The organism is Arthrobacter globiformis (assembly GCF_003261175.1).
Taxonomy (GTDB): domain Bacteria; phylum Actinomycetota; class Actinomycetes; order Actinomycetales; family Micrococcaceae; genus Arthrobacter; species Arthrobacter globiformis_A.
The window spans coordinates 57184-112482 of sequence record NZ_QLNP01000095.1; the positions used below are offsets into that span (position 1 = coordinate 57184).

General features: G+C 66.1%; 48 protein-coding genes and 1 tRNA gene (1 of these 49 only partly in view). 33 read left to right on the forward strand and 16 right to left on the reverse strand.

Annotated features, from left to right (window positions below; all coding sequences use genetic code 11):
* Positions 1-3479, forward strand: partial view of an Ig-like domain-containing protein gene (locus DBZ45_RS15665; protein WP_190243156.1) — the 3' portion only. Its footprint begins 2569 nt before the window's first position; the window shows 3479 of its 6048 coding nt (coding positions 2570-6048); the start codon falls outside the window, past its left edge; the stop codon is at positions 3477-3479.
* A 723-nt stretch (positions 3480-4202) separates the two neighbouring features.
* Here DBZ45_RS15665 and DBZ45_RS15670 read toward each other — a convergent pair.
* Together DBZ45_RS15670 and DBZ45_RS15675 are read right to left on the reverse strand one after the other, a co-directional pair.
* Positions 4203-4616, reverse strand: a complete 414-nt coding sequence (locus DBZ45_RS15670) for a hypothetical protein (RefSeq protein WP_111904802.1) — start codon at positions 4614-4616, stop codon at positions 4203-4205.
* A 542-nt stretch (positions 4617-5158) separates the two neighbouring features.
* A tRNA-Leu gene (locus DBZ45_RS15675) sits at positions 5159-5241 on the reverse strand.
* Between the two features lie 192 nt (positions 5242-5433).
* Between DBZ45_RS15675 and DBZ45_RS15680 the strand changes: the two genes are divergently transcribed.
* On the forward strand, positions 5434-6738 hold the full coding sequence (locus DBZ45_RS15680) for a M20/M25/M40 family metallo-hydrolase (RefSeq protein ID WP_111904803.1): 1305 nt from the start codon (positions 5434-5436) through the stop codon (positions 6736-6738).
* 8 nt (positions 6739-6746) lie between these two features.
* The gene (locus tag DBZ45_RS15685) at positions 6747-7931 is read left to right on the forward strand and encodes an acyl-CoA dehydrogenase family protein (protein WP_111904804.1); all 1185 of its coding nucleotides are present in this window, start codon (positions 6747-6749) and stop codon (positions 7929-7931) included.
* 102 nt (positions 7932-8033) lie between these two features.
* On the opposite strand, the gene DBZ45_RS15690 is transcribed toward DBZ45_RS15685, so the two are convergent.
* A complete protein-coding gene (locus tag DBZ45_RS15690; protein ID WP_111904805.1) occupies positions 8034-8267 on the reverse strand; it encodes a DUF5703 family protein in 234 nt (77 codons plus the stop codon).
* Between the two features lie 39 nt (positions 8268-8306).
* Here DBZ45_RS15690 and DBZ45_RS15695 point away from each other — a divergent pair, with 39 nt between their 5' ends.
* Positions 8307-8585, forward strand: coding sequence for a hypothetical protein (locus DBZ45_RS15695; protein WP_111904806.1), 279 nt, complete (start codon positions 8307-8309; stop codon positions 8583-8585).
* Positions 8586-8612: 27 nt separating this feature from the next.
* Here DBZ45_RS15695 and DBZ45_RS15700 read toward each other — a convergent pair whose 3' ends face one another.
* On the reverse strand, positions 8613-9551 hold the full coding sequence (locus DBZ45_RS15700; protein ID WP_111904807.1) for an aldo/keto reductase: 939 nt from the start codon (positions 9549-9551) through the stop codon (positions 8613-8615).
* A gap of 50 nt (positions 9552-9601) precedes the next feature.
* Here DBZ45_RS15700 and DBZ45_RS15705 point away from each other — a divergent pair, with 50 nt between their 5' ends.
* Together DBZ45_RS15705 and mshC are read left to right on the forward strand one after the other, a co-directional pair.
* Positions 9602-10435: an undecaprenyl-diphosphate phosphatase gene (locus DBZ45_RS15705; RefSeq protein WP_111904808.1), complete on the forward strand. Its 834-nt coding sequence runs from the start codon at positions 9602-9604 to the stop codon at positions 10433-10435.
* A gap of 15 nt (positions 10436-10450) precedes the next feature.
* Positions 10451-11734, forward strand: coding sequence for a cysteine--1-D-myo-inosityl 2-amino-2-deoxy-alpha-D-glucopyranoside ligase (gene mshC / locus DBZ45_RS15710; RefSeq protein ID WP_111904809.1), 1284 nt, complete (start codon positions 10451-10453; stop codon positions 11732-11734).
* Between the two features lie 94 nt (positions 11735-11828).
* On the opposite strand, the gene DBZ45_RS15715 is transcribed toward mshC, so the two are convergent.
* On the reverse strand, positions 11829-12734 hold the full coding sequence (locus DBZ45_RS15715; RefSeq protein ID WP_111904810.1) for a PAC2 family protein: 906 nt from the start codon (positions 12732-12734) through the stop codon (positions 11829-11831).
* A gap of 199 nt (positions 12735-12933) precedes the next feature.
* On the opposite strand from DBZ45_RS15715, the gene DBZ45_RS15720 reads away from it, so the two are divergent.
* The 18 genes from DBZ45_RS15720 (at position 12934) to DBZ45_RS15805 (ending at position 33845) form a co-directional block, all read left to right on the forward strand.
* Positions 12934-13662 (forward strand): HAD family hydrolase, encoded by a 729-nt coding sequence (locus DBZ45_RS15720; RefSeq protein ID WP_111904811.1) that lies wholly within the window; start codon positions 12934-12936, stop codon positions 13660-13662.
* 12 nt (positions 13663-13674) lie between these two features.
* A complete protein-coding gene (locus DBZ45_RS15725) occupies positions 13675-14862 on the forward strand; it encodes a site-2 protease family protein (protein WP_440130527.1) in 1188 nt (395 codons plus the stop codon).
* A 130-nt stretch (positions 14863-14992) separates the two neighbouring features.
* Complete coding sequence (locus tag DBZ45_RS15730; protein WP_111904812.1) at positions 14993-16060, forward strand: tRNA (adenine-N1)-methyltransferase; 1068 nt, start codon at positions 14993-14995, stop codon at positions 16058-16060.
* 82 nt (positions 16061-16142) lie between these two features.
* Entirely contained in the window at positions 16143-17888 is a 1746-nt protein-coding gene (gene arc, locus DBZ45_RS15735; protein WP_111904813.1) for a proteasome ATPase, read from the forward strand.
* A 50-nt stretch (positions 17889-17938) separates the two neighbouring features.
* Positions 17939-19558 (forward strand): depupylase/deamidase Dop, encoded by a 1620-nt coding sequence (dop, locus tag DBZ45_RS15740; protein WP_111904851.1) that lies wholly within the window; start codon positions 17939-17941, stop codon positions 19556-19558.
* Positions 19559-19642: 84 nt separating this feature from the next.
* Positions 19643-19843: a ubiquitin-like protein Pup gene (locus DBZ45_RS15745; RefSeq protein ID WP_076802936.1), complete on the forward strand. Its 201-nt coding sequence runs from the start codon at positions 19643-19645 to the stop codon at positions 19841-19843.
* A gap of 84 nt (positions 19844-19927) precedes the next feature.
* Positions 19928-20749, forward strand: coding sequence for a proteasome subunit beta (prcB, locus tag DBZ45_RS15750; protein ID WP_111904814.1), 822 nt, complete (start codon positions 19928-19930; stop codon positions 20747-20749).
* Position 20750: 1 nt separating this feature from the next.
* The gene (gene prcA / locus DBZ45_RS15755) at positions 20751-21458 is read left to right on the forward strand and encodes a proteasome subunit alpha (RefSeq protein ID WP_111904815.1); all 708 of its coding nucleotides are present in this window, start codon (positions 20751-20753) and stop codon (positions 21456-21458) included.
* A gap of 1 nt (position 21459) precedes the next feature.
* The gene (gene pafA, locus DBZ45_RS15760) at positions 21460-22824 is read left to right on the forward strand and encodes a Pup--protein ligase (protein WP_102973624.1); all 1365 of its coding nucleotides are present in this window, start codon (positions 21460-21462) and stop codon (positions 22822-22824) included.
* 113 nt (positions 22825-22937) lie between these two features.
* Positions 22938-23867 (forward strand): FKBP-type peptidyl-prolyl cis-trans isomerase, encoded by a 930-nt coding sequence (locus tag DBZ45_RS15765; RefSeq protein WP_111904816.1) that lies wholly within the window; start codon positions 22938-22940, stop codon positions 23865-23867.
* Positions 23868-23916: 49 nt separating this feature from the next.
* Entirely contained in the window at positions 23917-24312 is a 396-nt protein-coding gene (locus tag DBZ45_RS15770) for an FKBP-type peptidyl-prolyl cis-trans isomerase (protein ID WP_102973626.1), read from the forward strand.
* Between the two features lie 121 nt (positions 24313-24433).
* Positions 24434-26443 carry a helix-turn-helix transcriptional regulator gene (locus DBZ45_RS15775; protein WP_111904817.1) on the forward strand — a complete coding sequence of 670 codons (2010 nt, stop codon included), beginning with the start codon at positions 24434-24436 and terminating at the stop codon, positions 26441-26443.
* 58 nt (positions 26444-26501) lie between these two features.
* Complete coding sequence (locus DBZ45_RS15780; RefSeq protein ID WP_111904818.1) at positions 26502-26870, forward strand: hypothetical protein; 369 nt, start codon at positions 26502-26504, stop codon at positions 26868-26870.
* A gap of 35 nt (positions 26871-26905) precedes the next feature.
* Positions 26906-27175 carry a Sec-independent protein translocase subunit TatA gene (tatA, locus tag DBZ45_RS15785; protein ID WP_111904819.1) on the forward strand — a complete coding sequence of 90 codons (270 nt, stop codon included), beginning with the start codon at positions 26906-26908 and terminating at the stop codon, positions 27173-27175.
* A gap of 48 nt (positions 27176-27223) precedes the next feature.
* Positions 27224-28018, forward strand: a complete 795-nt coding sequence (gene tatC, locus DBZ45_RS15790) for a twin-arginine translocase subunit TatC (RefSeq protein WP_190243157.1) — start codon at positions 27224-27226, stop codon at positions 28016-28018.
* Positions 28019-28042: 24 nt separating this feature from the next.
* On the forward strand, positions 28043-30937 hold the full coding sequence (locus DBZ45_RS15795; protein WP_111904820.1) for a DEAD/DEAH box helicase: 2895 nt from the start codon (positions 28043-28045) through the stop codon (positions 30935-30937).
* Between the two features lie 76 nt (positions 30938-31013).
* A complete protein-coding gene (locus DBZ45_RS15800) occupies positions 31014-32675 on the forward strand; it encodes an amidohydrolase (protein ID WP_111904821.1) in 1662 nt (553 codons plus the stop codon).
* Positions 32676-33107: 432 nt separating this feature from the next.
* Complete coding sequence (locus DBZ45_RS15805; RefSeq protein WP_111904822.1) at positions 33108-33845, forward strand: polyprenol monophosphomannose synthase; 738 nt, start codon at positions 33108-33110, stop codon at positions 33843-33845.
* Positions 33846-33952: 107 nt separating this feature from the next.
* Here DBZ45_RS15805 and DBZ45_RS15810 read toward each other — a convergent pair whose 3' ends face one another.
* The 4 genes from DBZ45_RS15810 to DBZ45_RS15825 form a co-directional block, all read right to left on the reverse strand.
* Positions 33953-34300 carry an RNA polymerase-binding protein RbpA gene (locus DBZ45_RS15810; protein ID WP_003802221.1) on the reverse strand — a complete coding sequence of 116 codons (348 nt, stop codon included), beginning with the start codon at positions 34298-34300 and terminating at the stop codon, positions 33953-33955.
* Between the two features lie 310 nt (positions 34301-34610).
* Positions 34611-35597, reverse strand: coding sequence for an SPFH domain-containing protein (locus tag DBZ45_RS15815; protein ID WP_111904823.1), 987 nt, complete (start codon positions 35595-35597; stop codon positions 34611-34613).
* A 103-nt stretch (positions 35598-35700) separates the two neighbouring features.
* Positions 35701-36162: an NfeD family protein gene (locus DBZ45_RS15820; protein ID WP_111904824.1), complete on the reverse strand. Its 462-nt coding sequence runs from the start codon at positions 36160-36162 to the stop codon at positions 35701-35703.
* A 121-nt stretch (positions 36163-36283) separates the two neighbouring features.
* Positions 36284-37195 carry a putative RNA methyltransferase gene (locus tag DBZ45_RS15825; protein WP_111904825.1) on the reverse strand — a complete coding sequence of 304 codons (912 nt, stop codon included), beginning with the start codon at positions 37193-37195 and terminating at the stop codon, positions 36284-36286.
* A 74-nt stretch (positions 37196-37269) separates the two neighbouring features.
* Between DBZ45_RS15825 and DBZ45_RS15830 the strand changes: the two genes are divergently transcribed.
* Positions 37270-39372 carry a S9 family peptidase gene (locus DBZ45_RS15830; protein WP_111904826.1) on the forward strand — a complete coding sequence of 701 codons (2103 nt, stop codon included), beginning with the start codon at positions 37270-37272 and terminating at the stop codon, positions 39370-39372.
* Here the strand turns inward: DBZ45_RS15830 and DBZ45_RS15835 are convergent.
* From DBZ45_RS15835 to DBZ45_RS15850, 4 genes are all read right to left on the reverse strand, one after another.
* A complete protein-coding gene (locus DBZ45_RS15835; RefSeq protein ID WP_111904827.1) occupies positions 39369-40073 on the reverse strand; it encodes a peptide deformylase in 705 nt (234 codons plus the stop codon). The genes DBZ45_RS15830 and DBZ45_RS15835 overlap by 4 nt on opposite strands.
* A 105-nt stretch (positions 40074-40178) precedes the next feature.
* The gene (locus tag DBZ45_RS15840) at positions 40179-41312 is read right to left on the reverse strand and encodes an FAD-dependent oxidoreductase (RefSeq protein ID WP_111904828.1); all 1134 of its coding nucleotides are present in this window, start codon (positions 41310-41312) and stop codon (positions 40179-40181) included.
* Positions 41309-42037 carry a class I SAM-dependent methyltransferase gene (locus DBZ45_RS15845; RefSeq protein WP_262982866.1) on the reverse strand — a complete coding sequence of 243 codons (729 nt, stop codon included), beginning with the start codon at positions 42035-42037 and terminating at the stop codon, positions 41309-41311. The genes DBZ45_RS15840 and DBZ45_RS15845 overlap by 4 nt, the downstream gene beginning before the upstream one ends.
* Before the next feature lie 11 nt (positions 42038-42048).
* On the reverse strand, positions 42049-43230 hold the full coding sequence (locus DBZ45_RS15850; protein WP_111904830.1) for a type III polyketide synthase: 1182 nt from the start codon (positions 43228-43230) through the stop codon (positions 42049-42051).
* Positions 43231-43337: 107 nt separating this feature from the next.
* On the opposite strand from DBZ45_RS15850, the gene DBZ45_RS15855 reads away from it, so the two are divergent.
* The 5 genes from DBZ45_RS15855 (at position 43338) to DBZ45_RS15875 (ending at position 48829) form a co-directional block, all read left to right on the forward strand.
* Complete coding sequence (locus DBZ45_RS15855; protein ID WP_111904831.1) at positions 43338-43781, forward strand: helix-turn-helix transcriptional regulator; 444 nt, start codon at positions 43338-43340, stop codon at positions 43779-43781.
* Positions 43782-43790: 9 nt separating this feature from the next.
* On the forward strand, positions 43791-44201 hold the full coding sequence (locus DBZ45_RS15860; protein ID WP_111904832.1) for a VOC family protein: 411 nt from the start codon (positions 43791-43793) through the stop codon (positions 44199-44201).
* Between the two features lie 35 nt (positions 44202-44236).
* Positions 44237-46627 carry an ATP-binding cassette domain-containing protein gene (locus tag DBZ45_RS15865; protein ID WP_111904833.1) on the forward strand — a complete coding sequence of 797 codons (2391 nt, stop codon included), beginning with the start codon at positions 44237-44239 and terminating at the stop codon, positions 46625-46627.
* A gap of 88 nt (positions 46628-46715) precedes the next feature.
* On the forward strand, positions 46716-46910 hold the full coding sequence (locus tag DBZ45_RS15870) for a hypothetical protein (protein ID WP_111904834.1): 195 nt from the start codon (positions 46716-46718) through the stop codon (positions 46908-46910).
* 749 nt (positions 46911-47659) lie between these two features.
* Positions 47660-48829, forward strand: coding sequence for a serine hydrolase domain-containing protein (locus DBZ45_RS15875; protein ID WP_111904835.1), 1170 nt, complete (start codon positions 47660-47662; stop codon positions 48827-48829).
* 45 nt (positions 48830-48874) lie between these two features.
* Here DBZ45_RS15875 and DBZ45_RS15880 read toward each other — a convergent pair whose 3' ends face one another.
* From DBZ45_RS15880 to DBZ45_RS15895, 3 genes are all read right to left on the reverse strand, one after another.
* Complete coding sequence (locus DBZ45_RS15880) at positions 48875-49693, reverse strand: alpha/beta fold hydrolase (protein WP_111904836.1); 819 nt, start codon at positions 49691-49693, stop codon at positions 48875-48877.
* Between the two features lie 42 nt (positions 49694-49735).
* Positions 49736-50368 carry a dihydrofolate reductase family protein gene (locus tag DBZ45_RS15885; protein ID WP_111904837.1) on the reverse strand — a complete coding sequence of 211 codons (633 nt, stop codon included), beginning with the start codon at positions 50366-50368 and terminating at the stop codon, positions 49736-49738.
* A gap of 648 nt (positions 50369-51016) precedes the next feature.
* Positions 51017-51682, reverse strand: coding sequence for a cyclodeaminase/cyclohydrolase family protein (locus DBZ45_RS15895; protein ID WP_111904838.1), 666 nt, complete (start codon positions 51680-51682; stop codon positions 51017-51019).
* Between the two features lie 189 nt (positions 51683-51871).
* Here DBZ45_RS15895 and DBZ45_RS15900 point away from each other — a divergent pair, with 189 nt between their 5' ends.
* From DBZ45_RS15900 to DBZ45_RS15910, 3 genes are all read left to right on the forward strand, one after another.
* Entirely contained in the window at positions 51872-53470 is a 1599-nt protein-coding gene (locus DBZ45_RS15900) for a PucR family transcriptional regulator (protein WP_111904839.1), read from the forward strand.
* A complete protein-coding gene (locus DBZ45_RS15905; RefSeq protein WP_111904840.1) occupies positions 53467-54399 on the forward strand; it encodes a glutaminase in 933 nt (310 codons plus the stop codon). The genes DBZ45_RS15900 and DBZ45_RS15905 overlap by 4 nt, the downstream gene beginning before the upstream one ends.
* Positions 54400-54499: 100 nt before the next feature.
* Positions 54500-55299 (forward strand): amino acid permease (locus DBZ45_RS15910; protein ID WP_223257115.1); only part of this gene is annotated, 800 nt, incomplete at its 3' end.

Here is a 55299-nt window from a genome sequence, read left to right on the forward strand (position 1 = left end):
ACTCGGCGCAGGTGACCATTCACATTCGCGGCGAGGGCACGAACTCAAGGCCGCTTCCTCACAATGTCACCGGTCGGGTCGTGGCCGGCAACACGACGAGGATCGCCATTCCCCTGGACGGCATTGATCCCGACGGCGACTCTGTCACCTTGGTGGGGCTGGAGCAGGCACCGCGCAAGGGAACAGCTGTGGTGGGTGCCCACTACGTCGAATACACGGCGCCGGCGAACGCTGCCGGACAGGACACCTTCACCTATGTGGTCGAGGACCGGTTCGGGGCACGGTCCACCGCCCGCGTGGCCGTGGGCATCGCACCCGCGCCCGGATCCAACCAGCGTCCGAGGGCCGTTGAGGACAGCATCACCGTTCTCCCAGGGCGGCACGTGGCAGTGGACGTGCTGGCCAATGATTCCGACCCCGACGGCGACAATGTCACGCTTACAGCCAACCGGCTGGAAGCTGCCCCGGAGTTGAAGGCCGAAGTCATCGACGGACGGGTGCAGCTCACCGCCCCGTCGCCTTCCGAAGCCTCCGCCACAGCGATCGTCCGGTACGAGATCAGCGACGGCCGCGGCGGCACCGCCGTCGGAACCCTCAAAGTCCAGGCCCGCAAGGACGCCGCCACGTTGGCGCCCGTTGCCCGGGACGACCGGGTGGCGTTCGCGGAGACACTGGGCAAGGCCGTCGTCGAAGTCCCCGTCCTGAAGAACGACGAAGACCCGGACGGTGTGGCCGCGGAACTGAAGATAACCTTCCCGGAAGCGGCACCCACTGCCAGCATCTCGGCGCCCGGCAAGGTTTCGGTGCGGCTTGAGAGCCAGCCGCAGATCATCGCGTACACCGTCACCGACGTGGACAAGCTCAGCTCAACGGCGTTCATCGTGGTACCCGGCCTGCAGGGCCAGGCGCCCGCTCTACGGAGCACCGCACCGTTGGACGTGGTCAGCGGCCAACAGCTGACCATGAACCTGCGGGACCTGGTGGTGGTCCGTGCCGGCAAGAGTCCCCGCATCACCCAGGACACCAAGGTCCAGGCGGTCGCCTCTAATGGAGCGCCGCTCGTGAAGGACGCGACCACCATCGTGTTCACTTCCGCCGACGACTACGCAGGCCCGGCAGCAGTTTCCCTCGAGGTCACCGACGGCGTGAGCGTTGACGACCCTGACGGGCGGACGGCGGTCCTGAGCATTGGCATCAGGGTCCTGCCCGACCCGGGGCGCAACCATCCTCCGACTTTCCCGTCCAGCACCGTGGACGCTGCGCCGGGCGAGGAAGCCACGCTTGACCTGCGCCAGGTGGCCACCGACGTCGACAAGGCAGACAAGGACAAGCTCACCTTTGCGCTGCAAGGGACACCGCCCGCCGGCATCAAGGCCTCCCTGGACGGCAGCCTTTTCAAAGCCACCGTGGGCAGCGCCGCCAAGGGGAGCACGCTGACCGTGCGCGTCACCGTCTCGGACGGGCGCAGCGCAGCGGTTGCCGGTGCCGTGGACGTCCGCGTGGTCGCGTCTAAGCGTCCGCTTACCGCAGCGAACGACGACGTCATCGCCAGCGCCCGGGCCGGGCAATCACAGCCGGTACCGGTGCTGGACAACGACATCAACCCGTTCCCGGAATCACCGCTGAAAATCCTCAGCGCCGCCGTCGAAACCGGAAGGGGCACAGCCGCAGTGGAGGGCGGCGTCGTCGTCGTGACGCCCGCCGAGGAGTTCGTGGGCACAATGGTGGTCCGCTACCGGGTCCAGGACAAAACGCAGGACGCGGAACGCGAAGTTGACGGCCGCGTCCGGCTCACCGTCAAGGACAAGCCGGATGCTCCATCCACGCCGACTGTCGGGGAGGTGCGTGACCGTACCGTCGTCCTCAACTGGTCGCCTCCAGCCAACAACGGAGCGGCGATCACCGGCTACAAGGTCAGCGGCAGCGGAGGGTTCTCGCAGCAGTGCCCTGCCACCACGTGCACGCTTACGGGCCTGACCAACAACGTGGAGTACACCTTCACTGTGGTGGCCACGAACGAGCTGGGGGACTCGGCGCCGTCTCCCGCTTCGGCACCTGCCCGTCCCGACGCGAAGCCGGATACCCCGGCAGCGCCGGCGCTGGTCTTTGGCGACAGATCCCTCACCGTAAACTGGGTACCTCCCAAGAGCAACGGCTCACCGGTGGAGAGCTACAACCTGGAGATCTCACCCGCACCTCCGGGAGGAAACGTCCGGGTGAGCAAGGTCACGGGAACGTCCTACCGGTGGACGGGCCTCCAGAACGGGACGCCGTACCAGGTCAGAGTCCAGGCTTCCAACAAGGCGCCGGATCCATCAGAATGGAGCGCCTATTCAGCCAGCGTCATCCCGGCCGGCGCGCCGGGTGCCCCCGGTAAGCCAAGCACCACCCGGAGCACCTCCGGCGGGACGGAATCGATCATGGTGGTGTCGTGGACGCCCGCAGCGGACAACGGCGCCTCCATCGACACCTACACCGTCAACGCCATGCAGGGTGGGTCCACGGTAGCGAGCAGCACCGTGTCCGGCAGTCAGCTGAGCGTGCCTGTCACCGTCGGCAACTCCGCCACCGATTACACCTTCACGGTTGTCGCCAAAAATAAGGCCGGTACGTCGGCCGCCAGTGCGCCGTCGGACCCCCGCCGCGCTTTCGGCGCGCCAGGTGCCGTCCCCGGCGTCCGGGCCGACCCATTGGACAACGCGGTGCAGCTTTCCTTTGGTGCAGCCGCTGGCAACGGTGCGACACCGGGCTACCAGTACCAGGTCAACGGAGGCAGCTTCATGGCAGTGCCGTCCGACAAGGTCATCCGGTCCGGTGTGCCCAACAACGGCAACTACACCATCGGGGTGCGCGCCGTGAACAGCGCGGACGGCGCCACATACGAAGGGCCGGTCACCAACTCCAACCCGGTGGCGCCGTACGGCAAACCGCACGCGGCGAGCATCAACCCCGTTACTGTGACCACGACGGTGAGGTTCGACGTCGGTGCCGTGGTCAACAACGGACGCCGGGTCGTGGCACTGGAGTACCAGTCATCGGACGGGAAGTCAGGCACGCTGGGTGCCGGGGGAGGATCCGTCACCACCGGTAACGGATACGACCAATCCATCTCCATCACCGTGACAGTCGTGGATGACCTCGGCCAGCGCACGGCGGTCTCGGCGACCGGAAGGACGGCGCCGGCGAAGTACCTCACGGTGGACAACGGCACCGCGAGTCCCGGTACCTGCGAGTGGCCCACCAACGGCACCTCTTCTCCGGACACAGCAGCCAACTGTGCCGCCGGCGGCGGAACCTTCGTGGCGCAGGGCACGCGGGTGCAGGTCCAGTGCGTGACCACCGGTGCCGCGTACACCATCTACGACGGCGCCACGGGCCGACCCACCGGGTCCACGAGCAACGTTTGGTACAAGGTGATCAACAACCTCTGGATCCGTCCCACCGACGGGCCCGTGGATTCGGGGGTCCCGGCCTGCTGACGCGGCCTTCAGACCACCGGACTGTCCAGCTGAACGCCCCGGCCGCTTCCGCGGCCGGGGCGTTCAGCGTTTCATGGGCAGCACTAACATCATTGGGCTGTGCAGGGGGCTGGCGTTAGCCCACTGGCACGGAAATGCAGGTCAAATAACTGCCCCTTCACCGGAGGCGGCATCAGGGACATCATTGGATTGCCGGGCCGCGGCGGTGCACTCAGATTGGAGAAGGTCATGATTAAGGCCCTGCTGTGCAAGCTGAATATTCGGCACGAATGGCACGTCGAGCATACCGAAGACGGAAGTTTGTATAAGCGCTGTTTGAGGTGCGGCAAGGATGACGACCGCGGCGGCGGTGGAACCGGCACCTTCAGCGCGTGGGCTGGACCGGCAGGAGGGTGAGGTCACCATCCGGATCGACCAGGAGGAAATACGTAACGGAGCCACATTTGATTTTTCCGACTTCGGATTCCCGGGGTTTTCCCTTCGTGCGCGGAGGGGGACCCGAACCCCGTGCCTGGAACGGCTAGCCTTCCCGGAGGTTTTCAACGAGGCAACAGGCCGTTGAAGCGGCGCCGGAGGACAGGGCCCTGCCGTTGCCGGTCCGCCTCGGTGCCGGATGATTTCGAGGACCGGACGGCATCAGTGGAACGGGGGCGAGTGGCTGTCCTTGCCCAAGTTGTGGACCTCAGGGCAATAGCTTCCCCGCGTGTGTCACGGCGGGCACAGTCAAGACGCCATGGCGTTCTGGACCGTCCCTGCCCGGCGGCTGGGGTGCGTGAGATGCGCGACGTCCGCGAGGGCTTTCTGCAGGTGCGGAAGCTGGCGTTCGATGTCCCTAGCGACGTCTGTTGCGACGGCCCAGTCAGCCAAGGCCAACTCGAGTTCGCTGCAGAGCTGGTTCATTCTTAGCGCCCCGACGAGCCACGATTTCGTCTTCAGGCTCCGTGCGGCATCCAGCACCAGATCCCTATCCAGCGCGGCAACTGTGCCGACGATCCGCTCAACGAAGCGGGGGAGGAGAGTCACGTAATCAGCGCTGAAGGACTCGGCCGCCTCCGGGGATGCCTCGTCTGCGAGTTTCCGGAGATGCTGTGCATCCAGCGTCCGTGCTCTCTCACCCAGCCGTTTCCCTCTGCGCATTGCCCGACTCCCTCCACGCCCCACTGGGGCCACCGCGGCCCGAAACCGCCGGCCGGCCGTGCTATGTCGGCTGCCGTCGGCTCGATGGCCTGCTTCCTTGCACCAGAATGGGTCGTCGCCATCAAGGATGGCGCAGCGAACGCGCGGTATGGGATCAAGAAACTGCGAATCCCGGTGATGGGTACCTATGGAGCCGGGGCCACGGCGCTCTGCTGACTTGCTGTAGCGCCACGGGATGATCTTCGCGCCCGGGCGTGGTGCGCCGATGGCATGGTTGTGCCTGCTCGGCAGGTAGCCACTTACTTCGTCCCGGTGGATGATCCAGGTTGTGTCGATGGCGAGGCAGGCGCTAAGTTCCACCCGGACGTACTAGGTAACGGAACCACTTTTTTCTTGCTTCGGCAGTGCCACAAACGGCCACTTTGTGGCGATCGCTTTGCAGATGTCGCATTTCGACACTCGGGCGGATGTGTTTGGATCCGGGAGGTTTGGGGAAACAAAAAAACCCCGGGAATCCATTGGATTCCCGGGGTTTCCCTTTGTGCGCGGAGGGGGACTTGAACCCCCACCCCCTTTCGAGGACTAGCACCTCAAGCTAGCGCGTCTGCCATTCCGCCACCCGCGCAGGTGGTATTTCGGAGGACTCTCCCGCCTTTCAGCGGTTCGCATCTCTCCGAAGCAGCGAGAAAAACTCTAACACGAACTTTCCGGAAAGATGGAATCGAGTCGACTGGGTAGGCTGAACCTGGGCGTTCGGGCCGCCAAAAGCCGCGCCAACCCGCATAAATCCGCGTTTTCCCGCTACAAGGAGTGATCAATGACACAGATCCGGCCAGAGGATGAAGTCGTCACCATCTGCCAGGAGCTCATCCGCATCGATTCATCCAACTACGGGGACGGCTCAGGTCCCGGCGAACGTGCCGCGGCCGAATACACCGCCGGCCTGATCAGTGAAGTGGGGCTCGACGCCGAGATCTTCGAGTCGGAGCCTGGCCGGGCCAGCGTTGTCACCCGCATGGCAGGGGAGGACCCCTCCGCAAGCGCCCTCGTGGTCCACGGCCACCTGGACGTGGTGCCCGCCCTCCGTGAGCAGTGGTCTGTGGACCCGTTTGGCGCCGAACTCAAGGACGGTCTGATCTGGGGCCGCGGCGCGGTGGACATGAAGGACATGGACGCCATGATCCTGTCCGTCCTGCGAGACTTTGCCCGCACTGGCCGCAAGCCGAAGCGGGACATCATCTTCGCGTTCTTCGCGGATGAGGAAGCCGGCGGCGTTCACGGTTCCCAGTTCGCGGTGAAGCACCGGCCCGAACTGTTCGAGGGGGCCACGGAGGCCATCTCCGAAGTGGGCGGATTCTCCGCCACCATCGGCGGCCAGCGCACGTACCTCCTCCAGACGGCGGAGAAGGGCATCTCGTGGCTGCGCCTCGTGGCCCATGGCCGCGCCGGCCACGGGTCCCAGATCAGCACGGACAACGCCATTACACGGCTCGCCGCCGCCGTGACCCGCATCGGCGAGCACGATTGGCCCATCGAGCTGACGGCCACCACACGCCAGTTCCTCGACGGCGTGACCGAACTGACCGGCGTCGAGTTTGATCCCGACAACCCCGACAGGCTGCTGAAGGAACTGGGCACTGTGGCACGCTTCGTGGGCGCCACGCTGCAGAACACCTCCAACCCCACACTCCTGCGGGGCGGCTACAAGCACAACGTCATTCCCGAATCGGCCGAGGCGCTGGTTGACTGCCGGACACTGCCGGGCCAGCAGGAGCACGTTTTGGAGATCGTCCGGGAACTGGCGGGCAGCGGCGTGGACGTCAGCTACGTCCACCAGGATGTCTCCCTGGAAGTCCCGTTCTCCGGCAACCTCGTAGACTCGATGATCGACGCCCTTCACTCGGAGGACCCCGGCGCGAAGGTCCTGCCCTACACGCTGTCCGGCGGCACCGACAACAAGGCGCTCAGCAAGCTCGGCATCACAGGCTATGGGTTCGCGCCCCTTCAGCTGCCGGACGACCTCGACTTCACCGGCATGTTCCACGGCGTTGACGAGCGCGTCCCGGCCGATTCCTTGAAGTTCGGGGCAAGCGTCCTGAACACGCTGCTCACCAACTACTGAGGACGCGAGTGGACCCCCAAACACCCCCGAACCCGGACCCGGAACGGCTGCTGCCTGACGACCTGCTCGAGCGGATCCGTGGGAGAGCGGCGGGATACGACGAGCGGAACAGCTTCTTCACCGAGGACCTCGAGGAACTGGCCGCAGCCGGCTACCTGAAGCTCTTCGTTCCGGAGGCCGACGGCGGGGCAGGCCTTGGCCTGGAGGCTGCGGTCCGCTGCCAGCGCCGGCTGGCGACGGCGGCCCCGGCCACCGCCCTGGCAGTCAACATGCACCTGGTCTGGACGGGGGTGGCGCGCATCCTGGCCGAACGCGGCGACTCTTCCCTGGACTTCGTGCTGCAGGAGGCTGCGGCGGGGGAAGTCTTCGCCTTCGGCAACTCCGAGGCCGGTAACGACTCCGTTCTTTTCGATTCGCTGACGGAGGCCAAGCCCCTGCCGGACGGCAGCTACTCGTTCACGGGCACCAAGATCTTCACGAGCCTTTCACCGGCTTGGACGCGCCTGGGCATCTTCGGCAAGGACCCGGCCGCGCGGGAGGGCGAAGGTGAACTCGTGCACGGCTTCATCCGGCGGGACACGGCCGACTACCGGATACGGGAGGACTGGAACACGCTGGGCATGCGCGCCAGCCAGTCCAACAGCACCATTCTGGACGGCGCTGTTGTCCCGCCCAGCCGCATCTTCCGTAAGCTGCCGGTGGGACCCAACGCGGATCCACTGATTTTCGCCATCTTCGCGTGCTTTGAAACGCTGCTTGCCGGCGTCTACGCGGGCATCGGAGAACGGGCCCTGGTGCTGGCCGTGGACGCCGCGAAGCGCAGGACATCATTCAAGAATGGGGGCCGGAGCCTGGCCCAGGACCCCGATATCCGCTGGAAGGTGGCCGAGGCCGCCCTCGCCATGGATGCCCTGTACCCCCAGCTATCGGTGGTGGCCGGCGATGTGGACCGGCTGGCGGATTACGGCAGCCAGTGGTTTCCGAAGCTAGTGGGCGTCAAGATCCGGGCGACGGAAACGGCGCGGACGGTGGTGGACCTTGCTATCCGGGTCTCCGGGGGATCCAGCTACTTCAGGGGGTCGGAACTGGAACGCCTGTACCGTGACGTCCTGGCCGGCATGTTCCACCCCTCGGACGACGAGTCGGCGCACAACACGGTTGCCAATGCCTGGCTGGGTCCGCTCGAAGAATAACCGCAGCGTTTACGGGCAGAGGAACTCCAGCGGACAACCGGAGCAGGCACCATGAAGTGGGCGCGCGCCATCTGAGGCGCGCGCCCACCCGGCCGGAGCGGCCTAGGCGGTGCGCTGCACCTGGGTGACCCGGCGGCGAAGCCAGAAGCGCCTGCCGCCGCCCACGTAGAGCCTGCTGCGCTCGAGTTCCCACTTGCCGTACTCCGAGTGTTCCACGAGCCGGCGCCGGGCTTCGGGCAGGGAATCCTCAGGACCGACGGTCAATACGAGGTACTCGTATTGCCGGGCATAGTCCCGTTCCCGCAGGACCGAGCTGGTAAGAAAATGTTCCTTCATTGCTCTCCATTTTCGTCCTTTTCCCGCTAACGTGAAGGCATGAGCATCGATCCGCGTGTCGCGCTTCAGTCCCTGACTGCCGCCTTGGAAGAACACCTTGCAGCCGCCTCAGCCCGCCGCGGGGATGGTGACCCTTCGGTGGAGGCGGCATTCTTTGCAGTTGCCGATGCCTTCGAAGTCTACGAGGACGCCCTCTACGAGGCCTACAACGAAGTGACGCCGCTCCAGGTGTTCGATGACGAGGAAGACGAAGAAGAAGACAGCGAAGTGGACGACGAGGATCTGGAAATCGTCGAGGAGAGACCCGGCTCGGTTTAGATCCGGGCCTATCCGGACCCGGCCCGGCTAAGCCAGGCTGCTGGAGACATCCTCCAGGGCACGTGCTATTTCCGCCGGCAGCGGCGTGAGCTGGGCATCGAGGATTTCCTTGAGCTGGACCGGCGTGCGCGCGCCAACGATCGCGGTCGCCACCCCGTGCCGGGACAGCAGCCAGCTCAGCGCCACATCCAAGGACGAGCGCCCCAGGCCGCGGGCGGCCATGGCAACAGCTTCGACCACCTGCGACGCGGGCTGCTCAAGGTAAGGCTCCACGTAAGTGGCCAGCCGTGTACCCGCTGCCCTGGAATCGGAAGGCACATGTCCGCGATACTTGCCAGTGAGCACGCCGCGGCCCAGCGGCCCCCACGCCATCAGTCCCAGGCCAGCATCCTCGACGGCGGGAACAAGTTCCGCCTCGGGCCTGCGGCGCAGCAGTGAATACTCGGACTGGTTGGCGACGAGCGGGAACCCCGCGACGGCGGCCGCCTTAGCGGTCTGCCAGCCGTTGTAGTTGGCGATTCCCGCATAGCGTGCCCGTCCGCTTCGGACGGCGAAGTCAAGGGCGGACAACGTCTCCTCGAGCGGGACGTTGGGGTCCCAGGCCTGTGCGAGCCACAGGTCGACGTAGTCGGTCCCAAGGCGCGCCAGGCTGGCTTCCAGCCCGGACAGCATCGCGTTGCGGGATGCGTCCACCCGCTGCCGCCCGTCCGACGGCGACACCCCGGCTTTGGTGGAGATGACCACTTCCGTGCGGGAGACGACGTCGCCGAGCATCGACCCAAGCATGGCTTCGGCCTGGCCGTCGGCGTAGGAGGCCGCGGTATCCACCAGGGTTCCGCCGGCGTCCACGAACGTGCGCAGCAGCTCCGAGGCATCCTGCTCATCCGTTTCACGGGACCACGACATTGTGCCCAAGGAGAGCGATGACGCGCGGAGCCCACTGTTGCCTATGTAACGCTGCTGCATAGCAGTTAGCTTACGGGGAAACCACCCGCATCATGACGTAGGGTCTTAGCGTGAACTGGATTGAAGCGGCCCTGCTGGGTCTTGTGCAGGGACTGACCGAATTCCTACCTATTTCGTCGAGCGCCCACCTCCGGATCGTAGGCTCGTTCCTGCCGAACGCGGCTGACCCCGGCGCGGCCTTTACCGCCATCACGCAGCTCGGCACGGAGACCGCCGTGATCGTCTACTTCTGGCGGGACATCGTCCGGATCGTGAAAGCCTGGTTCGGCTCCCTGTCCGGACGGGTCTCCCGCCAGGACCCCGACGCCCGGATGGGCTGGCTGGTGATCCTGGGCAGCCTGCCCATCATCGTCCTGGGCCTGCTGTTCCAGGACCAGATCGAATCCGTCCTGCGCAGCCTCTGGATCGTTGCCACCATGCTCATCGTTTTCGGCCTCATCCTGGCCGTGGCCGACGCCATCGGCAAGCAGGACCGCGACCTCTCCGGGCTCACCTACAAGCACGGCATCCTCTACGGCTTCGCCCAGGCCATGGCCCTGATTCCCGGGGTTTCCCGCTCTGGCGGCACCATCACCGCAGGTCTCCTCATGGGGTACACCCGTGAAGCGGCCGCCCGGTACTCCTTCCTCCTCGCCATCCCGGCCGTCTTCGGCAGCGGCCTCTACCAGCTGTTCAAGGTGGTCGCCAAGGACGGAGCGAGCGGCCCGTTCGGACTGGGGGAGACGGCCCTGGCAACAGTGATCGCCTTCGTCGTCGGCTACGTCATCATCGGGTGGTTCCTGAAGTTCATCTCAACGCGCAGCTACCGGCTGTTTGTCTGGTACCGCATCTTCCTTGGCCTCGCCCTGTACCTCCTGCTCGGTTTCAATGTCATCAGCGCCTAGCACTAGGCTTGGTCTGTGAAGTCCTGGATCTCCCGCCCCGTGCCTGTCCTGCCGGGGGAAATGCCCGCGCTCCGACTGTTCGACACAACCGCACAGCGCGCCGTAACCCTGAATGCCGATGGCGAAAAATCGATGTATGTCTGCGGGATCACCCCGTATGACGCCACCCATATGGGACACGCCGCCAGCTACGTCGCGTTCGACCTGCTGAACCGTGCCTGGCGCGACGCCGGCCAGCAGGTTGCGTACGTCCAGAACGTCACCGACGTCGACGACCCGCTGCTGGAACGTGCCGAGGCCACCGGCGTTGACTGGCGCGAGCTGGCGGAGAGCCAAATCGAGCTTTTCCGCACTGATATGGAAGCCCTCAACGTCATCGCGCCCGATCACTACGTGGGCGCCGTCGAAGCCATGCCGCTGATCGTCCCCGCAATTGAACGGCTCCTGCGCCAGGGTCTGGCCTACCGGGTTAACGGCACCCCGGGTGAGCCCGACGGCGATGTCTACTACGACGTCGAGGCAGCCAGCAAGCATGCCGTCGGCGTGGACGCCTGGACCCTCGGAGCCGTCTCCGGACTTCCGGAAGCCGAAATGCTTGAACTTTTTGCCGAGCGCGGCGGCGACCCCGGCAGGGCCGGCAAGCGCCAGGCCCTCGACCCGCTGCTGTGGCGCGTGGCCCGCGACGGCGAACCCAGCTGGCCCGGCGGCGAGCTGGGGGAGGGCCGGCCCGGCTGGCACATCGAATGCACCGTCATCGCCCAGAAGTACCTGCCCGCCCCCTTCACCGTGCAGGGCGGCGGCTCAGACCTGGTTTTCCCGCACCACGAGATGGGGGCCGGGCACGCGTACTCGCTCTCCGGTGTCCCGCTGGCCGAGCACTTCGCCCACGCCGGCATGGTGGGACTGGACGGCGAAAAGATGTCCAAGTCCAAGGGCAACCTGGTCCTGGTCTCCAAGCTGCGCGGTGCGGGTGAAGAACCGGCGGCCATCCGGCTTGCCATCCTGGCGCACCACTACCGGTCCGACTGGTCCTGGACGGCGGAAGGCTTCGACGAGGCCAAGGCACGCCTGGAACGGTGGCGTTCAGCCCTGGCGGCGGCGCCGGCCGGGACCGCCACGGAACTGATCGCGCAAATGCGCGAGGCCCTGGCCAACGACCTCGACGCGCCCGCGGCCCTGGCCGCCGTCGACCGATGGTCAGAGCGCGCACTTAACAGCGCCAGCGACAACGACGCGTCCGAAGCAGACCAGGCCCTGGTGCGCGACGCCGTCAACGCCCTTCTCGGCGTCGAACTCTAAACGCCCGTTTCGACGGTTCCCTGCGCGTACGACGTTCCGCAACGTCTAACGGGCAGGGAACCGTCGAAACGGCGGAGCCCAAGTGTCCGAGCCCCTAGGGCTTGTCCTTGCCCCGCCGCTTCAGGTAGCGCTCAAACTCCCGCGCAATGGATTCGCCGCTGGCCTCGGGCAGGTCGGCGGTGTCCTTCGCTTCCTCCAACTGCCGCACGTAGGCGGCAATTTCGGGATCCTCGGTGGCCAGCTCGTTGACGCCGCGCTCCCACGCCTCGGCCTCCTCAGCCAGCTCGTGCGTGTCCAGAGGAACCTGGAGCAGTTCCTCGATGCGGTGCAGGAGCGCCAGCTGCGCCTTGGGTGACGGGGCCTGTGCAACGTAATGCGGCACCGCCGCCCAGAGGGAGACGGTGGGAATGCCGGCCAGCAGGGATACCTCGGACAGCACGCCGACGATTCCGACGGGGCCCTCATACTGCGAGGCTTCGAGGTTCAGCCGTTCCCGCAGCACACTGTCGTCCGTGGATGTGCTGACCGGGATGGGACGGCTGTGCGGCACGTCCGCCAGCAGCGCACCGACCAGGACCACGTAATCCACATGCAGCGCCTCGGCGTGCACAAGCAGTTCCGCTGTGTATGCGCGCCACTTATAGGACGGTTCGGTGCCCTGGATGAAAATCACGTCCACGTTGGTACCGGGGGCGCTGGCCTTGTAGATCCGCGTGGACGGCCACTTGATCTTGCGTTCTCCGGAGGCAGTGCGGCGGACCGTGGGCCTGGTGAACTGGAAGTCGTAGTACTCGTCGGCGTCTATGGAGGCGACCTTCTTTCCGCCCCAAAGCTTGTTGAGGTAACGGAGCGCATCACTGGCGGCTTCCCCCGCGTCATTCCAGCCCTCGAACGCAGCCAGCATCACCGTAATACGCTGGCCCTCCGGAACAGGCTGCAGCAACTGCTCCGCCTCAGGCGCTGTGCCCGGTTCGTTGGTGTCTCCGTCGAAGCTATTCATCCCTTCACCCTACGTCCACAAGCGTTGCTGTTGCATAGAACGAACCGCCGCAGATCCGGACTAACCCTCGTCCCTGCCGGTCGTCCCTGCTGATCATCCATGCTCATCATCCCTGCGGGCGAAGCGCTGATATTCGCCGACGGCGTACGGCCGGGGCACGCGGCAGGGCGCCGCCGGGCGGCCCGGTACAGTGGAAAGCATGGAATCCGCCGCCACTCAGCCCTTGCTCAAAGCCGTTTTATGGGACATGGACGGCACCATCGTTGACACCGAACCCTACTGGATCGAAGCCGAACACAACCTTGTCGAGTCGTACGGGGGGACATGGTCGCACGAACAGGCCATGCAGCTCGTAGGGCAATCCCTGGTCCACTCGGCCGGCATCCTCCAGCGGGCCGGCGTGCGCCTGGAGATCCGCGAGATCATCGACACCCTTACCGGCCAGGTCATCAGCCGAGTCCGCGAGAACGTGCCGTGGCGCCCGGGGGCCCGGGAACTGCTGGATGAACTTTTCACCGCCGGCGTGCGTTGTGCCCTTGTGACCATGTCAGAGGCACCGCTGGCCCGCGAGATCGTGGCGAGCCTTCCCCGGAACTACTTCGAGTTCCTTGTTACCGGCGACACCGTAACGCAGGGCAAACCGCACCCCGAGGCATACCTCAAGGCTGTGGACCTGCTGAAGCAGCAGGATCCTGAGCTCACCGTCGACCACTGCGTGGCGCTGGAGGACTCGGAACCGGGTGCTGCCGCGGCCGTGGCATCAGGCGCAGTGACCGTGGCCATTCCGCACCTCATGCCGCTGCCGGACGATGCACGCAGAACCACCTGGGATACCCTCGCGGACCGCACCGTGGCCGAACTCGAGGAGCTGGTCAGGCTCCGTCTCGGCTCGCGCGAACCTGCGGCAACCTTCGAGAACGTGAATTAAGGAGCCCGGAACGTGTCTGATCCCGCGGGATCCGGTCAGCAGAACCCGAACCAGCAGCCGCCCACCAACGTGCAGACCAAAAACAACCGCCGCGAGGGTATTCCGCTCGGCAGGATCGCCGGCATACCCATCGTGCTGGCCTACTCGTGGTTCATCATCGCCGCGTTCACGGTGATTGCGTACGGGCCGGTCCTGCAGCATGGGACCCCTTCTTTGGGCATCGGGGCGTACTACGTGGCATTCGCCTACGCGGTCCTGCTTCTGCTGTCAGTGCTTGTCCATGAGCTCGCGCATGCGCTGACGGCCAAGATCTACGGCTGGCCCAGCGAGAAAATCGTGCTCAACCTCTGGGGCGGCCACACCCAGTTTGAAAGCTTCACGGCCACACCCGGACGGTCCGTGCTGGTGGCCATGGCCGGGCCCGCCGCCAACTTCGTGCTGGCCGGGGCGGCCTGGCTGGTGATCTCCTCGGGCGGCCTGTCCGGCGTAGCGGACACGCTCCTGAACATCTTCTTCTGGGCGAACCTCGTGATCGGCATCTTCAACGTGCTGCCAGGGCTGCCGCTGGACGGCGGCCGCCTGGTGGAATCCGCTGTATGGAAGGCCACCGGCAGCCACGCCAAAGGCACCGTCGCTGCCGGCTGGGGCGGACGCGTCATCGCCATCGCCCTGGGCTCGTGGTTCATCGTCCGGCCGCTGCTCAGCGGAGACGTACCGGACACCAGCATGCTGCTCATCACTGTTCTGGTCGGCGGCTTCCTCTGGATGGGCGCATCAGCGTCAATCCAGCAGGGCCGCCTGCGCAGCCGGCTCCACCTGGTGAGCGCCGCCGCATTGGCCGAACCCGCCGTCGGCCTTTCCGACGCCGGGAGCGTCGGCGACGTCCTCCGGGCATCAGCAGGCGGGCGGACCGCCGTCGTGCTCTGCGGTCCCGACGGCAGGCCAAGCGGCGTGGTAGACCCCGCAGCCCTGGCCGCGGTACCCGCCGCCGTGGCCGGCACCACCCCCGCCGGAGCGGTGGCCTACCCGCTCGGTGCCGGCGCGTATGTGCCGGAATGGTCCAAAGGCCAGGAGCTGCTCCAGTACCTGGCACAGCTCGAGGGACACGACTACGCGGTGGTTGACCACAACGGCCGGGTCACCGGCCTGCTGCGGCAGTCCACCGTGGTGACCGCCATAACAGGCAAGGCCCCCCGCTAAAACACGCGCCGGCAGGGCCAGAACCGGTAGAGTTACGTGCCGGTCGTGAAATCGGCAGCGGGTGCACGGCGCCCTGCCGGACCGCCACGGTGCACGCCAACACAGCTTTCACAGGAGCGAGGACACAGTCATGAGCAGCGAATCTGCCGCCAACGGAACCAGCACGGGCCTTTCCTCCGGCACTGCAGCCGGCACGGCGGACCAGCCGGCCGGCGCTGCCCGGCGGCGCGGCCCCTTCCGGGAAGGCGAACGGGTCCAGCTGACGGATGAGCGCGGCCGCATGAATACCATCAGCCTCGAGGCCGGCGGAGCCTTCCACACGCACCGCGGCTTCCTCAACCACGATGACATCATCGGCAAGGTTGACGGCTCGGTGGTGGTCAACAACGTCGGCCAGCAGTACCAGACGCTCCGCCCGCTGCTGTCCGATTTCGTCCTCTCCATGCCCCGCGGCGCCGCCGTTGTCTACCCCAAAGACGCCGCACAGATCGTCACCATGGCAGACATCTTCCCTGGTGCCCGCGTGGTGGAAGCAGGCGTGGGCTCAGGCGCGCTCTCCATCTCGCTGCTGCGCGCGGTGGGGGACCAGGGCTACCTGCACTCCTTTGAACGCCGCGAGGAATTCGCAGCCATTGCCCGCGGCAACGTGGAAACGATCTTCGGCGGCCCGCACCCGGCCTGGCAGATCTCCCTGGGCGACTTCCAGGATGAAGTGGTCCGCACCGAAGAACCGGGGTCCATCGACCGCGTGGTCCTGGACATGCTGGCACCGTGGGAATGCCTGGACGCTGTGGCCACCGTCCTGGCTCCCGGCGGCGTCTGGATCAACTACGTCGCCACTGTCACCCAGCTCTCCCGCACGGCGGAAGCCATCCGCGCTGACGGCCGGTTCACCGAACCGGACGCCTGGGAATCCATGGTCCGCGGCTGGCATCTCGAAGGGCTCGCTGTGCGCCCCGACCACCGCATGGTCGCCCACACAGGGTTCCTGCTGGTCACCCGGCGGCTCGCCGACGGCGTCACCGGCATCTCCGTAAAGCGGCGTCCGTCCAAGACCGACTTCAACGAAGAGGACGTCAATGCCTGGACACCGGGCGCCGTGGGGGAACGCCTGGTCTCGGACAAAAAGCTCCGCCGGGCGGCTCGGGACGCGATCGCGGGCACAAACGTGAAGGACGACCCGGAGATCACAAACTAGTCCGTATTTCGGATGTCGTCGGCTCTACCAGCCAACTTGGGGCTATCGTCTTAAGAAGAGCGCAGGAAGGGGCTGATGCATCATGGAGACGCCAAACAAGGACTCCGTGCCTACGCCGGCTGAACAGGCTGGCGCCAACGAACTGTCTGTCGCGGACCGGCAGGTCAATATCCTCAGGGACAAACTGAGGCATATCGACCGCCAGCTGGCAGCTGCCACCCAGAACAACACCAAGCTCGTGGCAATGCTGGAAACAGCCAAGGCCGAAATACTCCGGCTGAAGAACGCCCTGGACCAGGAGGGGCAGCCGCCGTACAGCTTCGGCACCGTCCTCCAGCTGAACCCGCGCCGGCTGGCTGCCGGCAGCGGCCAGGCGGCCACCGAGGAATCGGTGGACATCTTCAACGCCGGGCGCAAAATGCGGGTTGGCATCAGCCCCCTGGTCAACATCAACCAGCTGGCCGTGGGCCAGGAGGTCCTCCTCAACGAGGCGCTCCTGGTGGTGGCCGGCCTCGGCTACGAGCGCGCGGGCGAACTCGTCACGCTCAAGGAACTGCTCGGCCCGGACCGCGCCCTGGTGCTGGGCCGTGCAGACGAAGAGCGTGTTATCAGGCTCGCCGGTCCGCTCCTGGACGAAAAGCTGCGGGTGGGGGATGCCCTTTCCATCGATTCGCGCACCGGGTACGCCCTCGAGAAGGTCCCGCGGTCCGAAGTTGAGAACCTCGTCCTGGAGGAAGTCCCGGACATCACCTACGAGGACATCGGCGGACTCGGCCCGCAGATCGAACAGATCCGGGACGCCATCGAGCTGCCGTTCCTGCATCCGGACCTCTACCGCGAGCACGGCCTCAAAGCCCCCAAGGGGATCCTGCTCTATGGCCCTCCGGGCTGCGGCAAGACCCTCATCGCCAAGGCGGTGGCCAACTCCCTCGCCGCGCGCGCTGCGGAACGCTCGGGCAATATCGACCTGAAGAGCTACTTCCTCAATATCAAGGGACCCGAACTCCTCGACAAGTACGTCGGCGAGACCGAACGCCACATCCGGCTGATTTTCTCCCGGGCCCGCGAAAAGGCCTCGGACGGCAGCCCCGTTGTGGTCTTCTTCGACGAGATGGATTCGCTCTTCCGCACCCGCGGCACCGGCATCTCCTCCGACGTCGAAACCACGATTGTGCCGCAGCTGCTGAGCGAGATCGACGGCGTGGAGCGGCTGGACAACGTGATTGTCATCGGCGCCTCCAACCGTGAGGACATGATCGACCCCGCCATCCTGCGCCCCGGCCGGCTGGACGTTAAGGTCAAGATCCAGCGTCCCGACGCCGAGGCCGCGGCGGACATCTTCAGGAAATACATCACCCCGGACCTGCCGTTCCACGAGGATGACCTGGTGGAGCACGACGGCGATGTCCAGGAGACTGTCGACGCCATGGTCCAGCGCACCGTGGAATCGATGTACTCGACGGAGAAGTCCAACGAGTTCCTGGAAGTCACCTACGCCAACGGCGACACCGAGATGCTGTACTTCAAGGACTTCAACTCCGGGGCCGTGGTCCAGAACGTCGTGGACCGCGCCAAGAAGTACGCCATCAAGGACCTCCTGACCACGCAGCAGAAGGGCCTGCGCATCGACCACCTGCTGCGCGCCGTCGTCGATGAGTTCCGCGAGCACGAGGACATGCCCAACACCACCAACCCGGATGACTGGGCACGCATCTCCGGCAAGAAGGGTGAGCGCATCACGTACATCCGCACCATCGTCCAGGGCAAGGCCGGCCAGGAGCCCGGCAAATCCATCGAGACCATGCCCAGCACGGGCCAGTACCTGTGACGGCCGGCTCCGAGCCGGTGCTGGGAGGTGGCCTGCCGGCTGGCGGCGCCATGCGGGTCATGGGCTCGGAAACCGAATACGGGATTCACGCGCCGGCCGCTCCGGGCGCCAATGCCACCATGATGTCCGCCCGGGTGGTCCAGGCTTACGCCCAGGTCACCCGGCTCCGGGCCGCGGGCGGCGCCGAGACCCGCTGGGACTACACGGACGAGGAGCCGCTGCACGACGCCCGCGGCTGGACGCTCGAGCGCGGACAGGCCCACCCGAGCCAGCTGACGGACCAGCCGCCTGTGCTGGACGCAGAGGCGGTCGCGCTTGCCTACGGCCGCGAGGAGCTTGAGCTGGACGGCGAGGACGAATCGGGCTCGCTGCTGATGAACATGGTGCTCGGCAACGGGGCACGGCTCTACGTGGACCACGCACACCCGGAGTACTCCAGCCCGGAGGTCACCAACCCCGCGGCCGCAGTGGCCTGGGACGCGGCCGGCGACCTCGTGGGCCTGGCCGCGGTCCGCAGGCTGGCCAGCGACACGGAACTGCCCGCCGTCAACCTCTATAAGAACAACACCGACAACAAGTCCGTGTCCTACGGGTCGCACGAAAACTACCTGATGCCGCGGTCCGTCCCGTTCGGCGACATTGTCCGCGGGCTGACCCCGTTTTTCGTGTCGCGGCAGATCATCTGCGGCTCGGGGCGGGTGGGCATGGGCCAGGACGGCTCCCGGTCCGGTTACCAGATCAGCCAGCGGGCGGACTTCTTCGAGGCGGAGGTAGGGCTCGAAACCACTATCCGGCGTCCCATCATCAATACCCGCGACGAGCCGCATGCAACGGCGGACAAGTACCGGCGGCTGCACGTCATCATCGGCGACGCCAACCTGAGCCAGGTGTCCAACTACCTGAAGTTCGGCACTACCGCCATGGTACTGAGCCTGATCGAGGCGGGCCTCGCGCCACGCATCGAGGTGCATGAGCCGGTGGCCGCGCTTCAGGCCATCAGCCACGACACCACCCTGACCGCCACGGTCAGGCTGCAGGACGGCCGCCGGGTGACGGCCCTTGACCTGCAGTGGATGTACCACGAGGCCGCCGCCAAGCTGGCGCAGGACACGGGAGTCTCGGACGCCGTCGACGGCGACGGCCACACGCACGCCGTGCTGGAGCGGTGGGCCGCCACCCTGACGCAGCTGGACAGCGACCGCTCTGCCGCCGCCACGTCGGTGGAGTGGCTGGCCAAGCTGTCCATCCTGGAGGGCTACCGCCAGCGCGACGGCCTCCAGTGGGATGACGCCCGGCTAGGCCTGGTCGACCTGCAGTGGTCTGACCTCCGGCCCGAAAAAGGGCTCTACTACCGCCTGCTCTCCCGGAACCGGATGCAGCGGATCGTGGACGACGCCGGCATTGCCGCCGCAGTGACGGAACCGCCGTCGGACACCCGGGCATACTTCCGGGGACGCTGCGTCAGCAGCTTCAGTAAGGACGTGGTGGGGGCCAGTTGGGACTCGGTGATCTTCGACGTCCCGGGTTACGGAAGGCTGCAGCGTGTGCCCACCCGGGAGCCGCTGCGCGGCACAAAGGCGCTCACGGGAGGGCTGTTTGCCAGGCACCGGGAGGCGGGTCCGTTCCTTGCGGAACTCCTTGGATCGGCACCGGCTCCGCCACCGGCATAATGCACCCCGCAACGGCCCTTTGCGTGGCACTATGGGCATACAGGATGTCCCTCGGGAGTGGGGGACTGGATGAAGGAGAAGGACATGGCAGGCCAGGAGCAGCAGCAGCCACAGCCACGCGACACCGAGGTCGAGGAAGAGGTCCCCGTACCACCGGCGCCCGCAGAAGGACAGGCATCTGCCTCGACGCAGGGCGTTGACGATCTCCTTGACGAGATCGACGGAGTCCTGGAGTCCAACGCGGAGGAATTCGTCCGGGCATTCGTGCAAAAGGGCGGCCAGTAGACCGGCAGCCACGCCGACCGCACGGGGCACGGAAGCCACAGCTACCGGACAGCCGCTGAATTATGACGTTGAAGGAGTGCACCAGTGCAGGAGACAACAGCCAACAAGGTAGCCGCCCACGCGACGTCGTCGTTCACTGAGCATCTCCAACGCGACCGTCCGGAACTGCTTCCCCAATACGCACCATTCGCTGCGGGCACGTCCACCGGCCAGCCGCTGGCCGTGCCCCACGCCACCACCATCGTGGCCATGACCTATGCTGGCGGCATCGTCATGGCCGGCGACCGCCGCGCCACCATGGGCAACATCATCGCCAGCCGGCACATCGAAAAGGTCTTTCCCGCAGACCAGTACTCTGTAGTCGGCATCGCCGGCACGGCAGGCATCGCGATCGACCTGACCCGCCTGTTCCAGGTGGAGCTGGAACACTACGAAAAGATCGAAGGCACCCCGCTGAGCCTGGAGGGCAAGGCGAACCGTCTGGGAGCCATGATCCGGGGCAACCTGCCGATGGCACTGCAGGGCCTGGCCGTGGTCCCGCTGTTCGCTGGCTTTGACTCTGCCGCCGGAGCGGGGCGGCTCTTCTCCTACGACGTGACCGGCGGCCGCTATGAGGAACAGGAACACCACGCGGTGGGCTCCGGATCAATGTTCGCCCGCGGCGCGCTCAAAAAGCTTTGGCGGCCCAACCTTCCCGAGGACGAAGCCATAGCCGTCGCCGTGGAGTCCCTCTACGATGCCGCCGACGACGACTCCGCCACCGGCGGCCCCGACCCCGTGCGGCAACTGTGGCCCGTGGTGTATGCCGTCAACCGGGCCGGCGCCCGGCGGGTGTCGGAGCGCGACCTCGCCGCCATGGCCGGAAACATCATCGAGTCCAGGACAGCTGCCCGGAGAGAGGCCTGATATGACACAGCAGTTCTATGTCTCTCCCGAACAGCTAATGAAGGACCGTGCGGATTTCGCACGGAAAGGCATCGCCCGCGGACGGTCCGTGATCGTGGTCAGCTGCGAGGACGGCATTGCCCTCGTGGCCGAGAACCCGTCTCCCTCGCTGCACAAGATCGGCGAGATCTACGACAAGATCGCCTTCGCCGCGGTCGGCAAGTACAACGAGTTTGAGAGCCTCCGCCAGGCCGGAGTGCGCTATGCCGACGTCCGCGGCTATTCCTACGACCGCGAGGACGTCACGGCCAGAGGACTGGCCAGCGTCTACGCCCAGAGCCTGGGCGCCGTCTTCACCGCGGAGCAGAAGCCGTTCGAGGTGGAGCTGGCCGTGGCAGAGGTGGGAGCCAGCCAGGACCTCGACCATCTCTACCGGCTCACGTTCGACGGCTCGATCGCGGACGAGCACAACTTCATTGTGATGGGCGGCCAGGCGGACAAGGTGTCCGGGGCGATCGAGGGCGGCTGGCAGCGCGACCTGTCATTCGCCGCGGCGATCCGGCTGGCCGTCAGGGGACTCGTGACGGACAACGAGGCACGCGACCTGCCGGCCAAGGCCTTGGAAGTGGCGGTGCTGGACCGCAGTTCGGAAAGCAACAGGGGGACGCGGAGGGCTTTCCGCAGGTTGTCCGACCAGGACGTTGTGGAACTGCTGGCTGAGGAGAGCTGACATGGACAAGAGGATCTTCGGCATTGAAACCGAATTCGGGATTTCCTATTCGAGCCCGGACTCCCGGCCCCTCGCACCGGAGGAGGTGGCCCGCTACCTGTTCCGCAAGGTGGTCAGCTGGGGCCGGTCCTCCAACGTGTTCCTCACCAACGGGTCCCGCCTGTACCTCGACGTGGGCTCGCACCCGGAATACGCCACCGCGGAATGCGATGACCTCGCCCAGCTGATCGCCCATGACCGCGCCGGGGAGCTCATACTGGACGACCTCGTGGACGAGGCCCAGTCCAGGCTTGCCGCCGAGGGCTTCAACGGGACGGTGTACCTGTTCAAGAACAACACCGATTCCGCGGGCAACTCCTACGGAAGCCATGAGAACTACCTCATTCCGCGCCGCGGCGAGTTCACCCGGCTGGCCGAGATCCTCATCCCGTTCCTCGTCACCCGCCAGCTCATCGCCGGTGCGGGCAAGATCCTGAAGACGCCGCACGGGGCCACCTACGCGTTTTCGCAGCGGGCGGACCACATCTGGGAGGGCGTGTCCTCGGCCACCACCCGTTCCCGGCCGATCATCAACACCCGGGACGAGCCGCATGCCGACGCCGAGTTCTACCGCCGGCTCCATGTGATCGTGGGCGACTCCAACATGTCCGAGACCACGGCGCTGCTCAAGGTAGGCACCGTAGACCTCATTCTGCGGATGATTGAGGCCGGCGTGATCATGCGGGACATGCGGATGGAAAACCCCATCCGCAGCATCCGGGAGATCTCCCATGACCTGAGCGGCCGCGCCCTGGTCCGGCTCGCCAACGGCCGCCAGCTCACCGCGCTGGAGATCCAGCAGGAGTACCTCAGCAAAGTCACGGCGTTCGTCGAGGAAAACGGCGCCCACAACCCGCACGTGCCGCTGATCCTGGACCTGTGGGGGCGGACGCTGCGCGCAATCGAAAGCGGCGACACCAGCACTATCGACACCGAGATCGACTGGGCCATCAAGAAGAAGCTCATGGACAGTTACCGCAGGCGCCACGGCCTGGGCCTGGACGCCCCCAGGATCGCGCAGCTGGACCTCACCTACCACGACATCTCCCGTTCCCGCGGCCTGTATTACCTGCTCCAGTCCCGCGGCGCCGTTCGCCGGGTGACCGAGGAAACGGCCATCAAGGACGCCGTGGACGCCCCGCCGCAGACCACCCGGGCCAAGCTGCGCGGCGATTTCGTCCGCAAGGCGCAGGAACTGGGCCGGGACTACACCGTGGACTGGGTCCACCTGAAGCTCAACGACCGCGCGCACCAGACCATTTTGTGCAAGGACCCGTTCCGCAATGTTGACGAGCGGGTCGATGCCCTTCTGGACTCTATGGGCTGATACCCAGCTTTCCGCGTTACTCTGGAAGAGGCCGTTCTGCGGTCCTGACTGCTTTGCCGTGTGCGGCACCTCCACCGGCAGGGCATCCATCTTGCCCCGACGAAAGTTCTTACGTGCGCCGACTACTAGCAATTCTTCTTCCCGCGCTGCTTCTGCTGACCGCCTGCGGTGGCCAGGAGCCAGCAGCCCCGGAACCGACCAGCCAGTCCGCGGGTGACACCGCCAAGTTCGACTCGCTCAAGCTGACGGACAACGGTGACAAGAAAGCCCCCAAGGTCGAGTTCACCAAGCCGCTGGCCGTTACCGAACCTACCGTCAAGGTGGTCACGGAAGGCGGCGGGGACCGCGTCAAGGCCAACCAGATTGCCGAGATTTCTGTCCTTGCCCTCAACGCCAAGGACGGTTCCACGCTGGACGACAGTTTCCCCCGCGATCCCGAGCCCCTGGAACTGAACGACAAACTCAAGACCGGCAGCGCAATCGTCTACAACGCGTTCGTTGGCGCCAAGGTAGGCTCACAGCTCGCCCTCGCCATCCCGGGCAAGGCAGCGGCTGAAGGCCAGGCTGCCCAGCCGACCCAGCTCCTGATCATCAAGGTGCTTTCGACCAAGGAAGCCCCGAAGGTCCTGGACAAGCCGGAAGGCGATCCGGTCACCCCGCCGGCGGGCCTTCCGACCGTCACCGAAAAGGACGGCGTCCCGGAGATCGCGGTCAAGGGAGTGGCCGCCCCCAAGAAGCTCATCGCCCAGGACCTGATCAAGGGCAAGGGCGCCGCCGTCAAGGCAACGGACACGCTCACCGTCAACTACGTCGGCGTGGCCCTGGCCAGCGGCAAGAAGTTCGACTCCAGCTTTGACCGCAAGGAGCCGGCCTCGTTCCCGCTGAACCAAGTCATCAAGGGCTGGACTCAGGGCCTGGCCGGCAAGACTGTCGGCTCGCGCGTCCTGCTCGTCATCCCCAAGGATCTCGCCTACGGCGACTCCGGCCAGGGTGACGCCAAGGGCGACCTCGTGTTCGTCGTCGACATCCTCGGTGTTAAATAAGCAAAGCGTCAAGTAAGCAACCAAACACCCACCAGCAGAAGGAGCAAGCATGTCATTTGGGCAGCGCAAAATCGACCGTGAAAAGCCGGAAATCGACTTCCCCGAAGGCCCGGTGCCCACGGAACTCGTCATCACGGACATCATTGAGGGCGACGGCCCCGAGGCCAAGGCCGGCGACACCGTGTCCACGCACTACGTCGGCGTGGCCTGGTCTACCGGCGAAGAGTTCGACGCATCCTGGGGCCGCGGCGCCCCGCTCGACTTCCGCGTCGGCGTCGGCCAGGTCATCCAGGGCTGGGACCAGGGGCTGCTCGGCATGAAGGTCGGCGGACGCCGCCGCCTTGAGATCCCCTCGGAGCTGGCTTACGGCTCACGCGGTGCCGGCGGAGCGATCGGCCCGAACGAGGCTCTGATCTTCGTCGTGGACCTGGTGGGCGTCCGCTAGTCCCCATGGGGTGGGTCCACCACCCACCCCATGCCTAAGCGCGGTAACAATCGGAAGGATTTTCCGGATTGTTGCCGCGCTTTCGCGTTTTTGCCGGAATGGCTTTAGTAACGTAACGAGGGTGTCCGCCCAACGTACTGAACGCCTGCTGAACCTCCTGATAGCCCTGCTGAACTCGCGGTACGGCCTTCGGCGCAGTGAGCTGCGGGAGAAAATCTATGCCGGCGGCGCGGCCAGCGACGCCACCTTTGGCCGCATGTTCGAACGCGACAAGAACGACCTGCGGGACTTCGGCTTCGACGTCGAGACTGTCACGGACCTGGGCTGGAGTTCGGACGATCCCGGCACCACCCGGTACCGGATCGGCAAGGAGTCCAACCGCCTCCCGGATGTGGAACTCTCCCCGGACGAATGGGCGGTCCTGCTGCTGGCTTCGCAGCTGTGGGAGCAGGCGGCGCTGGGCACGGCGGCGAGCAACGCCCTACGCAAGCTTCAGGCGGCGGGCGGCCTGGCCGACGTCGAACTTCCGGCCGGCGTGCAGCCGCGCATCAAGCCGGCGGGCCAGGCGTTCGAGGACCTCGTGGCCGCCATGCACGCCCAGCACGCCGTCCGTTTCCTCTACCTGGCCGGCAGCACGGGGCGGGAAGAGGAGCGCGTCGTTGAACCCTGGGGCCTGGGCAGCCGCTTCGGCCAGTGGTACCTCGTCGGTTTCGACCGGGGCCGCGGCGCCAAGCGCTTCTTCCGGCTGTCGCGCTTCACGTCCGCCGTCACAATTCTGGGGCGGGAGGCCTTCACGCCGCCCGCCGGCTTCAACGTGCGTACCGAGCTGGACAGCCTTCCGGAGCTTCCGGTCAGGGCCGCCGTCGTGGACGTCCGCAGCGGCAAGCTTTTGGGGCTGCGCAAGCGCGCCGCTGCGGCCACTGCGTCCCCGGACGCGGACCGGGACGTGTCCCAGGACAAGGAGGCCGACGCCGGGTGGGACCGGCTGACCGTCCCCTACCGAGACGCTGAGGTGCTCGGGGAGGAGCTGGCCTCCTATGGGCCGAACGTCAGGGTGGTGGGCCCCGCGGAACTGTCCACTGCCGTGCAGCGCCGCCTGGAGAATGCCGCCGCCTTCATCGACGCTCCGGTGCCGCCTTACTCGTTCGCGCATGTCGGGACGGGAAAACGGACCCGCAAGCGAACTTCGGAAGACCAGCTTAAGCGGATGCTGCAGCTGGTGCCCTTTCTGGTCCGCAACCAGGGCCTGCCCATCGAGGAGGTTGCCGACCGATTCGGGGTAACCCGCCAGGAACTGGAGGGCGATCTGCTCATCCTGATCTGCTCCGGCCTGCCGCAGGGATACCCGGACGAGCTGCTGGACATCCAGTGGGAAGAAGGGCACGTTTTCATCAGCCAGTCCATGGAGCTGAACCGGCCGGTCCGCTTCACCGTGGACGAGGCCTGTGCGCTGCTCACCGGCCTCGAGACACTGAACGGCCTGCCGGAACTGGCCGAGGGAAGCGCCCTGGAATCGGTGACGCTCAAGCTGATGGCTGCCGCGGGGGAGGAGGGGCTCCGTGCCGCTGCCCTCTCCGGTCCGGAGGTGGGACCCGGCAACTCGGCCAACCTCGAGGTTATCCGGGACGCGATTGAATCAGGGTCCCAGCTGCACCTCGTCTACCTTTCCGCGCAGAAGGATACGCTTTCGGAGCGGGACGTGGATCCGCTCCGGCTCTACTCCATGGACAACACCTGGTACTTCGAGGCGTACTGCCATTCGGCGGACGGGCTGCGGAATTTCCGGCTGGACCGGATCGAGGACCTCACCCCCACCGGAAACCCAGTTTCGTCCGAGAGAAAGCCCGACGGCGGGTTCCCGGCAAAACTGTTCACCCCCAACGACGACGACACCCTGGTCACCGTTCAGCTCTCTGCCCGCGGAGCCGGGCTCGCGGACGACTATTATGCCGAGCGGACGGCACCGCTGCCGGACGGCGGCTTGGTGGCCGATATCCGGTTCGGCAACACGGCATGGCTGCCCATGTTCGTGGCCCAGCACGGTGGGACGGCACGGATCCTGGAGCCCGAGGCCCTTGCCCGCGCCTCGCGGGACTGGATCGAGGCGGCCCTGGCACACTACAAGGGCTAGCCGGTACAACGGCTGGCCCGTACAAAAGTTAACTCGTCCGGCAGTTAGACTACTCAGCATGCCTTGGTGGTCCTGGATTCTTATTTGGGTGGCCCTTGTGTCACTGTCGCTGCTGCTCTTCGTGCTGATGGGCGTTCGCCTGTTCCGCCAGTTCATGGCAACCGTCAAGGAGCTCGGCGAAGCGGGCGACAAACTCACCAGCCTTCCGGTTGCGGCGGCAGCGTCGGCTGGCGCCGCCGGTCCGGTGCCTGGCCCCTATGCCGGCGGGGTGGCGCCGGGCACGGCGCCTTTTGCCTCGCCGCACCAGATGCAGCATGATTACCACGCGTCCAAAGAGGCCCGCAGGGAGGCCCGGCGCCAGCGCCGGGTCCGCCGGAAGACCGACCGGGGCCAGCCCCAGCGGCTGCGCGACATCGAATTCAGATAAACGTAGGATGTAGCTAAACGAAAGGAACACCCACCATGAGGCTTGAAGGCTGGCATCTCATCATCATCATCGTCCTGGCTTTGGTGCTCTTCGCTGCACCGAAACTTCCCGGCATGGCCCGGAGCCTCGGCCAGTCGATGCGCATTTTCAAGTCGGAAGTCCGCGAAATGAAGAAGGACGGCGCGCCTGAAGCCAAGGACGGCTCGGATCCCGTCGAAGGCACCGTCGTCAACCACCCGCGTTCCGCCGCCACGGACAACCGTCCCGCAGACGGGAACGACGTTCCGCCGCCCAACCGCGCCTAGGATTTCGTGGCACTGACCATGAGTCGTCAATCCAACCCTGAGGGACGGATGGCTCTGCTGGACCATCTGCGCGAACTCAGGAACCGGCTGTTCAAGTCCGCCATTGCCGTTGTGCTCGCCACAGTTGCGGGTTTCCTGGTCTACCAGCCCATGCTCGCGGCCCTGATCAAACCGATCAAGGACCTCAACGAGAGCGAGGGCCGGCAGGCGTCGCTTAACTTCGACGGAGTGGCGAGCTCCTTCGACCTGATGATCCAGGTGTCGGTGTTCCTGGGGTTGATCCTGGCCAGCCCGGTCTGGCTGTACCAGCTCTGGGCGTTCATCGTCCCCGGACTGCACAAGAAGGAACGCCGGCTGGCACTGTCCTTCGTGGCGGCCGCAGTGCCGCTCTTCATCGGGGGCGTGACGATGGCGTGGCTCGTCCTGCCCAATGCTGTAAGGGTCCTGACTGATTTCACCCCGGCGGGCGGATCCAACTTCATCAGCGCGCAGGTCTACCTCTCCTTCGTGCTGCGGCTGCTGGTCGCCTTCGGCATTGCCTTCCTCCTCCCGGTTGTCCTGGTGGGGCTGAACCTCGCCGGAATCCTCCGCGGGGAGCAGCTCATCAAAAGCTGGCGCATCACCGTGTTCCTTGTCTGCCTGTTCGCAGCCATGGCCGCCCCGGGCGGCGACGCGATGAGCATGTTCTACCTTGCCGGCCCCATGCTCCTGCTCTTCTTCCTGGCCATCGGCCTGTGCGTCCTGAACGACCGCCGTCGAGCACGCCGGGCCGTGAAGCGCGCCGCTGAGACAGAGGCCACAGCCGATGTCGGGACTCCGAGCAGTGAGCTGAAGAATCTCTAGGCACGCCACCGCTAGGCTTGAGGAATGTCCACCACCACTCCGTCGCCCTCCGAACGGTACCGCGCCAGCGCCGAACGGGCCGCGGAAGCAAAGACCCACCTGGGTGCATTCGCCCGCACACTGAGCTTTGAACTGGATGACTTCCAGCGGCAGGCGTGCAAGTCCCTGCAGGAAGGCCGCGGGGTGCTGGTCGCCGCGCCCACCGGTGCCGGCAAGACCATCGTGGGGGAGTTCGCCGTCTACCTGGCACTCCAGCGCGGACTGAAGGCCTTCTACACCACGCCCATCAAGGCGCTCAGCAACCAGAAATTCACCGAGCTGGCGGAGAAATACGGCGAGGCGAACGTCGGACTCCTGACTGGCGACACCAGCATCAACGGCGACGCGCCCGTGGTGGTCATGACCACCGAGGTCCTCCGCAACATGCTGTACGCCGACTCCGACACTCTGTTCGACCTCGGTTTTGTGGTCATGGACGAGGTCCACTACCTGGCCGACCGCTTCCGGGGAGCAGTCTGGGAGGAAGTCATCATCCACCTGCCCAGCGAGGTGCAGGTCGCCTCCCTCAGCGCCACGGTGTCCAATGCCGAAGAGTTCGGCGCCTGGCTGGACACCGTCCGCGGCGACACCGACGTGATCGTCTCCGAACACCGGCCCGTGCCGCTGTGGCAGCACGTCATGGTGGGCCGGGACATTCTGGACCTTTTCGCGGGCGAGACCACCTTCGACGAAATCGCCCCCGCCGGCAGCCCTGCGGCGGCAGCTGCCCTGCCACTGGCGCCGTCACCCGACGACGCCGGCCAGCGGGGTTTCGAGGTCAATCCTGAACTGCTGACGCTCTCGAGGGCCGAAAGCCAGCTCAACTTCCAGGGCCGCTTCGGCCACGGCGGCCGGAGCCAGCGGCGCCAGCAGCGCCAGCGCTACGGCGACCGGCCCCAGCAGGAGACCCGTACCGCGGCTCGGAGGGCCAGCCGCCCGCAGGTCATCGCAAGCCTTGACCGGCAGGACCTGCTGCCCGCCATCACCTTCATTTTTTCCCGGGCCGGGTGTGATGCCGCCGTCGCCCAGTGCGTGGCGTCCGGACTCTGGCTCACAACGGAGCGGGAACAGCGCATCATCGCCCAGCGCGTGGACGAAGCGGGCCAGGACATCCCCACTGACGACCTTGAAGTGCTGGGCTTCTGGAACTGGCGCGACGGGCTACTCCGCGGCTTCGCGGCCCACCACGCGGGCATGCTTCCCACCTTCAAGGAAGTCGTCGAAAAACTCTTTGCGGACGGCCTCGTGAAGGCGGTTTTCGCCACAGAGACGCTGGCCCTCGGCATCAATATGCCCGCCCGCTCAGTGGTGCTGGAGAAGCTGGACAAGTTCAACGGCGAATCCCACGTGGACATCACGGCAGGCGAGTACACCCAGCTCACCGGCCGGGCGGGCCGGCGCGGCATCGACGTCGAAGGCCATGCCGTGGTTCTGTGGCAGCCGGGCACGGACCCGGCTGCCGTGGCCGGCCTTGCCTCCCGCCGGACGTATCCGCTGAATTCCAGCTTCCAGCCCACGTACAACATGAGCATCAACCTGCTGGCCCAATTCGGGCGGCCGCGGGCCAGGGAAATCCTGGAGTCCTCCTTCGCCCAGTTCCAGGCTGACCGTTCGGTGGTCGGGCTGGCCAGGCAGGTGCGCAGCCGTGAGGAGTCGCTGGCCGGCTACGCAAAGTCGATGACGTGCCATCTGGGCGACTTCACCGAATACGCGCGCCTCCGGCGGGAACTTTCCGACGCAGAGAACTTCACTTCGCGGAGCAAGTCGCGGGCCCGCAAGTCGCTCAACGAGGATTCCCTGAGCCGGCTCCTGCCGGGCGATGTCGTGGATGTCCCGGCCGGGAGGGCCCCGGGTTTCGCCGTAGTGCTGAGCTCGGACCACAGCTCCCGGGAGCCCAGGCCCGCGATCCTGACACTGGAAAACCAGCTGCGCCGGATCGGCGTCGATGACCTCGAGGGGCCCATTGCGCCGCTGACCCGGATCAGGATCCCCAAGTCCTTCAACGCCAAGGTTCCCAAGTCGCGGCGGGACCTGGCCTCGTCGGTCCGGAACGCGCTGCGGGAGAACCGGCCGCCGGCCCGGGGAAACAGCCGCAACACCGACTTCGGGCTGGGCTCTGCCATGCAAAACCAGGAAAAGAAGATCGCCGACCTGCGGCGTGCCCTGCGCGCCCACCCGTGCCACGGCTGCAGCGAACGCGAGGACCACGCAAGGTGGTCCGAACGCTGGTGGAAGCTGCGCAAGGAAACCGACGGCCTGGTCCGCCAGATCCAGGGGCGCACCAACACCATCGCCAAGACGTTTGACCGGGTCTGCGATGTCCTGTCCGCCTATGGCTACCTGGAATCCACCGAGGACGGGCAGCACCGCATCAGTCCTGACGGCCAGCGGCTGCGCCGGATCTACGGCGAGAAGGACCTGCTGATCTCCCAGGCACTGCGGCAGGGCGCGTTCGATGACCTCGACGCCGTGGAGGTGGCTGCCTTCGCCAGCGTGCTGGTGTACCAGGCCAAGCGTGAGGACCGCGGCCTGCGGCCCCGCATGCCCAGCATCGCACTTGAGACGGCCGTGGATATCGTGGTCCATGAGTGGTCTGCGCTGGAGGACGTGGAGGAACAGAACAAGCTGCCGCTCACCGGCGAGCCCGAACTTGGACTGGTCTGGCCCATGTACAAGTGGGCCCGCGGCCGGCATCTGCAGGAGGTGCTCAGCGGCACCGACCTGGCCGCCGGCGACTTCGTCCGGTGGGTCAAGCAGGTGATCGACCTGCTGGACCAGCTTGCCAAGATTCCCGGCCTCGACCCCCGGCTGGCGCGGCTCTGCGCCGAGGCCATCAAACAGATCAGGCGGGGCGTCGTCGCCTACTCCACCGTGGGCTGACGGCCCGCACGGCCCGACCGCCCTATTGAACATTTCGCACCGAACACCCGGATTGAACACCCCAAGGAGCGCCTCCATGGCCGATGCCCCCGCCCGCCCGCAGGAGGGAACCGGACCGTCAAAGGTCACGCTATACCGCAACGGTTCCGTCTACACCGCGGCCGATCCCTTCGCCACGGCCATGCTCGTGGACGGCGACACCATCGCTTGGGTCGGTTCGGAGCAGGCTGCTGCTTCCATCGCAGACAGCTCCATGGACATCATCGATCTGCGCGGCGCCCTCGTCGCCCCGGGTTTTGTGGATTCCCACGCCCACCTGACGGAGACCGGCATCGCCCTGGACTCACTGCAGCTCGGCGGTGTCCGGTCCGCCCGCGAACTGCTGGACGCCGTCGCGGCCTCGGGCGGGGACGGCGCAGTGCTGGGACACGGCTGGGATGAGTCCCGCTGGGACAACCCCACGCTCCCGGATGCCGGAGAACTGGAGCGGGCTGCCGCTGGCCGTCCGGTCTACCTTTCCCGTGTTGACGTGCACTCGGCCCTCGTCTCGCCGTCACTCATAGCCAGTGCCGGGCTTGCGGAGCTGGACGGCTACGCGCCCGGCGGTCACGTCAGGCGCCATGCCCACAGTGCTGCCAGGCAGGCCACCCGCCGCCTTTCGTCCGCTGCGCTGCAGGAATACCAGCGGCGTACGCTGGACGAGGCAGCGGCCAACGGGTATGTGGCGCTGGCCGAGATGGGTGCACCAAAAATCAGCAGCGTCGAGGACCTGCGGGTGGCCGCCGGATGGAATGACGCGGCAGGCTCCCGGCCGGCGCCGGAGGTGCTCCCGTACTGGGGGCAACTGACGCCGACAGCGGCCGACGCCGAGGCGCTGCTTGCCGAGCTCGGCGTCCGGGTCCGCGGATTTGCCGGGGACCTGAACATCGACGGATCCATCGGCTCCCGCACGGCGTCCCTGCGCGAACCCTATGCCGACGCACCGGAGGAGAGCGGCACGACCTACCTTTCAGTCGCTGACGCGGCCGCGCACCTGGCGGCCTGTTCAGTGCTGGGTATACAGGGCGGATTCCACGTCATCGGCGACGCCGGCCTCGATGCGGCGTTGCAGGCCCTCGAGGAGGCAGCCGCCGAGGTGGGGGAGCAGCGGGTCCGGGCCGCAGGGCACCGCTTTGAGCACGTCGAAATGGCCGACGCCGACGCCATTGCCCGCCTGGCTAAGTACTCCGTGACGGTCAGCGCGCAGCCCGTCTTCGACGCTGCGTGGGGCGGCCAAGGACGCCTCTATGAGCAGCGTCTCGGTACCCGCAGCCGGGGCATGAACCCGTTCGCCTCGTTTTACTCGGCAGGTGTCCCGATCTGCTTTGGCAGCGACACCCCGGTGACGCCGCTCCGACCATGGTCCAGCGTGCGGGCCTGCCTCGAACACCACGACGCAGACCAGCGCATCTCTGCCCGTGCAGCCTTCCTCGGCCACACGCGGGCAGGCTGGCGCGCCGCGCGGTACGAAAATCCCATGGCCGGCCAGCTGGTACCGGGCGCACCCGCAACTTTCGCCGTCTGGGAAGTGGATGAGCTCATGGTCCAGGTGGCTGACGGCAGGGTCCAGTCCTGGAGCACGGATCCCCGTGCCCGCACGCCGCTGCTGCCGGCACTGGACACTGGCACGGATCCCCGGTGCCTGCAGACGGTGCGGAACGGGCTGGAGCTGTTCTCCGCACGGGCCCTGCGCGCCTGATAAGCCGGCGGGTCTGGCGGCGACATATTGCGCCATCCAGCCGCCATCTGGCGACGCATCACCCGCCGAGAAGTGCCTCTGACGTGCGACGATACGTGAACTGGCAGGTCAGAGGGCTGTTGACAGCCCCCAGCCAGTCCGTAGCATTGTGCTTCCGGGGCGGGTCCAAAGCGCAGCAGAAAACAGTTCCTCCATCCGCTTATCGCGGCATCAGCAACTGGCCCGTGGCGCGTGGACCCGCCCGTGGCGCAACCGGACCCCGGCAGCCGTGCTGCTGATGAACAAGCGCGAAGGGCACTTACGGCCCCGTTGCCGGCTATGCGGACGGAAGGGCTGTCCGGGGACCGTATAATGGGGAGTTGCGCTTTACGAGCCGGCGTTCCCGCCAGGCTCCCCGCGTGCTGACCGCTCCCATCCAGGAAAGGCCTCCCTGTGCGTGTCCTCACCATCATCCCGACCTACAACGAGCTGGAGTCGCTTCCCAAGACTCTGGGACGCCTCCGCGCCGCCGTGCCGGCTTCCGACGTCCTCGTTGTGGACGACAACAGCCCGGACGGCACCGGACAGCTGGCGGACAGCATCGCTGCCGCGGACAACCAGGTCCACGTACTGCACCGGAAGGGCAAGGAGGGCCTGGGCGCCGCCTACATCGCGGGCTTCAAGTGGGGACTGGACGCCGGCTACGACGTCCTTGTGGAGATGGACGCCGACGGTTCGCACCAGCCCGAACAGCTGCCCTCCCTGCTGGAGGCCGTGGACCAGGGCGCAGACCTCGCCATGGGTTCCCGCTGGGTGAAGGGTGGAAGCGTCGTGAACTGGCCGCTGTACCGCCAGGCCATCTCCCGGACCGGGAGCACATACGCGCGCATCATGCTCGGCCTCAAGATCAAGGATGTCACTGGCGGGTACCGGGCGTTCCGGCGCACCACGCTCGAGAAGCTGAACCTGGACCAGGTCGATTCCGTGGGCTACGGCTTCCAGGTGGATCTCGCGTGGCGCGTAGCGAAGATGGGGCTGAACATCGTAGAGCGGCCCATCACGTTCGTGGAACGTGAACTGGGCGCTTCCAAGATGAGCGGCAATATCGTGGTTGAGGCCATGATCAATGTGACGAAGTGGGGCCTGACCGCCCGCTGGCGGAAGTTGACCGGCAAGACCCCGCGCGACTGACGGCACAAGGACCAGGCGGATACGCAAAAGGCCGGATCGGCTGCAACCAAATGGTGCAGCGGATCCGGCCTTTTTGGCTGTAGCGCCAGCCTGCCGGCCAGTAGCGGTTAGGCTGAACGCCGTTCGCCGCGACGCTCGCGCAGGATGGTGAGGCGGTCTTCGAGGATCTGCTCAAGCTCGGGAAGCGAGCGGCGCTCCAGCAGCATGTCCCAGTGCGTTCGGACTGCTTTTTCGTTGCTGGTGTCCGGGCGTTCGCCATCAACGAGCAGCGCTTCCTTGCCGGTCTTGGAAACCCAGACAGGGGGAATTTCGGCTTCGGAAGAGAAGGTTACGAAAACCTGTTCGCCGTCCTCACACCGGTACTCAACCCGCTGACGCGGAGCCGGCTCCACGCCGGATTCGGTCTCCATGCTTTGGGCGCCAAGACGCATGCCTCGCAGGCTGCGATCGCTCATGATTTCTCCCTCTAATCGGTTCGCGGAGCGGACTCCGCGCTAGCCGGAAGCCCTGATAAGGGTGCCTCCGGACTACGGTGTGGTTCACGTAGCATCACTAGGTGAAACGCTTCGCCAAGCATTGTTGTTCCGCACGGACTGATCCGGCCGGACAAATATCCAATTATACGGATTCCGGCAGGCCGCAGCAATCCGGCCATGCAGCATCCGGCACAGGGCAGCAATCCGGCCAGCCGCAGCAACGCGGGTAGGTGCACAAGCAAAGGGAGGCAGGCCAACCGGTCTGCCTCCCTTTGCTTTCCTTACAACGCTACGCCTGGGTCCGGGCCGCCGCCTCGCCGGGGTGGCCGCCGGACGGGTCGGGTGGGCCGCCGTCCTGGCTCCCGAACAGGTCGCCGGACCGGGGATCAGGGTTGGTTCCGCCCAAAGCGCTGCCGATGCCTTTCAGTGCCTCGCCGACTTCGCTGGGGATGATCCACAGCTTGTTGGAGGAGCCTTCCGCGAGCTTCGGGAGGGTCTGCAGGTACTGGTAGGCCAGCAGCTTCTGGTCCGGGTTGCCCTTGTGGATGGCGTCGAACACCTTCTGGATGGCCTGCGACTCGCCGTCGGCACGCAGGATGGCAGCCTTGGCGTCACCCTCGGCCTTGAGGATGGCGGCCTGCCGCTGCCCTTCAGCGGTCAGGATCTGGGACTGCTTGGTTCCCTCGGCGGTCAGGATCGCGGCGCGGCGGTCACGTTCCGCCCTCATCTGCTTCTCCATCGAATCCTGGATGGAGTGCGGCGGGTCGATGGCCTTCAGTTCCACCCGGGAGACGCGGATGCCCCAGCGGCCGGTGGCTTCGTCCAGGACTCCGCGGAGCTGGCCGTTGATCTGGTCCCTGGAAGTGAGTGCCTCTTCCAGGTTCAGGCCGCCCACGACGTTACGCAGGGTGGTGGTGGTCAGCTGCTCCACGGCCTGGATGTAGTTGGCGATCTCGTAGGTGGCAGCGCGCGGATCGGTGACCTGGAAGTAGACCACGGTGTCGATCGACACCACGAGGTTGTCCTCCGTGATCACGGGCTGCGGCGGAAAGGACACCACCTGCTCGCGCAGGTCCAGCAGCGGCAGGAGCCGGTCAACAAAGGGGATGAGGAGGGTCAGGCCGGGATTGAGGGTCCGCTGGTATTTCCCCAGCCGTTCCACGACGCCGGCGCGGGCCTGCGGCACGATCCGCACCGAGCGGACCAGCACGATGATGACGAAAATGATCAGAACCACCAGCACGAACGTGAGTGCGATTCCGCCTGGGCTATCCATACTTCTCCTTTGTCCCCAACTTTCAGTGAAGCTCTAACCTGGCGAAAACTCGCCGCAATCTGCCGCTCCGCCGTGGCGGGAGCAGAAACCCATGGGGAACCGCCTACTGGACGGCGGTCTCGGCCTGTGGTGACACGACCGCCGTCGCACCTTCAATGGCCGAGACGATCACGCGCTGGCCTTCGGGCAGGACACCGGACTGCGAGCGGGCGCTCCAAATGTCGCCGCCGATCTTCACGCGTCCGCCGGTGGCGGTGACTGCCTCCAAAACAAGCGCTGATTCGCCGATCAGGCGGTCAATGTTGGTGCGCTGTTCGGGCGGGCCTTTGTGCAGGTGCTTGAGTGTCACCGGGCGGACGAATGCGATCATCAGCAGCGAGACGACGCAGAACACCACGATCTGCAGCCAGAGGTCAGCGCCGGCGAAGTCGGCCACCAGACCGGCCAGGGCGCCTCCGCCCAGCATGATGAAAAACAGGTCAAGGGTCAGCATTTCCACGGCGGCGAACACCAGGAAGAGGGTGAGCCACAGCGCCCACCAGTTTTGGCCAAGCCATTCAAGCATCGCTTTCCCCCTTGATCCCGAGGGCTGCGGGGCAGACCCTCAGTGACTTTCTTCCATCGTAGACCGAAGCAGGAGCGCCCGGCAGGAGAATGGCAGGCAGCGCAGGAACGTGGCCAAGCCGTTATGGAGCGGGGATTTCCGAGGGCAGGAAGATGCTGATCCGGAACCGTGCGGACACTGTGGTGGTTTGCGGCAGGCCGGCCAGCCGTTCGGTGAGTGTGGCGCGGTCCGTGTGGTGGCCGGCAGGGCCCATGAGCGCCAGGTTGGCCACGTCCTCGGGGGAAAGCGACAGGTCCACATCGAGGTCCTGCGTCGACAGCAGGGAGAAGCGGCCTGAGAGCGCGTCGGCCAGGCGCTCGTCCTTGGCGGGGTCGATGCCCAGCATTCCGGCCTGGCTGGCGATTTCCCCTAGGTGGCCGGCGCGCGGCGTCACTACGATGAGCCTGCCCTTGGGCTTGAGTACGCGGGCAAACTCGCCCGCGTTGCGTGGCGCGAACACCACCGTGACGACGTCGACGGCGGCGTCCGGGAGCGGCAGTGGCTGCCAGACGTCACCCACAAGGTTGATGGCGTCCGGGTTGAGTTTGGCGGCGCGGCGAAGGGCGAACTTGGAGATGTCCAGCCCGACGGCGGCCACACCGTCGCCGCCGTCACCGCGTTCACTGGTCTTCAAGTGGTCCCCCAGATAGTCAAGGAGCGCCCGCAGGTAGTGGCCCGTTCCCGTCCCGGAGTCGAGGACCGTTGGGGCGGGGCCGTTCAACGCCGGCGCGGCCGCCCGGGCCAGTGCGTCGGCCAGCGGCCGGTAATGACCGGCGTCGAGGAACGCTGCCCGTGCCCCCACCATCTCCGCGGTATCCGATTCGAAGGCGGTTCCCTTGCCCACCAGCATGTTGAAGTACCCCTGCCGGGCGGCGTCGAAGCTATGCCGTTCCCGGCACGCCAGCGCCCGGACCCGGCCGGTACCGCCGTCGCCGACGGGCTGGAGGTCCTGACGGCAGACGGGACAAAGCAGAACGGGCAGGCGCGGGAGCATGAGGACAATCCTAGGGCAGGTGCTTTCCGCGGCTGCCGTTCCGTGCCCTCGCCCGACCCGCTAGGCTCACGTGGATGAAGCCTGAACATCTGCCGCTGCTCAACTCCGTCTCCGCCCCCGCCGTGCACCCCGACGGCACCAGGGCCGTTGTGTCCGTCGTACGGCCGGACTTCGACTCCGACTCCTATGTAGGCCAGCTGTGGAGTGTGCCCCGGGACCCGGAAAAACTTCCCCGCCGCGTGACCCGGGGCTTCCGCGACACCGCGCCGGCTTTTTCGCCGGATGGCCGCGTGCTGGCTTTCCTCCGCGCCGCCCCCGGCGGCCCGCCCCAGCTTCACGTGGTGGAGGCCGCTGGCGGGGAGCCGCAGGCCCTGACTGACAGGAAGATGGGTGTCAGCTCTTTCGCCTGGTCGCCGGATTCGAACCGCATCGTGTTCGGTTCAAGGGAACCGGAGGCGGGCCGTTATGGAACGCTCGACGGCGTGGGGTCCGGCGCCGAGGACGCCCGGTTCATCCAAGACTACAAGTACAGGATGAACGGTGAGGGCTACACCCGCGACAAGCCGCTGCAGCTTTTCCTGCTCGATGTTCCGGAGCTGGGCGGGGAACCCTGGGTCAAGCCAGTGGGGCGCGCCGCCAAGCGGAGCGACAGTGCGCGCAGCAAGAGCGACGGCGAGGGTGAAACTCCGGCGCAGCCCGGCGAGGAATCCGGCGGCTTCCCGGAGGCACGCCGGCTCACGACATCGGCAACCGACCACACCGGCGCAACCTTCAGCAGCGACGGCAGCGCCATTTACTTCGTGGCGGCCCTCCATGAGGATGCCGACCAGGACCTGGTATCCGGGATCTACCGCATAGCGGCCGACGGCGGCACGCCTGCTTTGGTGCCGGTCCCCAACGTGGGTGCCCAGACCGTTTCGGACGTCCGGGAGTCGGCGGACGGGCGCTGGCTGTTCTTCACTGGCCAGGACCTGGGCAGCACCCGCCAGGACTTCGTAGCCAAGAACACGGTCCTCTACGCCATGCCGACCGCGGGCGGCGACGCCACGGCCCTGAGCGACGCGGAGAACATGGACATCGAAGCGCCCGGTGCCACCATCGGCCTCCGCGGCAAGGACAGTGCGCTGGTGCTCAATAATGCCCAGGGAACCGTGGAGTTGCTCGAATTTAGCGCCACGGGAGACCACTCGCTCCTCGTTCATGGTGACCGGGTGGTCGCCGGTGCCGGCGACGGTGCAGGCACCGTGTTCCTCAGCTACAGCGACGCCGCGACGGCGGGTGATGTTGGGGTCCTCGAAGACGGCCAGCTCCGCCTGCTCAGCGATTTCTCGGCCGCCCTGCGGACCGAAGCGGGCATCATTGAACCGCAGGAACTGACGTTCCCCGCCCCGGACGGCTACCCGGTCCACGGCTGGCTGGTTCTGCCGCCGGGCAAGGGTCCCCACCCCGTGCTGCTGAACATCCACGGCGGACCGTTTGCTCAGTACACCACCGCGTTCTTTGATGAAGCACAGGTCTATGCCGCGGCCGGATACGCGGTATTGATGTGCAACCCGCGCGGCTCGGCCGGTTACGGCCAGGCCCACGGCCGGTCCATCAAGGAGCGGATGGGCACCGTGGACATGCAGGACGTGCTCGCCTTCCTGGACGGAAGCCTCGAGAAGTTCTCTTCCCTCGACGCCGGCGCCCTGGGAATCATGGGCGGTTCCTACGGCGGCTACCTCACGGCGTGGACCATCAGCCAGGACCACCGGTTCCGGGCAGCCATCGTGGAGCGGGGTTTCCTTGATCCGGTGAGCTTCACGGGCTCGTCAGACATCGGCTGGTTCTTTGGCGGTGAATACGTTGGCTCGGCTGCCGAGCAGGTGGCCGCACAAAGCCCCATGGCAACGGTGTCCGCGGTCCGGACACCCACGCTGGTAATTCACAGCGAAGACGACCTGCGCTGCCCGGTGGAGCAGGGCCAGCGCTATTTCACCGCCCTCAAACAGCAGGGCGTCGACTCCGCGTTTCTCGTGTTCCCGGGCGAGGACCACGAGTTGTCGCGCTCGGGAACGCCGCATCACCGGCGGCAGCGGTTCGAGCACATCCTGGCCTGGTGGGCGAAGTACCTGCCGACGGACAGCAACCGCATTGCCACCCCGGAAAGCGCGTCCGCCAAGTCCGCGCCTGCCTAAACCGCCTCTGCCTGATCCGCCTCGGCTTCCCGGCCTGCCTGCGCGCCGGCGGGGAAGCCGAGCTCCCGGCTGGCGGAACCAATGCCCGGTTCGGCCCAGCGCGCGGCGTACTCGCTGTTGGTGCTGAGCGACCGGAGCTCGGCCCGGTCGATGTAGAGCCGGCCGTGGAGGTGGTCGGTTTCGTGCTGCACGATCCGCGCCTGCCAGCCGCTGAAGTCTTTGGTGACATGACCGCCGTCGGGCGTTTCATACTCCAGCCGAACGCTTTCGGGACGTTCCACCACAGCCTGCAGTCCGGACAGCGACAGGCAGCCTTCGAAGAAGGCGGCGGTCCCGTTGCCCAGGCGGGAGTAGGACGGATTCAGCATGGCGAAAAACTCGAGCGGCGCCCTGCCCCGGGCCGCCGCCGTGGCCTCGTCGATCTCAAACTGGTCTTCGAGGACCGCCAGCTGCAGCGGAACGCCCAGCTGCGGCGCCGCCAGGCCGACGCCGGGCGCGGCGTGCATGACCTTCCTCATCAGGACGATCAGCTGGGTGAGTTCGTCGGGCTCCAGCTGGCCTTCGAAGGGAGCGGCGTGCTGCCTCAGGACCGGGTGTCCGGCCTGCACGATGGGTGGCAAGCCCTCCGCGGCCAGCAGTTCCTGCACTGTTTCCCTGATGCGGGCGGGGCTATAGGTCGTGGGCGGCGAAGCGTGGGTCATGGGGACAGCCTAGTGCTGACTGGTGCAGTGCTGTGCAGCCTACTGATGTGCAGTTTTGTGCCGTGCACTATTGTGCTGTGCAGTCATGTGCCGTGCAGCGCCGCGCTACTGCATGGTGAAGCGCCGGGCCACGAGGGCATTGAAAGCCGGAACAGCGGCAGCGCGGGCAATCACCGCATTCCGGGGTCGCAGCAGACCTGCCGGAAGCGGCCGGCCCAGCGCCATGTTCAGCTCGGCCTGGCGTTTGGCCGCGGCTGCCGCCCGGCGTCGTGAGGCATCGAAACGCATCAGCGTCTCAGCGGAAGGTTCACCGCGCACGACGGCGAGGATCCCCGGCACCAGCTCTTCCGCGTCCAGCCAGCCAAGGTTCATTCCCTGCCCGCCGATGGGGCTGATTTCGTGCGCCGCGTCTCCGATCAGAGCCGTCCTGCCGGAAACCATGCGCGCGGCCAGCCGTGAACGGACGCCGAAGCTGCTGAACATGGTGTTCGCACCGGGGTCCAGCGCCACGCGGGTTCTGCGGGCAACAAGCGCCGCCAACTGCTCCGCATTCGGGCTGGCCGGCGGGCTGCCCAGCCGGACCACCCAGCGGCGGACGCCGCGGGGAAGCGGGAAGGACTCCACGATGCCCTCGCTTTCCAGGAACAGCGCAGCATCGCAGCCATAGGGGCTGGATTCGGGATAGTCACCCATCAGGTAGTGGTCCGGATACTTTTTCTCCGGCGCCATGACCCCCAGAAGGGACCGCATTGCCGAGTACGCGCCGTCGGCGCCCACCGCGAAAGCGGCGGAGTAACTGGAGGCTGCCCCGGCAGTGGTGGCGTTGAGCGTGACCCGGGTGCCGTCGTCGTGCATTCCCGTAACGCGGGCGTCCCGGACCAGCGCGCTGTCGTCCAGCTCCCGGAGCCGCCGCTCCAGGACCTCCTCCGTGACGGGCTGCGGCACGGCGAGGACGAACGGATAACGGGCGGAGACCGGAGCGAACGGCATGTGCGCAATCCTCCGGCCGCTGCTCACGGCGAAGCCCTGGCGGATCGGAACGCCCCGGCCGATCAGCTCCTGGGCAACGCCGATGCGTTCCAGGGCGGCGAGCGCCGGCGGGTGGATCCCGATGGCCCTGGTGTGGGCATTCCGTCCGGTCCGCCTTTCCAGGACCCGCACCGCGACGCCGTGCTGCAGCAGCAGTGAACCCAGGAAGAGCCCAACCGGACCGCCGCCCACGATCAGGACATCGGTCATGCCGGGTGCGGCCGGTAGGTATCCTGCGGCCGGTAGGTGAGCAGGCAGTGGAAGGGGGAGTGCGGTTCCACCGTCCAGCCGGCGGGGACCACGGCGGCCAGTTCCGGGACGGTATAGCTGCGCCTGATCGACGTCAGTCCGTCCCCGCGGATGTAGGAGCCCGTGAGCGGCAGGGCGCCGGCACTGAACAGGGCATAGGCGGCCGCACTCCGGCTGAGATCGTTGTGCAGGGCCAGGCGGCGGGCCAGCCCGGCGGAGTCGTCGAGGAATGACTGCAGTTGCGGCGCGGTCAGGTGGTGCAGCACATGGTTGGAGATGACGACGTCGTAGGACTTGCCCTCGGCGAGCAGGTCGCCGCTGCTTGCCTGGCGGAATTCGACGCCGGGGACGGGCTTGCGGTTGGCCGCGAAATGAAAGGCCCTTTCATCCGGGTCGATCCCGGTCACGTGGAGCTGGATCCCGTCCCTGGCCGCCCAGCATGCAAGCATCACGGCCAGGTCGCCGCCGCCGCAGCCAACGTCCAGCAGCGATGCCGGGCCACGGCCTGCCAGCTGCGGACGCAGCCTGGTGCGGTACAGCCGGCCCCAGCCGGAGACCACGCGGTTGACCAACGCGAACTGTTTGTAGGTGCGCCGCAGCCGGTCCGGGTCGCAGTCCGGCCGGTCCATGTCCTCGACGGCGTCCGTGTCCCGTCGGCCGAGCACGCCGGGGGCGCTTCCTGGGATCCGCACCGCCGTCAGGCCAGCGACGGCTCGGCCTCACCGGCCACGGCGTCAAGCTCGCCGGCCGGCTGCTTCACCTTGGTGAACAGCCCGGTTTCCACGGTCAGGCCGGGGCCGAAGGCCATGGAGCAGACGCGTTCTTCCCCCTCCCGCGACGGAAGATCCAGAATGTGCTTGAGGACGAACAGGACCGTGGCGCTGCTCATGTTGCCGTAGTTCCGAAGCGTCTCGCGGGCAGGGCGCAGCTGCTCGTCGTACAGGTCCAGCCGGGACTGGACCTTGTCCAGGATGCTGCGGCCGCCGGGGTGGATGGCCCAGTGGGTGATGTCGCGGTAGGCGAGATCCTGGAGGGAGGGGTCGCGTGCCAGCAGCGGCTCGAGCGCGCCCACGATGTGCTCGTCGATGATGTGCGGCACATAGTTGCCGAGCACCATCTCGAAGCCTTCATCGCCGATGTTCCAGGCCATCGAGTCCTCACCCACCGGAGTCAGGACCGTCTCGAAGTGGTCCAGTTGGAGCAGCGGCGGGGACTCCAGGTCTACGCGGGCTGTCACGACGGCGGCCGCCGCGCCGTCCGCAAACAGCGCAGATCCCATGATCGTGTCGGGATCATTGGAGGTCCGGACGTGCAGGGAACACAACTCGGCGCACACGACGAGCACAACCGCCGTCGGGTCCGCCTCGCAGAATGACTTGGCCGCACGGAGCGCCGGAAACGCTGCGTAGCAGCCCATGAAGCCCAGGTGGTAGCGCTGCACGGCAGGGTTGAGGCCCAGCGCGCGGACGATCTTGTAGTCCGGGCCGGGGTTGAAAAAGCCGGTGCAGGAGACGGTGATGAGGTGCGTGATGTCCAGCGGATCAATGCCGTCGCATTTGGATACGGCCGCGTCCGCCGCATTGATGAAAAGCTTGGTCGCTTCCTCGGCGAAGAGGTTGTTGCGTGCCTTGGTGCTGGGGCTGCGCAGCAGGCCGGTCAGCGGATCGAAAAACTGGGGAACTTCGGCGGTGGAGTCCAGGGTCAGTTCGCTCACTGCCGTGTACCGGGTGTCGATGGCGGCGGAATCAAAGCACGTGGACACGAGCCGTGAGCCAAGGCGGGTCAGGCCGGGCTGGGCTGCGAACACGTCACGGGCTTCGTGCTGAATGAGCAGAGTCGGCGGGACTGCAGTTTCGAGGGCTCTCACATAGACCGTCATTCGTTCATTCTTAACGAGAGCGCAGGTTAAGACAATGGATTGGACCGGGCTCCGGCTGGACAACTCCGGACTGGACAACTTCCGCCGGACGTAGCACCATCTCGATTGTGACCAGCAAACCCGCCGCAGCGCAGCGCCTGGACGATCTGGCGCTGCTGCGCCGCGTCCGTGACCGCATCGACAGGGAATACGCCCAGCCGCTGGACGTCGAAGCGCTGGCCCGTGGCGTGAACATGTCGGCCGGGCACCTCAGCCGGCAGTTCCGGGAGGCCTACGGCGAGCCCCCGTACAGCTACCTGATGACGCGGCGCATCGAGCGGGCTATGGCGCTGTTGCGCCGGGGCGACCTCAGCGTCACGGAGGTGTGCTTCGCCGTCGGCTGTTCCTCGCTGGGGACGTTCAGCAGCCGCTTCGCCGAACTCGTCGGCATGCCGCCCAGCGCGTACCGGGCGCAGGCCGCGGGGGAGGCGGCAGGCATGCCGTCATGCGTGGTGAAACAGGTGAGCAGACCGGTCAGGAATCGAGAAGCGGTCCCGTCCGGCCGCACCTAGACTGGCCGCATGAACCTCACCATTCACTGGACATTCCTTCCGCACAACGACGCCGACGCCTCCCTGGCGTTCTACCGCGACACCCTCGGGTTCGAGCTCCGCAACGACGTGGGATACGGCGGAAAGCGCTGGCTCACCGTCGGTCCTCCGGACCAGCCCGGCACGTCGATTGTCTTGGAACCGCCGGCCGCCGACCCGGGGATCACCGAGGACGAGCGGCGCACCATCGCCGAAATGATGGCCAAGGGCACCTACGCCCGCCTCGTGCTCGGCACTTCGGACCTGGACGGCACGTTCGAGAAGGTGCAGGCCAGCGGCGCCGAAGTGGTCCAGGAGCCCACCCAACAGCCGTACGGTGTGCGCGACTGCGCCTTCCGCGATCCGGCCGGGAACCTGATCCGCATCAACGAGGTTGGCTAAACCCCGCTACTATCCGTTTAACAGATGGAGACACGATGACGATAACGACGAAGACGGACACGCAGGCATCCGGACTGCACACCGCCGACGGCCATGACCTGATCCGTGTGCAGGGCGCGCGCGTCAACAACCTCAAGGATGTCAGCGTCGAGATCCCGAAGCGCCGGCTGACCGTGTTCACCGGTGTCTCCGGCTCGGGCAAGAGCTCCCTGGTGTTCGGCACGATCGCTGCAGAGTCGCAGCGGATGATCAATGAAACCTACAGTGCGTTCGTGCAGGGCTTCATGCCGACGCTGTCGCGCCCCGAGGTCGATGTGCTGGAGGGTCTGACGACGGCCATCATTGTCGACCAGGAACGGATGGGAGCCAACCCGCGTTCCACTGTCGGCACCGCGACGGACGCCAACGCGATGCTGCGGATCCTTTTCAGCAGGCTGGGCCAGCCCCATATCGGATCGCCCAACGCCTACTCCTTCAACATCCCGACCGTGAAGGCCAGCGGCGCCATCACCGTGGAACGCGGCAACAAGACCAAAGCCGAGAAGGCGACGTTCAACCGGCTCGGCGGCATGTGCCCGCGCTGCGAGGGCATGGGCAACGTCAGCGACTTCGACCTCACGGCGCTGTACGACGACAGCAAGTCACTCAGCGGGGGCGCCCTGACCATTCCCGGCTACAGCATGGACGGATGGTACGGCCGCATCTTCAGCGGAGCCGGCTTCAACATGGACAAGCCGATTAACAAGTTCACCAAGAAGGAACTCCACGACCTGCTCTACAAGGAGCCGACCAAGATCAAGGTCGAGGGCATCAACCTGACCTACGAGGGCCTCATCCCCAAGATCCAGAAGTCAATGCTGTCGAAGGACGTGGACTCGCTGCAGCCGCACGTCCGCGCGTTCGTGGAGCGGGCCATCACCTTCACGACGTGTCCGGACTGCGGCGGTACCCGGCTCAGCCAGGAAGCACTATCGTCGAAGATCAAGAGCAAGAACATCGCCGACGTCTGCACCATGCAGATCACTGACCTCGCAGACTGGGTCCGGAGCCTAAACGAACCATCCGTGGCCCCGCTGCTCGCCGGGCTGCAGCACCTTCTGGATTCGTTTGCGGAAATCGGACTGGGCTACCTCTCTCTGGACCGGCCGTCCGGCACACTGTCCGGGGGTGAGTCGCAGCGCACCAAGATGATCCGCCACCTCGGCTCATCCCTCACGGACGTTACTTACGTCTTCGACGAGCCCACGATCGGCCTGCACCCGCACGACATCGAACGCATGAACGCCCTGCTGCTCCAGCTGCGCGACAAGGGCAACACGGTGCTCGTCGTGGAGCACAAGCCCGAGAGCATCGCCATCGCCGACCACATCGTCGACCTCGGGCCGGGCGCCGGCACCGGCGGCGGTACCGTCTGCTTCGAAGGCACCGTCGACGGGCTGCGGGGGAGTGACACCATCACTGGCCGCCACCTCGATGACCGGGCGCAGCTCAAGGATTCCGTGCGCTCCGCTTCCGGCGCGTTGGAGATCCGCGGGGCGTCGACCAACAACCTCAAGGATATCGACGTCGACATCCCGCTCGGCGTGCTGTGCGTCCTTACCGGCGTTGCCGGTTCCGGAAAGAGCTCGCTGATCCACGGCTCGGTGGCCAAGCGCGACGGTGTGGTGGTGATCGACCAGGCCGGCATCCGGGGCTCACGGCGCAGCAACCCTGCCACCTACACTGGGCTGCTCGAGCCAATCCGCAGGGCGTTTGCCAAGGCCAACGGCGTGAAGCCCGCGCTCTTCAGCTCCAACTCCGAGGGTGCCTGCCCCACATGCAACGGGGCCGGCGTGATCTACACAGACCTGGGGGTCATGGCCACGGTCGAGACCACCTGCGAGGAGTGCGACGGCAAACGGTTCCAGGCAGCGGTGCTGGAGTTCACGCTAGGCGGCAAGAATATAGCCGAGGTGCTGGCGATGTCGGTGGCCGAGGCCGAGGTGTTCTTTGAGGAGGGCGATGCGCGCACGCCGGCCGCCCACAAGATCCTGCACCGGCTGGCCGACGTCGGACTCGGTTATCTCACCCTCGGCCAGCCGCTCACAACTCTGTCCGGTGGTGAGCGGCAGCGGCTCAAGCTGGCGGCGCAGATGGCCGACAAGGGCGACGTCTACATCCTCGACGAACCCACCACGGGCCTGCATTTGGCCGACGTCGGAAATTTGCTCGGGCTGCTTGACCGGCTGGTCGACTCGGGCAAGTCGGTGATCGTCATCGAGCACCACCAGGCGGTCATGGCGCACGCTGACTGGATCATCGACCTCGGACCCGGGGCAGGGCACGACGGCGGCAAGATCGTTTTCGAAGGACCGCCGGCTGACCTTGTTGCCGGCCGTTCAACGCTGACCGGCGAGCATCTCTCCGCGTACGTGGGTGCTAGCTGACTTATTGAAGCCTCAACCAAACTAGTGGTATACCTAGGAACATCGGGGTAGGGATTCACCCTTGCCACCGAGACATTGGGGGATCCACATGAGTATGCAACAGAGGGACGAGCCTCGTTATCAGCACCTGAAGAAAATTGCTGATCTACTGGATTGGGCAGGCGATCTTGCTGGCGCGGAGTTCGCGGGCGAGTCCCGTGAGGCCTACGCATTGGCGCGGAAATTCCACGACCGCGCCGACGCGCTTGGTGCACCAGCCCCGGACATCCACACGCCGAATTAGACGGGGGTGGGTGGCTCTGGGGGGGTGACATTATGTCAAGTAGTCAGATGGATCTGGCGCCCTTGAAAGCGGCTACCACAGGCGGTGGCTGCCAGCCGGCAGAGCAGGCGGACCGTCCTGGGTTTGGCGGTGAGTTCCCGCGCGAGGCCTGTCCAAATAGCTCCGGCGCGTTAGGTCGACGCAGCTTGACTGCTTCATTGCACGCCAAGCGGCGGAAGGCATCCGGCCGGCCATCCACGGAAGCTTTCGCGCCCACTTCTCGGCCCGTACTCATAACGCCGATAATCAGCATTATGTAAAGTAGAACGTTGATTACTGGACCCGATGCACGATCCGCCCTCCTCCATTGGTGCTCGTTGGGCACGTCTTCCGCGAACCAATCCAAACCGCACGCGCTGACGACGGAACCCCGCCGTCGAGCCTCGCGGACAAACCCAGGACCAAATCCTTTGCCAACACCGCCGGCATGCGGGAGGCGCACACTGCAGCGGCCAGCAGAATGAAGGGTGCCCGCGGCCTTACCACGTTGCGCTCGGGCGGTGTTGTTGCCACGTCTCCCCCACTTCACAGTTACAGGCACGGAGGCGCCAGACTTCTCATGAGCCAGCCAGCCCGGCAGCTGGTTCCTTATCGCGAAGGCTAGCCTTAACATTGACGTGCTGGGGCGACGGCGCCTCAACAAGTCTGGCCGGGCGTGGTGCCGCACACGGCCACGCCAGTGCCATCTCACCCCGAATCGGAGGGCTCGCATGAGCTCGAAGAAGCGCCCCTGGAGGCGAGCGGCCTTCGCGCTGGTCCTCGCGGTCTCTGGCTGCACTTACACCACAGACGACACCGCTCCGTCCCCATCACCAACCTCGCCGGATGCCTTGGCACCTTTGGAGCGGCAGGTCCAGATGTTCATGGATCAAGGTGCGGTGGCCGCCGTCGTCCAAGTACGGTGGCCCGAGGGCGAATGGTCCATGGCATACGGCGTGCGGGACCTCGAGTCCAGGACGCCAGCCCAGCCGACGGACCGGGTGCAGATCGCCAGCGTCACCAAGACCATGACAGCCGTGGCGGTGCTCAAGCTCGTAGACGACCACCTCATCAGCCTCGACGACCCGGTCAATGACGTCATCCCCGGGTTCACCGCAGCGCTCAAGCCTCCGGGCCCGATTACGGTGAGGCAGCTGCTCAGCCACACTTCGGGAATGCCTGAGGTCAACGATGCCCTGCCACGGGATGTTGACTTCCGCCCCCTTCTCTCCCGGACGCTGACGATGGAGCGGGGCGTAAAGCTGGCCGGAACGCTGCCCTGGACCGCGTCCAGTGTTGGCTCCTTCCTGTATTCAAACACGAACTACTTCGCTCTTGGGCTGCTGATCCAGACACTGCGGCACAAGCCATTCATCCAGGTCATGCGTGAGGAAGTCTTCGACCCACTCGGCATGAGGAACACCAGCCTCGACCGTGTCGACCTGCACGAGACCGGCCTTTTGCACGGCTACGTCACCCTCCGAGGTGAACGCGTTGATACCACCGACAACATCTTCTCTGCCGGTTCTCCAGCAGGCGGGGCCGTGTCGACAGTCAAAGACATGAACCTCTTCATGGCAGGCCTCCTCCAGGGACGGGCCCTCTCTGCGGCGTCGCTGCGGGAGATGAAGACGAGCCCCGGCTTCGCCCCTTACGGACTGGGACTGTGGCAGCACGGCGACGGATGCTCGGCCGCGGATCGGCACGAGGGCAGAGGCTCCTTCTGGGACTACCAAACGGTCGCGGTCAGCAGCGACGACGGGCGCTACCAGGCCGCGATGACTGTCACGATGCCACCATTGCCCACTGAGTTGGAAGACGAGTCCAGCCAGAACAAGCGTGACCTCCTGAACAGCCAGATCGAGTCCACCCTCAACGAGACCCTGGACAGACTCTGCTAACCGGCAGCCCATGGCGAACGCCAATCACGGATCAACCGCTTCGACTCACGAATCAGCGCCCAAGCGACGTTCGCGCACGCGGTCGAGCCACTCGGTAATCAGCGCCTTGGTGAGGGCGGGCTGTTCGTGCGGCAAGGCATGACCGGCGCGGTCGAGCACGGCGAATGTAGCCCGCGGATAGTGCTCGAGCAGATCCCACTGAGCGGCGTACCCCACCACGGAGTCCTGGCGTCCGGTCACTATGAGGACGGGGCCGGAGTACGGCGTGCCCCCTTCTGGACCGGTGCTGAACAGCCAGTGTTGGCCGATCCGCTCAAGCCCGGCTTCGTCGACCAGGCCAAGGGCGGGGAGGACGTACTCCTTGTACCGCTCCAGCGTGGCCTGCGTCTGCACGACAAAGTAGTCGCGGAACACGCTCTCATCGGCCGGGCCGAGCGTCCCGCGCGGATCGACCGACGCGTGCAAGACCTGGTGCGCAGGAAGATTCCGGGCGTTCTCGCCCAACGGACAGATCAGCGCGAGTCCCGCCACGTGCTCCGGGCGCCTGCCGGCGATGGCCCGGGCGTAGTACGCTCCTGCCGAATGGCCAATAACCCGGAACTGCCCGTCACCAATCACGCCATCGACAAACGCGAGCAGAAGGTCAAGAACGTCGTCAGCACTGCCCAGCGTGCCCACCGGCGTGTGACCCATGCCCGGCAAGTCAGGGTAAACGCGCCGACAATCAGATAGCTCGCTGAATATCGGCTCCATGGCACCGACCATCTCCCGGTGATCCACGCCGGCACCGTGCAACACCAGGATCGGCACCCCGTCGCCGTGCTCGACATACTGGACAGGTATTCCGCGAGCTCTGTACTCCACAGCGTCAGCCTAATCCAGGCACCTGGTCAGTGCGGTGAGCAGCTAGAACACGTGTTCGGGGCCCACAGCGGACGTCGCGTACTCTGGCCGGCCGCGGGGCCGATACGTCTGGATGGCGATGCCCCGGGACGTGGTCCGCGAGCTGACCAGCTCGAGCGCGAGGTCGGGACCGGAATCGGGGAACAGCCGTGTGCCCTGGCCGACGACGACGGGATAGGTGACCAGGTCGAGCCGGTCAACCAGGCCGTTGGCCAGCAGCCACCTGACGAGGACACCGCTGCCCGGCACCAGCAGTTCGCCGTCGTGATTCGCCTTCAGATTACCGATGGCCGTGGCGAGGTCGCCCTGAAGCACACTCGTTCCCGCCCACCGCGGATCGGTGAGGCTGGCAGACACCACATACTTGGGCCGGCTGTTCAGCGCAGCCGCAATCGGGTTCGCCTCCGGGTTGGGCATCACTCCCCAGTAGCCGGCGAAGATTTCGTACGTCCTGCGGCCAAAGAGGAACGCGTCCGCGCCTCCGTAAACCTGGTTCAGATAGTCCCCTGCCTCGGCATCGATAAGCGGGATGGCCCATCCGCCGCGGTCGAAGCCGCCGCTGCGGTCCTCGTCCGGTCCACCCAATCCCTGCATGACGCCGTCAACCGAAACGTTGGTGGTGGTGGTCAGCCTCATGTCGTGTCACCTCGTCGAACCACGGCCGCGGACCCGGCTGGATCTGCGCTTCTTGCTTCAGACAAGCACACTTGCAGTAGCCACGCGAGGGCGAGATGGCGCCGAGCCCCGCGGGCCGGTGCCTAGGATGTGCATGTGGAAGCAGCAGAGCACCAGATGGCAGCCCTCCTCCAGCACATCGGAACCGTGCCCCGGCGTCTTTTTTGTCGAGGGGCCCGCGTCAAACTGGATCGCCTGATTCACTCCGCACATCGCGGCTATGTAAAACGGCCTTCATCGCATAAAATGAATACCGTTCATTTATGGCCGTCCCGAAACCGAGTCGGGCCGACGCCGATCCAAACCGAAGGAGCCACCGACAGTGACGCCGGGGACAGTTTCAGGAACTACACATGATGCGCGCGACCTCATAGGGACGAAGGTCAGGGTGGAACAGGCAGGAACGGTCATCCGCGTCGGCTACATGGAAACGGTCACGCCTTCCGGGGAACTGTTTTGGATACGGGCCTCAGGTTGTGAGCCCCGTGAACTGTTCGGCACAGCGCTGGGTCACACCGTAGTCCCTGCGTCGGAACCAGACCCGGCCGGATAACATTCCCGACTGCTTGTCGCCATACGGCTCGCATTCGCTTCCGGCGGCCTTACGTCCTAAGAACCGGAGCCAGCAGGAGCGGAGCGGTGATTCACCTCGGCGGTTAGCCGGTCGATCCGCTCAACTGCGGCGTCAAGATTTTCCACGGTGGACCACAGGGCCGGCTGGTCTTCGTGGATCTGCTCGGGCGTTCGGCCAGCAGAGGTGAGCGCCTCCAGGTCGAAACGCACGTTGGTCCGCGCCCCGGTCACCGCTGCCCTCAGGGCCCCGAATGCCACGACGATATCGGCAACAAGCGCCGGATTCCCGTTGGATGACAGCCACTCGAGGTCTTCAATGGCACCGATGGCGTTCTCGCCGAGCACGGCAGAAGCCTTGGCGGCGTCCACGGACGCCCTGCGTATCGCATCCTCCCGCTCCGGCCCCGGATCCAGCCGGAAGGCGGCGCCGAATGCCTGGGATGCTGAAGCATCCTCATCGGCCAACCGAAGGGCAGCTTCCCGGAGTGAGCGGACCCGCGCGTGAACATCGGCCAGGTCCTGCCGCTGATCCCTGTCAGCTTCCGTGTATCCGGCGACCATCGACGCCAACGACGCGGCGATGGCAAGCATCACGCCCGCCCCGGCGCCGCCGCCAGGGGAACCAACAGACTCCGCCAACGCCTGCGTCCAGTCCTCAACTGTCGAACGCTGGGTTGTAACGGCCTTCGCATCATCATTCATGGCACCAGTCTGCCCTAAGCCGGAGCACCATCAGGGCTAGCCGCGTGAACCGAAAATCCGGGCGCATTGGGCCGGAACCCGAAAATCGGCAACCCCGTTTGGATTCCGTCACATATTTCGGGAGAAATCCGGTCGATACCATGAGGTGACCGGACAGAGCCGTCCGGACGGACGACGCAGAAGGAAACCATGGCCGCGGTTACGGTGGACGATATCCTTTCGGACTTCCCCCTGGGTTTCGCTACCCTCATCATGCGGCCCGCCCCCGAGCGCTCGGCAGTCGAAAGGTTCCTGATCGTCGATGCCGACGATGAAACGTCCGACGCCGGCGCGGCCTTTGTCCTGCTGATCGGCGTCCGTGGCCGCTCGGCTTTGCCGGCGCTGCGCCGGCTCCTGAAGAACCCGCCGTCTGTTGTCGCGGTCAAGGGAAGCCACGACGAGCTGACTGACGCCGAGGAACTGCTGGGCGCCGCGGGCACGGGGCTGCTGCTGGTGGACCCGGCTGCCGATTGGGACCGGCTCTTGTCGATCGCCAAGGACCGTATCCAGCCGCGCACTTACCAGAGTGAAGTGCTGACGCTTCTGGAAGAAGACCTGTTTGCCATCGCCCAGACCACGGCACGCCTGACCTCGAGCCATGTGGTTATTGAGGATGCCGCCAACAAGGTCCTGGCCTACTCCACGGTCACGAACGACATCGACGAACTGCGGACGGCGTCCATCCTGGCCCGGCGCGGCCCGCGGAAATACGAACTGCTGCTTAAGGACCTCGGTGCCTACCGGGAACTGCACAGAACCCGGCTCCCTGTGCGTGTGCCGGCCAGGCCGCAGGACGGCCTGCGGGAACGCGTAGCCATCACGCTGTTCGCCGGTGACCGGATCATGGGCTATATCTGGCTACAGGATACCGGGGACGGCTTCACGGCCGATGTTGACTATGTGCTCACGGGATCCGCGGCCCGGGCCTCCGCTGAGCTGATCCGCTATCGCAATCAGCAGTCCGTGCACATGCGCGAGGACCGCATCGCCCGGATTCTGTCCGGCGCCGCCGAGGCCGCTGCGAGTGCCCGGAGCGGGAAAATCCCGGCGGAGCGTCCCGCGGCACTGATCCTGATAGGAATGTCCCGCGCGGACACCCAGGCTGACGATGCCGCATTGAAGCACGGCGAGCTCGCCAGCCTGGCGTCCATCCACGCCGCCGCTTACAAGGCGTCCGCGGTCGTCGGGCAATTCAAGGGCGACACTGCCGTCATCGTTCCGGGTCTGCTGTCCGCTGCCGCGGAACCAGGGCTCCGGAGCCTGGCCGAAGCAATCGTCCGGGACGCAACCAGGCACCTGGGCATCAGCCCCTTCGCCGCAGTCGGCCCGGTGGCACCGGATCTCTTGGCTCTCCATTCGGTCACCCCCATCACCGAGGCCCTGCTGGACTGCATCGGCGCCTCCCCCGACACCCCCGTAGCCACAGTGACTGACTTCGAGCCCGAAATCCTATTCCAGGACGCCGTCCGGAGGTTCGTGTCCTCGTCTTTCCGCCACCGGAGTCTGTCCGCCCTTTTGCAGGACGACACCGAACTGGCGGAAACCCTGCGCGTGTTTTTCGACTCCTCGCTCGACGTCGCTGAGTGCGCCAAACGCATGGCACTGCACAAGAACACCGTCTACTACCGGATCAGCAAGGCCTCCCGGGTCACCGGCCTGGACTTCGGCAAGCCCCGCGATGCGCTGGTGGCGCTGCTGCATGTCCAGGAGTGGGCCTGCACGCACAACGAACTTCAAGGCAGGAAATGACCACCACACTCGACGCTCCGCCATTGGGACCGATGCTCGATGACATCGTCCGCAGCCACAGGCCGCAGAGGGAAGCCGGCTCTGTCCCGGCACACATCCCATCCCTGGCAGCGGTTCCCTTCAACCGATTCGGAATAGCTGTTGCCACCGCAGCCGGGGAGGTCTTTGCCTCGGGTGACGCGGATGTCCCCTTTTCCATCCAAAGCATTTCCAAGGTGTTCACGCTGGCCATGGCGCTCCGCCGGGACAGCTCGGGAGCACTGTGGTCCCGGGTTCTGCGCGAACCTTCCGGCACTGCCTTCAATTCCCTGGTCCAACTGGAGGTGGAACACGGCATCCCCCGGAACCCGTTCATCAACGCCGGCGCCCTGGTGGTCACCGACCACCTGATGGAAGAGACCCCCGACGCCGCCGCCGCGCTCCTGAGCTTTCTCAGCGGACAGAGCGGACAGGCAGGTCCCTTCTTCGACGTTGCGGCCGCGGCCAGTGAACTCTCGAACAGCAGCCGCAACCTGGCCCTGGCCCACTTCCTCAAGAATTTCGGGAACCTCAGGCAGTCCGCCGAGGCCGTGGTGGAAAACTACGTCCGCCAGTGCTCGATCATGATGACCTGTGTGGAACTGGCCAAGGCCGGCCTCTTCCTCGCCGATGACGGACGCGGAGCCTTGGGAACTGTGGTGTCCCGAAGCGAGGCGAAACGCATCGGGTCGATCATGTTGACCTGCGGCATGTACGACGCCGCCGGCGAGTTCGCCTACCGCGTGGGGTTGCCCGGAAAGAGCGGCGTGGGCGGAGGCATCCTGGTCATCGTTCCCGGTCACTGCGCCATCTGCGTCTGGAGTCCCCGGCTGGACGCCAAAGGCAATTCCCTTGCTGGCAGCGCTGCGCTCGCCGATCTCTCCGACCGCACAGGTTGGTCGGTCTTCTAGCGGACCGCCCAGCCCTCCCCCCGCTGGCCCCAGACCGACAAACATTCCTCCACCTCATTCCCCCTAACCGGTCAGATCTTTCCGGATCGAAAGGAATAACATGCCTCAGGACAACCCCAACGACGAGGTTGCTTTGCATCAGGATGTCCCGCACCATTCGCGTGCCACGCAAACCGCGCTCCATGCGGAGGACAAGGGCTATCACAAGAGCCTGAAGCCGCGGCAGATCCAGATGATCGCCATCGGCGGCGCGATCGGCACCGGCCTGTTCCTCGGCGCCGGCGGCCGGCTCAACGCTGCCGGGCCGTCCCTGGTCATCGCCTACGCCGTCTGCGGCTTCTTCGCCTTCCTGATCCTGCGCGCCCTCGGCGAACTCGTGCTGCACCGGCCCTCGTCCGGCTCTTTCGTCTCCTACGCCCGCGAATTCTTCGGCGAGAAAGCAGCCTTCGTCTCGGGCTGGTTCTACTGGATCAACTGGGCCACCACCACCATCGTGGACATCACCGCCGCCGCCCTCTACATGAACTTCTTCGGCAACTACATCCCCTGGATGGCCGACGTCCCCCAATGGGTCTGGGCACTGACCGCCCTCGTCGTCGTCCTCTGCCTGAACCTCGTTTCCGTCAAGGTCTTCGGCGAAATGGAATTCTGGTTCGCCATCATCAAGGTCGCCGCCCTCGTGGCCTTCCTCCTCATCGGCACCTACTTCGTCATCTTCGGCACCCCCGTCCCCGGCCAGGAAACCGGCTTCAACCTCATCACCGACAACGGCGGCATCTTCCCCAACGGCCTGCTGCCCATGATCATCCTCATGCAGGGCGTCCTGTTCGCCTACGCCTCCATCGAACTCGTCGGCACCGCCGCCGGCGAAACCGAAAACCCCGAAAAGATCATGCCCAA

What these genes read in the sequence shown, in the direction of transcription:
- DBZ45_RS15670 (WP_111904802.1), bottom strand. Translation starts at nt 4,616, where the DNA reads ATGCGCAGAGGGAAACGGCTGGGTGAGAGAGCACGGACGCTGGATGCA.
- DBZ45_RS15680 (WP_111904803.1), top strand. Translation starts at nt 5,434, where the DNA reads ATGACACAGATCCGGCCAGAGGATGAAGTCGTCACCATCTGCCAGGAG.
- DBZ45_RS15690 (WP_111904805.1), bottom strand. Translation starts at nt 8,267, where the DNA reads ATGAAGGAACATTTTCTTACCAGCTCGGTCCTGCGGGAACGGGACTAT.
- DBZ45_RS15695 (WP_111904806.1), top strand. Translation starts at nt 8,307, where the DNA reads ATGAGCATCGATCCGCGTGTCGCGCTTCAGTCCCTGACTGCCGCCTTG.
- DBZ45_RS15700 (WP_111904807.1), bottom strand. Translation starts at nt 9,551, where the DNA reads ATGCAGCAGCGTTACATAGGCAACAGTGGGCTCCGCGCGTCATCGCTC.
- DBZ45_RS15715 (WP_111904810.1), bottom strand. Translation starts at nt 12,734, where the DNA reads ATGAATAGCTTCGACGGAGACACCAACGAACCGGGCACAGCGCCTGAG.
- DBZ45_RS15720 (WP_111904811.1), top strand. Translation starts at nt 12,934, where the DNA reads ATGGAATCCGCCGCCACTCAGCCCTTGCTCAAAGCCGTTTTATGGGAC.
- DBZ45_RS15730 (WP_111904812.1), top strand. Translation starts at nt 14,993, where the DNA reads ATGAGCAGCGAATCTGCCGCCAACGGAACCAGCACGGGCCTTTCCTCC.
- arc (WP_111904813.1), top strand. Translation starts at nt 16,143, where the DNA reads ATGGAGACGCCAAACAAGGACTCCGTGCCTACGCCGGCTGAACAGGCT.
- dop (WP_111904851.1), top strand. Translation starts at nt 17,939, where the DNA reads ATGCGGGTCATGGGCTCGGAAACCGAATACGGGATTCACGCGCCGGCC.
- DBZ45_RS15745 (WP_076802936.1), top strand. Translation starts at nt 19,643, where the DNA reads ATGGCAGGCCAGGAGCAGCAGCAGCCACAGCCACGCGACACCGAGGTC.
- prcA (WP_111904815.1), top strand. Translation starts at nt 20,751, where the DNA reads ATGACACAGCAGTTCTATGTCTCTCCCGAACAGCTAATGAAGGACCGT.
- pafA (WP_102973624.1), top strand. Translation starts at nt 21,460, where the DNA reads ATGGACAAGAGGATCTTCGGCATTGAAACCGAATTCGGGATTTCCTAT.
- DBZ45_RS15770 (WP_102973626.1), top strand. Translation starts at nt 23,917, where the DNA reads ATGTCATTTGGGCAGCGCAAAATCGACCGTGAAAAGCCGGAAATCGAC.
- DBZ45_RS15780 (WP_111904818.1), top strand. Translation starts at nt 26,502, where the DNA reads ATGCCTTGGTGGTCCTGGATTCTTATTTGGGTGGCCCTTGTGTCACTG.
- tatA (WP_111904819.1), top strand. Translation starts at nt 26,906, where the DNA reads ATGAGGCTTGAAGGCTGGCATCTCATCATCATCATCGTCCTGGCTTTG.
- tatC (WP_190243157.1), top strand. Translation starts at nt 27,224, where the DNA reads ATGGCTCTGCTGGACCATCTGCGCGAACTCAGGAACCGGCTGTTCAAG.
- DBZ45_RS15795 (WP_111904820.1), top strand. Translation starts at nt 28,043, where the DNA reads ATGTCCACCACCACTCCGTCGCCCTCCGAACGGTACCGCGCCAGCGCC.
- DBZ45_RS15800 (WP_111904821.1), top strand. Translation starts at nt 31,014, where the DNA reads ATGGCCGATGCCCCCGCCCGCCCGCAGGAGGGAACCGGACCGTCAAAG.
- DBZ45_RS15810 (WP_003802221.1), bottom strand. Translation starts at nt 34,300, where the DNA reads ATGAGCGATCGCAGCCTGCGAGGCATGCGTCTTGGCGCCCAAAGCATG.
- DBZ45_RS15815 (WP_111904823.1), bottom strand. Translation starts at nt 35,597, where the DNA reads ATGGATAGCCCAGGCGGAATCGCACTCACGTTCGTGCTGGTGGTTCTG.
- DBZ45_RS15820 (WP_111904824.1), bottom strand. Translation starts at nt 36,162, where the DNA reads ATGCTTGAATGGCTTGGCCAAAACTGGTGGGCGCTGTGGCTCACCCTC.
- DBZ45_RS15825 (WP_111904825.1), bottom strand. Translation starts at nt 37,195, where the DNA reads ATGCTCCCGCGCCTGCCCGTTCTGCTTTGTCCCGTCTGCCGTCAGGAC.
- DBZ45_RS15830 (WP_111904826.1), top strand. Translation starts at nt 37,270, where the DNA reads ATGAAGCCTGAACATCTGCCGCTGCTCAACTCCGTCTCCGCCCCCGCC.
- DBZ45_RS15835 (WP_111904827.1), bottom strand. Translation starts at nt 40,073, where the DNA reads ATGACCCACGCTTCGCCGCCCACGACCTATAGCCCCGCCCGCATCAGG.
- DBZ45_RS15840 (WP_111904828.1), bottom strand. Translation starts at nt 41,312, where the DNA reads ATGACCGATGTCCTGATCGTGGGCGGCGGTCCGGTTGGGCTCTTCCTG.
- DBZ45_RS15850 (WP_111904830.1), bottom strand. Translation starts at nt 43,230, where the DNA reads ATGACGGTCTATGTGAGAGCCCTCGAAACTGCAGTCCCGCCGACTCTG.
- DBZ45_RS15860 (WP_111904832.1), top strand. Translation starts at nt 43,791, where the DNA reads ATGAACCTCACCATTCACTGGACATTCCTTCCGCACAACGACGCCGAC.
- DBZ45_RS15865 (WP_111904833.1), top strand. Translation starts at nt 44,237, where the DNA reads ATGACGATAACGACGAAGACGGACACGCAGGCATCCGGACTGCACACC.
- DBZ45_RS15870 (WP_111904834.1), top strand. Translation starts at nt 46,716, where the DNA reads ATGAGTATGCAACAGAGGGACGAGCCTCGTTATCAGCACCTGAAGAAA.
- DBZ45_RS15875 (WP_111904835.1), top strand. Translation starts at nt 47,660, where the DNA reads ATGAGCTCGAAGAAGCGCCCCTGGAGGCGAGCGGCCTTCGCGCTGGTC.
- DBZ45_RS15885 (WP_111904837.1), bottom strand. Translation starts at nt 50,368, where the DNA reads ATGAGGCTGACCACCACCACCAACGTTTCGGTTGACGGCGTCATGCAG.
- DBZ45_RS15895 (WP_111904838.1), bottom strand. Translation starts at nt 51,682, where the DNA reads ATGAATGATGATGCGAAGGCCGTTACAACCCAGCGTTCGACAGTTGAG.
- DBZ45_RS15900 (WP_111904839.1), top strand. Translation starts at nt 51,872, where the DNA reads ATGGCCGCGGTTACGGTGGACGATATCCTTTCGGACTTCCCCCTGGGT.
- DBZ45_RS15905 (WP_111904840.1), top strand. Translation starts at nt 53,467, where the DNA reads ATGACCACCACACTCGACGCTCCGCCATTGGGACCGATGCTCGATGAC.